50 protein-coding genes and 1 pseudogene (1 of these 51 running past the window's edge) are annotated in these 57,671 nt (G+C 47.6%); 27 read left to right on the forward strand and 24 right to left on the reverse strand.

Going from position 1 to position 57,671, the window contains the following annotated elements; all coding sequences use genetic code 11:
- Window positions 1–333: 333 nt before the first annotated feature.
- From CIK04_RS06865 to gltS (CIK04_RS06875), 3 genes are all read right to left on the reverse strand, one after another.
- Window positions 334–1,200: a hypothetical protein gene (locus CIK04_RS06865; RefSeq protein ID WP_039449331.1), complete on the reverse strand. Its 867-nt coding sequence runs from the start codon at window positions 1,198–1,200 to the stop codon at window positions 334–336.
- A gap of 155 nt (window positions 1,201–1,355) precedes the next feature.
- A complete protein-coding gene (gene gltS / locus CIK04_RS06870) occupies window positions 1,356–2,582 on the reverse strand; it encodes a sodium/glutamate symporter (RefSeq protein ID WP_097353081.1) in 1,227 nt (408 codons plus the stop codon).
- A 461-nt stretch (window positions 2,583–3,043) separates the two neighbouring features.
- Window positions 3,044–4,270, reverse strand: coding sequence for a sodium/glutamate symporter (gltS, locus tag CIK04_RS06875; RefSeq protein WP_011082090.1), 1,227 nt, complete (start codon window positions 4,268–4,270; stop codon window positions 3,044–3,046).
- 622 nt (window positions 4,271–4,892) lie between these two features.
- On the opposite strand from gltS (CIK04_RS06875), the gene CIK04_RS06880 reads away from it, so the two are divergent.
- A complete protein-coding gene (locus CIK04_RS06880) occupies window positions 4,893–5,684 on the forward strand; it encodes a DUF4344 domain-containing metallopeptidase (protein WP_176463297.1) in 792 nt (263 codons plus the stop codon).
- Window positions 5,685–5,897: 213 nt separating this feature from the next.
- Complete coding sequence (locus CIK04_RS06885) at window positions 5,898–7,559, forward strand: methyl-accepting chemotaxis protein (RefSeq protein WP_097353083.1); 1,662 nt, start codon at window positions 5,898–5,900, stop codon at window positions 7,557–7,559.
- Window positions 7,560–7,746: 187 nt separating this feature from the next.
- Here the strand turns inward: CIK04_RS06885 and CIK04_RS06890 are convergent, their stop codons facing one another.
- The 7 genes from CIK04_RS06890 to CIK04_RS06920 are packed head-to-tail and all read right to left on the reverse strand — an operon-like array spanning window position 7,747 to window position 14,311.
- Window positions 7,747–8,517, reverse strand: a complete 771-nt coding sequence (locus tag CIK04_RS06890; RefSeq protein ID WP_097353084.1) for a LytTR family DNA-binding domain-containing protein — start codon at window positions 8,515–8,517, stop codon at window positions 7,747–7,749.
- Window positions 8,514–9,617 (reverse strand): sensor histidine kinase, encoded by a 1,104-nt coding sequence (locus tag CIK04_RS06895; RefSeq protein WP_038968849.1) that lies wholly within the window; start codon window positions 9,615–9,617, stop codon window positions 8,514–8,516. The genes CIK04_RS06890 and CIK04_RS06895 overlap by 4 nt, the downstream gene beginning before the upstream one ends.
- Window positions 9,618–10,952: a hypothetical protein gene (locus CIK04_RS06900; RefSeq protein ID WP_097353085.1), complete on the reverse strand. Its 1,335-nt coding sequence runs from the start codon at window positions 10,950–10,952 to the stop codon at window positions 9,618–9,620.
- A 19-nt stretch (window positions 10,953–10,971) separates the two neighbouring features.
- Entirely contained in the window at window positions 10,972–11,742 is a 771-nt protein-coding gene (locus tag CIK04_RS06905) for an outer membrane lipoprotein-sorting protein (RefSeq protein WP_097353086.1), read from the reverse strand.
- The gene (locus CIK04_RS06910; RefSeq protein WP_097353087.1) at window positions 11,735–13,000 is read right to left on the reverse strand and encodes an FtsX-like permease family protein; all 1,266 of its coding nucleotides are present in this window, start codon (window positions 12,998–13,000) and stop codon (window positions 11,735–11,737) included. Before CIK04_RS06910 ends, CIK04_RS06905 begins: the two co-directional genes overlap by 8 nt.
- On the reverse strand, window positions 12,988–13,683 hold the full coding sequence (locus CIK04_RS06915; protein WP_072609342.1) for an ABC transporter ATP-binding protein: 696 nt from the start codon (window positions 13,681–13,683) through the stop codon (window positions 12,988–12,990). Before CIK04_RS06915 ends, CIK04_RS06910 begins: the two co-directional genes overlap by 13 nt.
- A gap of 10 nt (window positions 13,684–13,693) precedes the next feature.
- A complete protein-coding gene (locus tag CIK04_RS06920) occupies window positions 13,694–14,311 on the reverse strand; it encodes a hypothetical protein (protein WP_223848392.1) in 618 nt (205 codons plus the stop codon).
- A gap of 284 nt (window positions 14,312–14,595) precedes the next feature.
- Here CIK04_RS06920 and CIK04_RS33230 point away from each other — a divergent pair.
- Window positions 14,596–14,735: pseudogene (locus CIK04_RS33230) on the forward strand (DUF2798 domain-containing protein); the annotation flags it as partial.
- 35 nt (window positions 14,736–14,770) lie between these two features.
- Here CIK04_RS33230 and CIK04_RS06930 read toward each other — a convergent pair.
- The 3 genes from CIK04_RS06930 to CIK04_RS06940 form a co-directional block, all read right to left on the reverse strand.
- A complete protein-coding gene (locus CIK04_RS06930) occupies window positions 14,771–15,487 on the reverse strand; it encodes a YebC/PmpR family DNA-binding transcriptional regulator (protein WP_015727328.1) in 717 nt (238 codons plus the stop codon).
- Window positions 15,488–15,617: 130 nt separating this feature from the next.
- The gene (locus CIK04_RS06935; protein ID WP_011082075.1) at window positions 15,618–15,827 is read right to left on the reverse strand and encodes a DUF3283 family protein; all 210 of its coding nucleotides are present in this window, start codon (window positions 15,825–15,827) and stop codon (window positions 15,618–15,620) included.
- Between the two features lie 158 nt (window positions 15,828–15,985).
- A complete protein-coding gene (locus CIK04_RS06940; protein WP_097353088.1) occupies window positions 15,986–17,926 on the reverse strand; it encodes an ATP-binding protein in 1,941 nt (646 codons plus the stop codon).
- A 75-nt stretch (window positions 17,927–18,001) separates the two neighbouring features.
- Here CIK04_RS06940 and CIK04_RS06945 point away from each other — a divergent pair, with 75 nt between their 5' ends.
- Window positions 18,002–18,757 (forward strand): ABC transporter substrate-binding protein, encoded by a 756-nt coding sequence (locus CIK04_RS06945; protein WP_039536636.1) that lies wholly within the window; start codon window positions 18,002–18,004, stop codon window positions 18,755–18,757.
- Between the two features lie 44 nt (window positions 18,758–18,801).
- On the opposite strand, the gene ribA is transcribed toward CIK04_RS06945, so the two are convergent.
- Window positions 18,802–19,857, reverse strand: coding sequence for a GTP cyclohydrolase II (gene ribA / locus CIK04_RS06950; RefSeq protein WP_080938900.1), 1,056 nt, complete (start codon window positions 19,855–19,857; stop codon window positions 18,802–18,804).
- A 193-nt stretch (window positions 19,858–20,050) separates the two neighbouring features.
- A complete protein-coding gene (locus CIK04_RS06955) occupies window positions 20,051–20,248 on the reverse strand; it encodes a PA3496 family putative envelope integrity protein (protein WP_017419900.1) in 198 nt (65 codons plus the stop codon).
- A 349-nt stretch (window positions 20,249–20,597) separates the two neighbouring features.
- On the opposite strand from CIK04_RS06955, the gene CIK04_RS06960 reads away from it, so the two are divergent.
- The 3 genes from CIK04_RS06960 to CIK04_RS06970 are packed head-to-tail and all read left to right on the forward strand — an operon-like array spanning window position 20,598 to window position 22,845.
- Complete coding sequence (locus tag CIK04_RS06960; RefSeq protein WP_097353089.1) at window positions 20,598–21,443, forward strand: ABC transporter ATP-binding protein; 846 nt, start codon at window positions 20,598–20,600, stop codon at window positions 21,441–21,443.
- 2 nt (window positions 21,444–21,445) lie between these two features.
- A complete protein-coding gene (locus tag CIK04_RS06965; protein WP_097353090.1) occupies window positions 21,446–22,378 on the forward strand; it encodes an ATP-binding cassette domain-containing protein in 933 nt (310 codons plus the stop codon).
- Window positions 22,378–22,845, forward strand: coding sequence for a transcriptional regulator (locus CIK04_RS06970; protein ID WP_097353091.1), 468 nt, complete (start codon window positions 22,378–22,380; stop codon window positions 22,843–22,845). Before CIK04_RS06965 ends, CIK04_RS06970 begins: the two co-directional genes overlap by 1 nt.
- Window positions 22,846–23,196: 351 nt before the next feature.
- Here CIK04_RS06970 and CIK04_RS06975 read toward each other — a convergent pair whose 3' ends face one another.
- A complete protein-coding gene (locus CIK04_RS06975; protein WP_011082067.1) occupies window positions 23,197–25,167 on the reverse strand; it encodes a replication initiator protein RctB domain-containing protein in 1,971 nt (656 codons plus the stop codon).
- Between the two features lie 1,408 nt (window positions 25,168–26,575).
- On the opposite strand from CIK04_RS06975, the gene CIK04_RS06980 reads away from it, so the two are divergent.
- The 16 genes from CIK04_RS06980 (at window position 26,576) to CIK04_RS07055 (ending at window position 45,121) form a co-directional block, all read left to right on the forward strand.
- Window positions 26,576–27,793, forward strand: coding sequence for an AAA family ATPase (locus CIK04_RS06980; RefSeq protein WP_011082066.1), 1,218 nt, complete (start codon window positions 26,576–26,578; stop codon window positions 27,791–27,793).
- A gap of 7 nt (window positions 27,794–27,800) precedes the next feature.
- Window positions 27,801–28,775 carry a ParB/RepB/Spo0J family partition protein gene (locus CIK04_RS06985; RefSeq protein ID WP_097353092.1) on the forward strand — a complete coding sequence of 325 codons (975 nt, stop codon included), beginning with the start codon at window positions 27,801–27,803 and terminating at the stop codon, window positions 28,773–28,775.
- Window positions 28,776–28,873: 98 nt separating this feature from the next.
- Entirely contained in the window at window positions 28,874–30,901 is a 2,028-nt protein-coding gene (locus tag CIK04_RS06990; protein ID WP_097353093.1) for a tRNA(Met) cytidine acetyltransferase TmcA, read from the forward strand.
- A 333-nt stretch (window positions 30,902–31,234) separates the two neighbouring features.
- The gene (locus CIK04_RS06995) at window positions 31,235–31,489 is read left to right on the forward strand and encodes an STAS domain-containing protein (protein WP_011082063.1); all 255 of its coding nucleotides are present in this window, start codon (window positions 31,235–31,237) and stop codon (window positions 31,487–31,489) included.
- Window positions 31,490–31,520: 31 nt separating this feature from the next.
- Window positions 31,521–31,880 carry a response regulator gene (locus tag CIK04_RS07000; protein ID WP_011082062.1) on the forward strand — a complete coding sequence of 120 codons (360 nt, stop codon included), beginning with the start codon at window positions 31,521–31,523 and terminating at the stop codon, window positions 31,878–31,880.
- A gap of 34 nt (window positions 31,881–31,914) precedes the next feature.
- Window positions 31,915–34,029 carry a chemotaxis protein CheA gene (locus tag CIK04_RS07005; RefSeq protein ID WP_097353094.1) on the forward strand — a complete coding sequence of 705 codons (2,115 nt, stop codon included), beginning with the start codon at window positions 31,915–31,917 and terminating at the stop codon, window positions 34,027–34,029.
- A gap of 9 nt (window positions 34,030–34,038) precedes the next feature.
- The gene (locus CIK04_RS07010) at window positions 34,039–34,545 is read left to right on the forward strand and encodes a chemotaxis protein CheW (RefSeq protein ID WP_097353095.1); all 507 of its coding nucleotides are present in this window, start codon (window positions 34,039–34,041) and stop codon (window positions 34,543–34,545) included.
- Window positions 34,545–35,006 carry a chemotaxis protein CheW gene (locus CIK04_RS07015; RefSeq protein ID WP_026050241.1) on the forward strand — a complete coding sequence of 154 codons (462 nt, stop codon included), beginning with the start codon at window positions 34,545–34,547 and terminating at the stop codon, window positions 35,004–35,006. Before CIK04_RS07010 ends, CIK04_RS07015 begins: the two co-directional genes overlap by 1 nt.
- An 8-nt stretch (window positions 35,007–35,014) precedes the next feature.
- Window positions 35,015–37,438: an aerotaxis transducer Aer2 gene (aer2, locus tag CIK04_RS07020; RefSeq protein WP_097353096.1), complete on the forward strand. Its 2,424-nt coding sequence runs from the start codon at window positions 35,015–35,017 to the stop codon at window positions 37,436–37,438.
- Window positions 37,423–38,277, forward strand: a complete 855-nt coding sequence (locus tag CIK04_RS07025; protein ID WP_095429652.1) for a protein-glutamate O-methyltransferase CheR — start codon at window positions 37,423–37,425, stop codon at window positions 38,275–38,277. The genes aer2 and CIK04_RS07025 overlap by 16 nt, the downstream gene beginning before the upstream one ends.
- A 15-nt stretch (window positions 38,278–38,292) precedes the next feature.
- The gene (gene cheD / locus CIK04_RS07030) at window positions 38,293–38,937 is read left to right on the forward strand and encodes a chemoreceptor glutamine deamidase CheD (protein ID WP_038939276.1); all 645 of its coding nucleotides are present in this window, start codon (window positions 38,293–38,295) and stop codon (window positions 38,935–38,937) included.
- On the forward strand, window positions 38,937–39,971 hold the full coding sequence (locus tag CIK04_RS07035; protein WP_176463298.1) for a chemotaxis response regulator protein-glutamate methylesterase: 1,035 nt from the start codon (window positions 38,937–38,939) through the stop codon (window positions 39,969–39,971). The genes cheD and CIK04_RS07035 overlap by 1 nt, the downstream gene beginning before the upstream one ends.
- Window positions 39,972–40,022: 51 nt before the next feature.
- Window positions 40,023–41,195 (forward strand): methyl-accepting chemotaxis protein, encoded by a 1,173-nt coding sequence (locus CIK04_RS07040; protein WP_097353098.1) that lies wholly within the window; start codon window positions 40,023–40,025, stop codon window positions 41,193–41,195.
- A 40-nt stretch (window positions 41,196–41,235) separates the two neighbouring features.
- On the forward strand, window positions 41,236–41,535 hold the full coding sequence (locus tag CIK04_RS07045) for an STAS domain-containing protein (protein ID WP_011082053.1): 300 nt from the start codon (window positions 41,236–41,238) through the stop codon (window positions 41,533–41,535).
- Window positions 41,536–41,549: 14 nt separating this feature from the next.
- The gene (locus tag CIK04_RS07050; RefSeq protein ID WP_097353099.1) at window positions 41,550–43,226 is read left to right on the forward strand and encodes a fused response regulator/phosphatase; all 1,677 of its coding nucleotides are present in this window, start codon (window positions 41,550–41,552) and stop codon (window positions 43,224–43,226) included.
- 221 nt (window positions 43,227–43,447) lie between these two features.
- Window positions 43,448–45,121 (forward strand): DUF342 domain-containing protein, encoded by a 1,674-nt coding sequence (locus tag CIK04_RS07055; RefSeq protein WP_039466973.1) that lies wholly within the window; start codon window positions 43,448–43,450, stop codon window positions 45,119–45,121.
- Between the two features lie 370 nt (window positions 45,122–45,491).
- Here the strand turns inward: CIK04_RS07055 and CIK04_RS07060 are convergent, their stop codons facing one another.
- Genes CIK04_RS07060 through CIK04_RS07070 form a run of 3 tightly spaced genes read right to left on the reverse strand, consistent with a single transcriptional unit; the run spans window position 45,492 to window position 47,333 of the window.
- Entirely contained in the window at window positions 45,492–45,923 is a 432-nt protein-coding gene (locus CIK04_RS07060) for a DUF6527 family protein (protein ID WP_097353100.1), read from the reverse strand.
- Window positions 45,914–47,119 carry a ThiF family adenylyltransferase gene (locus CIK04_RS07065; protein ID WP_097353101.1) on the reverse strand — a complete coding sequence of 402 codons (1,206 nt, stop codon included), beginning with the start codon at window positions 47,117–47,119 and terminating at the stop codon, window positions 45,914–45,916. Before CIK04_RS07065 ends, CIK04_RS07060 begins: the two co-directional genes overlap by 10 nt.
- Window positions 47,094–47,333 carry a multiubiquitin domain-containing protein gene (locus tag CIK04_RS07070; protein WP_097353102.1) on the reverse strand — a complete coding sequence of 80 codons (240 nt, stop codon included), beginning with the start codon at window positions 47,331–47,333 and terminating at the stop codon, window positions 47,094–47,096. The genes CIK04_RS07065 and CIK04_RS07070 overlap by 26 nt, the downstream gene beginning before the upstream one ends.
- A 541-nt stretch (window positions 47,334–47,874) precedes the next feature.
- Here CIK04_RS07070 and CIK04_RS07075 point away from each other — a divergent pair.
- On the forward strand, window positions 47,875–48,819 hold the full coding sequence (locus CIK04_RS07075) for a WYL domain-containing protein (protein ID WP_097353103.1): 945 nt from the start codon (window positions 47,875–47,877) through the stop codon (window positions 48,817–48,819).
- Between the two features lie 290 nt (window positions 48,820–49,109).
- Here the strand turns inward: CIK04_RS07075 and CIK04_RS07080 are convergent, their stop codons facing one another.
- Both CIK04_RS07080 and CIK04_RS07085 read right to left on the reverse strand, forming a co-directional pair.
- Window positions 49,110–49,589, reverse strand: a complete 480-nt coding sequence (locus CIK04_RS07080) for a DUF1456 family protein (RefSeq protein WP_097353104.1) — start codon at window positions 49,587–49,589, stop codon at window positions 49,110–49,112.
- A 296-nt stretch (window positions 49,590–49,885) separates the two neighbouring features.
- A complete protein-coding gene (locus CIK04_RS07085) occupies window positions 49,886–50,482 on the reverse strand; it encodes a tyrosine-type recombinase/integrase (protein ID WP_045593690.1) in 597 nt (198 codons plus the stop codon).
- Window positions 50,483–50,832: 350 nt separating this feature from the next.
- Here CIK04_RS07085 and CIK04_RS07090 point away from each other — a divergent pair, with 350 nt between their 5' ends.
- Both CIK04_RS07090 and yidZ read left to right on the forward strand, forming a co-directional pair.
- On the forward strand, window positions 50,833–52,041 hold the full coding sequence (locus CIK04_RS07090; protein WP_097353105.1) for an MFS transporter: 1,209 nt from the start codon (window positions 50,833–50,835) through the stop codon (window positions 52,039–52,041).
- The gene (gene yidZ / locus CIK04_RS07095) at window positions 52,016–52,972 is read left to right on the forward strand and encodes an HTH-type transcriptional regulator YidZ (protein WP_017045330.1); all 957 of its coding nucleotides are present in this window, start codon (window positions 52,016–52,018) and stop codon (window positions 52,970–52,972) included. The genes CIK04_RS07090 and yidZ overlap by 26 nt, the downstream gene beginning before the upstream one ends.
- 261 nt (window positions 52,973–53,233) lie before the next feature.
- On the opposite strand, the gene CIK04_RS07100 is transcribed toward yidZ, so the two are convergent.
- Both CIK04_RS07100 and accD read right to left on the reverse strand, forming a co-directional pair.
- Window positions 53,234–54,265: a DUF1176 domain-containing protein gene (locus CIK04_RS07100; RefSeq protein ID WP_097353106.1), complete on the reverse strand. Its 1,032-nt coding sequence runs from the start codon at window positions 54,263–54,265 to the stop codon at window positions 53,234–53,236.
- Between the two features lie 81 nt (window positions 54,266–54,346).
- Entirely contained in the window at window positions 54,347–55,213 is an 867-nt protein-coding gene (gene accD, locus CIK04_RS07105; protein WP_097353107.1) for an acetyl-CoA carboxylase, carboxyltransferase subunit beta, read from the reverse strand.
- A 110-nt stretch (window positions 55,214–55,323) separates the two neighbouring features.
- Here accD and CIK04_RS07110 point away from each other — a divergent pair, with 110 nt between their 5' ends.
- Window positions 55,324–56,223: a LysR family transcriptional regulator gene (locus CIK04_RS07110; RefSeq protein WP_015728475.1), complete on the forward strand. Its 900-nt coding sequence runs from the start codon at window positions 55,324–55,326 to the stop codon at window positions 56,221–56,223.
- A gap of 107 nt (window positions 56,224–56,330) precedes the next feature.
- Here the strand turns inward: CIK04_RS07110 and CIK04_RS07115 are convergent, their stop codons facing one another.
- Window positions 56,331–57,671 carry the 3' portion of a M9 family metallopeptidase gene (locus tag CIK04_RS07115; RefSeq protein ID WP_097353108.1) on the reverse strand. 1,092 nt of this gene lie beyond the right edge of the window, so 1,341 of the gene's 2,433 nt are visible here — the last part of the coding sequence; its start codon lies off the right edge, out of view; its stop codon occupies window positions 56,331–56,333.

Raw genomic sequence — 57,671 nt, forward strand, 5'->3', positions numbered from 1 at the left:
CTCTTTCCCTTGGTTATGCCTGATTTACCTATACACACTTCCCGTCGAGGCATTGGGCTGTTCTATCTATTGCTAGGTTACCCAAGTTGTACAGGCCTACTATCAGGTTTCTGTTCGTCACAACCAAGTTTTGCCGTTTGCTTCCTTTAGGTTTCACCTCACGGTGAACACCCTTGCATAGGCTAACGGTTCTCGCTCGACTGAGCCCGTAGAGGACTTTCACCTCCTAGATCAACGCCATGCTCGGCGCACAAAACAAAATCCCGCAATTTTTGCGGGATTTTTTCATTGGAAACAGAGTGAAATACTTACGTCGCTGATGGCGCTGAGCCACTAATACGCTTTGATGCCAAATGGCCTTAAACGCTGCGGCAACACCTCATCCAAGCTTTCCAGTTCATCTTGCTCAACTTCAATCAGATGGAAATGATGCGCTTGATACACCGCGCGAATCTTGGCTTTATTCGCCTCTGGTGTTCCACCGTTATCGCTGCCCCAGAACTGCACATAGACTTTGCCTGCAGGCAGATAAAAATCACTGATGATCTCTTCTTCAATCGGTAACTGCCGCCCGTAAGCATGAGCAACCCCCGCTAAATACAGCCAATTGTCGATCAACAACTCTCCTTTAGAGCGCACATAGTGGCCATCTAAGGTGCGGTGCTTCGCCTCAAATTTCTGTCGGAAACTGGAAAATGACTTATCCGTCGCATGCACTTCCGCGTCTTGCCCCAAGAACTCCACCACCGACTGCTTGAGGCGTTTGTTACGTGTAATCGAATCATGCCACAACAAATAGTATGGCTTCTCCTCACCGTCGCCTTTTTGTTTACCACCGGCACGAATGCCCGACTCGGTCACTTCCCAACCATGCTCGGTTTTGGCCATCCAGCCCATTTCACTGAGCAGCTGGTTCATCTTTTTGGCATTAAGCCCGAGCAGCTCACCGATTTGTGTCGCGCTCAATAACTTGCCTTGAGTTGAGGTCAACTCAACATGCAAGTTCACAGGCCAGACAATAAACTGGCCAAATTTCGTATGGTCAACATATTCGCCGCCAAACCGCGCGCCCAGTTCGGTGAGAATCCATTTATCGCCCACTCGGCTGATGTAACCAGCACGGCTTAAATCGGTAAACAATTGAGAGGCTTCAATGTTGCGCATTTTAGCCAATGCCGTCGTTGAGATTTTGTCCGTCATGGCTGCCTCCTTTCGTTCGTGGTTATTTACCGTATACAAGAACCATTATTCTAGCCGAAAACGTCGGCAAAGGCAGTGACTAACCTTTTGTTTCTCTGGAGATAAATCGCAGTGCGACCTCCACCGCAATCCCATGTATTTGAGTGAAAAGTCAATTACCCAAGAAAAGCGATAAAGCCTTGTAATATCAGCATATTGACTAAATCGATAAAAAACGCGCCGACGATAGGCACCACTAAAAACGCCTGCGGAGAAGGGCCAAAGCGATTCACAATCGACCCCATGTTCATCACAGCGGTGGGGGTCGCGCCCAAACCAAAACCACAATGACCGCTGGCGATCACCGCACTGTCGTAGTTGCGCCCCATCACTTTAAACGTCACGAAGTAGCTAAACAGCACCATCACCAATGATTGAATGGACAAAATAAACAGAAATGGCAGCGCCAAATCAAAAATATTCCACAGTTTTAAGCTCATCAATGCCATCGCCAAAAACAGTGAGAGCGAAACGGTGCCGAGCATATCCACCGTTTCTAAATCCAACTTTCTCACTTTGGTGAGCTCAAGGAAGTTGGTCACAAACACGCCCAGCAGCAGCGCGTAAACAAAATCGGGGATCATCAACCAAGCAATGTCTAATTGATTGACCCACTGAGACAAATAGCGCGCGCCAATCACACACAGAAACATCAGTGCCAAGCTTTCAATCACCTTCTTCGCAGTGACTTTGTCTTCTTCATTTTCATTGTAAGTAACCAAATCAGCAAAACGTTGGTGGGCCTGCAATTCTCGACCGTATTCAGACTCCAATTGGTGTTTGTCCACCAGACGCTGTGCCACAGGGCTGCCCAAGATCCCGCCCATCACTAAACCAAACGTGGCAGAGGCCATCGCGATTTCTAAGGCGTTCTCTAACCCGTAGTTTTGCGCAAAGGTATTCGACCATGCTGCTCCGGTCCCGTGACCGCCAGAGAGCGTGATGGAGCCAGCAATCAGACCAAGTAAGAGATCAAGGCCAAGCATGCTCGCCAGTGAGACGCCAATGCCGTTTTGCACCACAATGTATATCGACGCAATCAGTAAAAACAGCAAGACCTTCACGCCACCTTTAAGCAATTGTTTGTAGTTGGCGGCCAAACCTACCGTAGCAAAAAACATCAACATAAACGTTTTTTGCAACGGTAAGTCAAAGTCAAAGGTGATGCCATTAAAGTGGGCAAGGGTGATCACCAAGGCCACCACTAAGCCGCCGACAATCGGTTCTGGGATATTAAAACGTTTGAGGATCGGAATTTGGCCATTAATAAAGTGACCCAAAAATAGCACGCCAACGGCGATGAGAAAGGACTCCTGCGGACCAACAGATACAACACTGTTCATAAAACCTCTATTGTTGTGGCATGAGTAACGTCACTCACCGCAACTCGAGTGCAGAATGGCTGCTGCAAATTGGCATTTTTCTCTCAAAGCCCTGCTTATTAAGGCACAGCGACCTCTGGTACCACGATACACGTGGCAAGAGGGTTGAGAGAGTATTAGGCTATCCCGAGTGGTAGTGAACGAAACTACGTGCGTTTTTCAATGAGGAGCCAGTGTGCCGCGATGAAATCAAATGTCACTGAACCATTCCCTTTGAATTCTCAATTAATAAGAATAAGTAACAGATTAACGACTTATTATCTCACTATGTGAGAAATATAAATTTCTATTGAGTGAATTATGGTGAGCAAGACTCAGCCCTGGCCATTATCATCAAGGCAAGAGAGGTCAAACAGCATCAAAAACTAAGGGAGCCATTTGGCTCCCATGTTGGTGAACAATATCAAACATTGACACACGACTTACCCCATAAAAGAGATAAAGCCCTGTAAGACAATTAAGTTGACGATATCGATAAAAAACGCCCCGACTATCGGCACCACCATAAAGGCCTGAGGCGAAGGGCCAAAACGATTCACGATTGACCCCATGTTCATCACCGCAGTTGGCGTCGCGCCTAGGCCAAAACCACAATGACCACCAGCAATCACTGCCGCATCATAGTTGCTGCCCATCACTTTAAACGTTACATAGTAAGTAAACAGCGCCAACACCACCGACTGCACCGCTAAGATCACCAAGAATGGAATCGCCAGATCGAAGATGTTCCACAGCTTCAAGCTCATAAGCGCCATCGCCAAAAACAGCGACAACGACACCGTGCCGAGCATATCGACGGTTTCAGCGTCTAACTTGCGGATTTTCGTCACTTCAAGGAAGTTGGTGATGATGACACCGATAAACAGCGCATAGACAAAATCTGGAATCATCAACCATTTGATTTCATAGGTGCTGACCCACTGTTCAACGTACTTGGCTCCGGTCACACAAATGATCAGGAAGAACAGCTTCTCAATCACTTTCTTTGCCGTCACCTTATCCTCTTCGTATTCGTTGTATGTCACCAGTTCAGGGAATTTTTCGTGGGTTTTTGAACCTCGGCCATACTCGGACTCGACGTTGTGCTTGTCGACCAAACGCTGTGCCACCGGGCTACCAATCAGGCCGCCGATGATCAAACCGAACGTCGCAGAGGCCATCGCGATTTCAAGCGTGTTGGACATACCATAGTTATCTGCGAACGTTTGCGACCATGCTGCGCCCGTTCCATGACCACCAGAAAGCGTAATGGAGCCCGCGATAAGGCCCATTAACGGATCCAAGCCCAGCATACTCGCCAGCGAAACACCAACGCCATTTTGAATCACGATGTACACCGACGCCACCGCCAAAAACAGAAACACTTTGGCCCCGCCTTTGAGTAACTGGGTGTAGTTTGCCGCCAAACCCACCGTCGAGAAAAACATCAGCATAAAGGTATTTTGCAAGGGCAAGTTGAATTCCAAATCGATGCCACGGAAGTGCAAAATCGTAATGATACAGGCGACAATCAAACCACCAACAATGGGTTCGGGAATATTGAATTTTCTTAGAATGGGGAGTTTGGCATTAATAAAATGCCCTAAAAACAGCACGCTAATCGCAACTAAAAAAGATTCCAGTGCACCGACCGTGATTAAATGATTCATACAACCTCTTCATCTCAGACTCTTTATCTTCCTTAATATCAGAGTGTTAGTATTTTGCTTTTGAACGTCAGTTACTGCATCGTCTAATGCGCTGCCAACTAAGGTGAAACACCAATCTAAACGGGGTATAGGCAGCGAGTACAAGCCATCTGGTTAGGCTCAAGGGATGGAAGGCGATCATTGGGTGATGTCTCAAACACCCTTTGCAAGCTTCCAAAATACAAAAGGAGCTACTTCTAGCTCCCTAATCGATGAGTGGCCAATCTGTACGACAAACATTCCGTTACGGTATACAGATGCCTCGACGCCATAACTGGCATTCAAAATCCTCTTCCATTTCACCTCTGTTTGCCGCACTTTTTTCGTTCCTGACCGTTTCCTCTATCGACAAACTGCCGACAACTTGGAGCGAGCACCTAAACTGGCAAAGGGCGGATTGTTGAGCTTTACTCTACAACAGTGGCCAAAATGGATGCGGACTATAACATAAATCGTCGAAAATGTCCGATCTTGGTCAAAGTTTCCAATAATCAGACTGTATCTCACCACAATTCACTGATTAAACAGAACCATTTAGCATAAACATGAAACACTCATTCAGCCTCAGTTGAAAGGAAAAATCATGAGACATCCACACCCCTCTTGTCAGAAAACACGCTGGCCACTCAGTCTCTTGCTGGCGTCTTGCGTTAGCACTGGAGCGCTTGCAGAATCCATTCAAATCCTCTACCCCAAGCAGATCACTAAACAAGAGCAGACGATTATCGATACACTCGAGTCTTATCAAATCAACACGACCCTGCTCGATCTTTCTCATTCGCTCTTTCCGTTCAAAAAGACCTTAACCGTCAGCTATGGTGGCGATCAAGGTCCACTGTATGATCCCGAAACGCACACCGTGCACATTCCTTTTTCGTTTTACACCGAGTCACTCGATTATTTCCGTAAAAACGAGTATCAAAAAAACGGTGAAAAAAGCGCAGAAAGCGGTGCGATCAACACCATGCTTCATACTCTCCTTCATGAAGCTGGCCACGCCTACATTGCCGATCAAAACATCGCCATTTTGGGGAAAGAAGAAGATGCCGTGGACAATTTTGCCACTTTATTGCTGATCGATTACGTCGAAAATGGCGATGAGATTGCCATCAGCGCAGCTGACATGTTTGCTTTTGAGTCAGAAGACAAACCGGAGTACTACGATTTGGATGAATATATTGATGAACACAGCTTTGATTTGCAGCGCTACTTTGCCACGCTCTGTTTGGTCTATGGCAGCAATCCTGAGCGGCATCCCAACCTACTTGATGAAATAGAAAAAGAGTACCGCCAAGAGCGCACTGAGTTTTGCCAAGCGAACTATCAAACCCTCAGTGACAACTGGCATCGCTATCTCACTAGTGCGCCTGAGTAAACCGAACCCACCATAATCAATCGGATGCACAATTCATAGCCTCGAAAAATGATGAGAAACAAAATAATAACAATCTCATCATTTTTATTTCATAAAACCCTCCAATTTCACATTACCTTGGCGAAGGATTGGCTAAGCTTAAAGCATTATTACAAGAACCATTGACTACGCTATTCAGTTTAACAATGCTGCTGTGACGCAAGGAAAGTTGCTATGAATTTAACCATAAGAAAAAGATTGTATATTTTGTCAATCGTACCCGTTCTAACCATCGCACTTGGGATGATGTGGTTTACCTACTTGAAAACCACTTCATATAACGATCAACAAGTTGAAATCACACGCGACAATATGATGCGTATGAAAAAAGAGGAACTGAAGAATTATCTTCAGATGGCAAAATCTGCTGTTCAGCCTCTTCTTGATAGAAACGCATCCTTGGAAGAAGCTTTGCCAACGCTTCGGCTACTCGAATATGGTGGCTCGGGTTATGTCTTTGGTTACGATTCCAAAGGGACAAGGATCGTGGTTGGTAAAAGCAATCAAGGTATCGGCGAAAACTTCATTAATATGCAGGACCAAAAAGGCAACTATTTAATAAAGGATTTGATCAAAAACGCAAAGACTGGTGAATTCACTACCTACTATTTCCCAAAACCAGGGCAAAGTACGCCATTGCCCAAGCTCAGTTACTCTATTTACATTCCTCAATGGGATCTTACTTTAGGGACTGGTTTCTACACTGACGACATTGACGCTCTCATCATGCAAATGGAAGAGAGCGCACATCAAGCGCTTGAAAACACACTGACATCCATTGGTCTGTTTTGCATCGTCATCGCTATTCTTGTGGCTATTGTTGCTGTATTTATTAACCGCAGCATTATGCGACCGCTGGAAATGTTTGATGAATCGATTCGCTCCTTTGCCAGTGGCGACGCCGATTTGACCGCACGCATGGAAGATTTCAGCGTGCCAGAGTTCAAGCAATTGAGCCGCAACTTCAATCAGTTTGTCGGTAGCCTGCAAAACATCATTCGCAGTGTCACGGAAGTTGGCAATGACGTGGTCAGCGAAACGGACAATATGTCTAGCCGCGCATCGGAAGTTGACCGCCTCGCTTCGGGTCAACGCGAAGAGACCGAACAAGTGGCCACCGCCATGACGGAAATGACCACTACCGCCACCGAAATTTCCAGCAATGCAAACCAAGCAGCGCAAGCAGCGCGCTATGCAGAAGAAAATGCCCATGAAGCACAAACCATCGTAAACTCGGCAGCTTCGTCGGTGCGTGAGCTCGCGGGTGAAGTCTCGAAAGCCAATGATGTCATTTCTCGCCTTGAGGGCGATGTGAAAAACATTTCCTCTTCTTTGGAAGTGATTCAAGACATTGCCGAGCAAACCAATTTGCTGGCGTTGAACGCCGCCATTGAGGCCGCTCGCGCTGGCGAACAAGGCCGCGGTTTTGCGGTGGTGGCAGACGAAGTTCGCAAACTCGCCAGCCGCACACAAGACAGCACGGGTGAAATTCATCAGATGATCAACCAGTTGAAAGCCGCATCGGATGCAGCGGTGAAAGCGATGGATGCCAGCCAAGCCCGTGGTGAAAGCACGGTAGAAGAAGCCAATGCCGCCGCCGCTGCTTTGCTGAAAATCATCGACTCAATTGGCACCATCATGGATATGAACTCTTTGATTGCCACCGCAACCGAGGAGCAAAGTATTGTTGGTCAGGAAATTTCAGAAAGAATCGTTGTGATTTCAGATCAAAGTAGTCAATCAGCAGACTTAGCTAACCAAAACCGCATGGGTAGCCAAAGCTTGAATAAGAAAGCGCACCAACTTTCTGATCTCGTCGGACGCTTCACCGTGTAGCATCGGTACCGTCGCAAACGCGACAAAACAGCAACGACAAGGGCAGCGACGCTGCCCTTCTCTTTTGTTTGCGCAATTTACACTGTAAACATTTCGTCTTGCTGGCGCTCTGCAGATGGCGGTTTTCCCCATCGCTTACTCAGTGATCAACCTTCGATATCTCGCCGTCCCTTGCAAGGCATTGGCGCTACATGCCTTTGAACAGATACTGAGAGCCGCGGCTGACTGGCAGTTTTTGCTCCCCGACCGTGACCGACATTCGCCCCGTAAAATCCTTCTGCACTTTCTCTATCGCCGCCACATTAACGACCGACGCTCGGTGTATTTGCCAAAACCGTTCGGGGTCAAGTTGAGCCAAAAGCTCCTTTAACGACATGCGAATCAGGAACTCTTTTTTGGCAAGAGTTTGCACGGTGACGTACTTCTCTTCCGCTTTAAAATAGAGCACATCATTCACCGAGATGAGATGAATATCGTCCCCTAATGCCGCGCGAATCCACTGTAGATATTGAGGTTGAGCCGGTTTAGACAGCGCCTGAAGTTGACTCAACAACGCTCCCACATCCGGTAGCGATACCGTGGGCTGTTGGCGCGCTTTAATGCGTTGGCAAGTGTCGATAAGACGCGCTTCGCTCAGTGGTTTCATCAAGTAATCGATCGCTTGTTGCTCAAAGGCTTTCACCGCATATTCATCATAAGCGGTCACAAAAACGATGGTTGGACGATACTCACCACGATTGAGCTGTTTTGCCACGGCAATACCATCAAGCTCTGGCATGCGGATATCCAAAAACACAATGTCGGGCTGAAGTTGTTCAATCGAAGTCAGGGCTTGCTGCCCATCCCCCACCAACGCCACCACCTCGAGCTCAGGCCAAACATCCGCCAACATGCGATTGAGGTGGTGTCTCAGTAGGGGTTCATCATCGGCAATCAACGCCGTCATTGAAGTCATCACGCTTTCGCTTCCTGATTCTCTTGTTGCGGTGGCATTTGTATCACAGCACACACCCCACCGTGGCGACCTTCCAATAGAGTTAGCGTGCCTAGTTCACCAAACAAGGCCGCCAAACGTTGTTTAATGTTGTTAAGCCCGACCCCCGTCCCCGAGCGAGAGTCTTGCCCAAAGCCCACTCCAGTATCCACGACGCGCAGCTCAAGGCCGAGTTCATTTTTCATTACCCGGACCTCAACTTTGCCCCCTTGTACCTTAGGTTCAATCCCATGCGTGATGGCATTTTCCACCAAAGGTTGGATCAACATCGGCGGAATCACACACCCTTTCAGCGCCTCTGGGCAATGAATGTGATACTCCAACCGCTCACCCAAACGAATTTTTTGAATCGCGAGATAGGCATCGAGAATCTCCAGCTCACTGGCGAGTAACGTTCTCTCTTCACGCGAGCTCTTCAGCGTTGAGCGTAATAAATCGGTTAAACGCGTCAGCATCTGTTGGGCTTTTTCCACATCACAACTCATGAGCGCACTGATGTTCGCCAGAGTATTAAACAGAAAATGCGGCTCAATTTGGCTTTGCAGTTGTTTGAGTTGACTCATTAACAGGGCGCGTTCTTGCTCGGCTTTCTCACGTTTCATCACTTCTAACTCGTGAGCAGCCAGCATTTGCTGCTCTTTGGAATGAAAGTAGAAATAACACATCCCGCTAAACAACAGTCCCATCAGCCCCACCGGAACCATATCGGTGATGCCAAAGTAATCCCCCACCCAAAAACGCGCGTTGAGAATACCAAACAGCAAACATGCCGTTAGGGAGAGAAGGATTTCCGCGTTTCTTGGCATCATCGGAAAGAGCTTTTCGATCAGCCAAGAGAAGAACAACGCCGAATAACCGAAACCAAAGCTAATGATCAAATGGATATAGTAAGCGCCGCCCCAAACCGATAAGGTCAGCACCGACACAAATAAGCAGAAAATCGACGTCACGGCAAACGAACGTAACCATCCGCCCTCAAGGGCTTGCGCGTCGTCGTTCACTAAGTGATTGGATGACAACGCTTCCTGCGCGGCGCGATTTTTTGCTACACGAGAAAAAAACATCTAAAACCTCCCTTTTAGATTCAAGACCATCATATGCTTATCCTCAATTTGAGCATACGCTGATTGGCTATCACCCGTTAAAAAGCGTGCGGCAAATTCCAATTCCACACTCTGCTGGCCAGTATCAATCCATTGGTAGCGAATCCACTGAGTTAGGATGACACCGCCATCTTCCGGCGAAAATAAGATATCGAGGGTTGGCGTAACATCCGCTAACCATTGCGGAGCGAAAATACCATGCCACATAATCCACGCGTTGCTGTCCCAACTCCAATGTAGCATCAGGTTGTGTTGGACTAAGTTCGCGTGCTCAAAACCTTGTGCATAACTGGCGGCCAGAGGTTCGGTATTGGGCAGCTGCGTCAACATACGCGCACGATCCATCGCTTGTTGCCACTGGCGCTTTGACCACGCTCGACTGTCGTACCAATATTCTGCCAATAAGGAGTGACCACTTTCGCTAGCCCAGTTCACGCCGACCAACGCTTGCCATGCCTCTCCCTGCTCCTCTACCGCCACAGGGGCAAACAGAGAATCAGGAAGTTGATAGCCGACGCTTTGATGTTGCCACAATGCTGAGCTATGCAGCGATAACGCCTCGTTGAAGACCGTCCTTACACTGCCGCCGATTAGCCCTTGGCGTACATCGTCGTAATAGGCGATCCACTGCCATTCATGATCGTCATCCAGCCAGTAACGCCGAATTCCAGCGCCTCGCTGTTGCGCAGCTTCATCCAGCGCGCTTTGCTCCATCTGACTCCAACTGGAATCTGTGAACAGTAGCGTCCACTCTCCCGCTAAGTCATAGTGAGAAAACGAGACGACGCCAGTGCCTTCTTCGGCCACCAAGGTCACTGGATTTTGTCGATAAGGTCGAAACAGATCCAGCGGGCGATAACCATAACCAACGCCCCAATCCAAACGTAATTTGCCAATGCTCACATCCAGCAGCCAATCCCCGACTTGCCACTCACCTAACCAAGCCAACTCACGCACCACCCACTGGCTATCGCGGCTCTCCCACCAAACCGAACGCTCGCCATTATTGAGGTAAAGCCCATCGCTGTAGAGGGCGAACGAAGAGGTCCATTGCCCCTGCTGAGTGTGATACGCCAGTTGTAAATCCAACATCGCGTTGAGTTCACTGCGATGCGCATATTGTGTGGTAGTGAATACAGATTGGCGAGATTGCGCCGCTTCGTAACTGAGCGCCCAATCCCACTCACTGCTCAGCTCCCCAGCCATTGCCCACCAAGGTAAAGTGCTAAGCAGTAGGCTATGTGCCCACTTCGCAGGCGACAGATAAGCAGGTCGACGCTGCACACAAACCTCCATTGATTTGCTCCTTATTTAACTAGAACTGCACCGAATCGGCCTTAGAGAGGTAGCTGGGATTGTAAAACTTATCCTCAAGCTGCCATGGCTGAACATCTTGATACTCAATGACGGTTTTCTTTGCTGGCTGAATATGATCGAGCAACGTCATTTCCGTCACGCTCAGCTCCCCGTTGCGCTCGCCACGGGTAAACCAAGCTTGCTTTGCCAACTTGCCAGAGCGTAGATAGAGATCCGCCTTGAGCGGAAAGTGCTCAGGTACGGTCAACCACAAATCGATGGTTTGATAACTGGCCCCTGCGGTTTTGGCCGTCAGCTGTAAGTGCTGTGTTGGCGTTGCTTGCCCTGACAGCGAGGACACGCTTTCCTCCGCTCTCCACATCGCTTGGTAGTCCTCACTCCAAGTGAGGGTTGAAATGTCCCCTACCGACGCTTCCCCCAGCAGTTTCTGCATTGGCGTGATGCGAATCGGTCGACGGCTTTTGGGCATTTGCAACCAGTAGTTATCTTGCAGCATCAACATCTTTTGCCCCGCCTCTACGGCCGATTTAAAAATCACCAGAGATTCGCGATTTGGCCGTGTGTAAACGTGGTACTCACGGGTTTTGTCCAACTGTTCGTTCTCATACAGGCTCACCAATGAGACCACGCGCGCAGACGTTTCTTTGACTCGGTAATCGTCCGCTTGCTTGATCATGCTCACCACTTGTTCATCGCTCGGTTGAGCCGACGCCCAGTTTGAGGCGCAAAGCAGCGCCATCCATAAGCCAGCTTTTATTGCGTTATACATAGGTTAGCGCCTCCGTAATCGGTTTGTTTACCCCTTTGCGGGCTGAAAGATAGGCAGCCAGAAGGCAGATACACACCACGCCAACCGCCGCGATGGCCACCAGTTCAAATGAGAAATAAACCATCAGTGGGTAACCATCGGTTCTGCCTGGAGGCGATGGCATTTGTACATCCACCACCATTAAAAGCAGTGAGATAGCACCACTGGCCAGCGCACCAACAAGGCTACCCAGCAAAGCCAATAGCCCCGCTTCACGTAGAAAACCTGCGATAATTTCACGCGGATAACTGCCCAGTGCCGATAAGGTACCGATTTCGCGGGTTCGCTCAGTGACCGACATGGTCATGGTATTAAACAGTGCCACAAACACCACCAACCCCATCACCGCCCCCATGATGCCGAAAATACGGTCATAAAGATCTTTCACTTTCTGATAGAAGAAGGCCCGCTCTTGCCAAGGCGTCAATTCCAGCTCTTGAGAGAACTGACTCAGCAAAGCCGACAAGCGCTGCTGCACGGCGGCGGTTTTTTCGGTCTCAAACAGGAACACCGAAATCACACTCACTTTGTCTGTTGCCAGCAGCGATTGCGCACTGTCAATGTGGATATAGAGTTGTCGCTTGTCGAGTTCAGGTACTCCAGTCGCGTAGACCCCACGCACCTTGAAGTCGTATGCATTGAGGGCTCCGTCCGTGGTGGTGGCCAACAGGGTAATCCAATCCCCCACCGTCACGTTGAGATTTCGCGCCAGATCCATCGCCAACATCACTTCCGGTTCCGCCGGATCATAACGTTGCCCCCTAGGATTGGATAACGTCTTACCTTCTCGAACATCGAGAAATGGCCCTTTCATATCAAATTCGCGATCATTCACACCAATGCCGACAAAGATCGCCGACTTGCTGCCGTTGGAAATGAGACCATTGAACTCAATTCTCGGCTGCACACCACGCACCTCATTGAGGCCCATAACGCTGGCAATCAGGTCATCAGGCTGGCTTAAGCCATTGCTCATAGGCATCTCTTCTTCTTTAGTAAAAAAGCCCGGCGTACTGATGGTAATGTGGCCAGTGTCTCTCGCCGTTGACTCTTTGAGGCTGTCGTAGGTGTACAACCCAAACCCACCCGCACTGGTCAACGCGAATACCGCAATGGCAATGATCAGAACCGACAACAAGCTGCGGCGACCATTACGCTTTAGGTTCAGCCACGCCAAGCGCAGCGAGTCAGGAAACAGACGCGCAACTAACTGGCCCATGAGATCACCTCCTGCTCATGATGCTGACGCAAGCGGCCATCCAATAGCTCAATAGTGCGATCGCAGCGTGATGCCATTCGCCCATCATGGGTGGCCACAACAAACGTGGTGGCTCGTTCATGGCCGAGTTGTTTCATGATGTCGATAACCAAATTGGCCGTAACGCTATCTAGGCTGGCCGTCGGCTCATCGGCGATCACTAAGGTAGGCCGATGCACCAACGCCCGTGCAATGGCCACCCGTTGCTGCTGACCGCCAGAAAGCTGATCAGGCAAGGCGTGTAAACTCTCCCCTAAGCCAACACGTTCGAGCATTTCAGCCGCTAACTGACGCTGCTTGGTCTTATCTACACCATTGAGGTATAGCGGGTACGCCACGTTCTCTAGCGCCGTCATCACTGGCACAAGATTGAACTTTTGGAAGATAAAACCGAGCTTTTCGCGTCGAAGTGTTGCCGCTTGATTGGCCGAGCGAGGGTAATCATCACCATGCAGCGTCACTTGCCCGGTATACTGCATATCCAATAACCCTAAGATGTTGAGCAGCGTGCTTTTTCCTGAGCCTGAAGGGCCACAAAGCGCCACCATTTCACCTTGTTCGATCGCCCCACTAACCGATTGCAGCGCAGGGACTTCCAATAGCCCTAACTGGTAATGGCGTTGCAGATTAGAAAACTGAATCATAGTGCCTCCGTTAACCTTGCGCGTCGATTTGTGCCGATGCGGAGCGGGTATCAAGGTTGTCTCGATCTTGGTTTACCATCATGTCTAACCAAGTTTTGGCTTGCGGCACATCTTGTGCGCGCAAGGCCGCTTGAATGGCATAGCGATAGACCCACGAGGTAGCAGCGAAGGGCTGCGCTTGAAAATCCGGTTCTGCTAACAACTCTAAATAGAGCTCATAGCCACGCTCGAAATGATTGAACATATCGGGCAGAGAGGTAAACGTGGCGGCTGCCATCGCACGGGCAAGATAGCCCTCAGGCAGCCCTTGAATGCGCTGCTGCTCATTCTGTGAGGGCGGTAAGGTGTCGAGCATGCCTAGCCCTTTACTGATGGTCGCAAGCCCCTGCTCAGTCAACTTCATTTTGTTCCATGGCAAGAAGGCATCTCGTCCTTGCAAGGTTTGCGTGCTACCGAGGTAGACCAGAGAAAGTGGCTTGGCACCTTCTCGCTCGATCAAGGCGTTCAACTGACCATACACGTGATCCACCAGCGCTGTTTCCCCTTCCACCGCTAGGTTGTATTGATTGATCAAGGCTTGGTCTGGATTGGCCATAACCATAGGCGCGAATAAAAGGCTGGTCATCATTAGGCAGGTGGTGATGGTTTTCTTTTTCACTAACATCGTCGCGATATCCTTGTGCTTTGATTGACGATGACAGAATAAAAGCACCAAGCCCGTTTCACAGGGGTTTGCGACCAACGGAAAAATAGCGAGATAAAAGGTCGCCATTTGAGATAAACGGATTGAGCGCGCGATGAAGTGCGCGTTAAGGTGAAAGAAGGGGCAGATGCGCTAGGGGCGCGCTAAGAACTCGGCTTGTTGTTCTTTCTCTAACAGTGCTTCAATCAGCAAGGTTAACGCTTTGGGTTGATAGGCCGCCAATTTGGCTACAAAGCTTCTCCATCGCTTGGCCTTGCGACTTGCTACTGAATCTCACCGTATTACCACAGGTCAGAAAATGGCCACATGGCTGGCAAGTAAAGTGACGAGCCCACAAATCAACGCATAAAAAAAACCGAGCGACTTGAGCTCGGTTTTTACATCTTACATTTCAGCGTTGTGGTAAACCTGCTGAACATCATCACAGTCATCCAGCATGTCTAGGAACTTCTGGAATTTTTCTGCGTCTTCTTCCGGCACAGGGCTGTAGTTCTGTGGAACGAAAGTGATCTCTTCAACATCGATAACCAAATCTGGGAACTCGGTGTTTAGCGCCGTTTTCACTTTGAAGAACTCAGTGTTTGGCGCGTAGATAGTGATCACACCATCTTCAAGCTCGATGTCAGTCACATCGCAATCCGCCATCATCAGCGCTTCTAGGAATGACTCTTCGTCGTCACCTTTGAACTGGAATACCGCTTGGTGATCGAACATGTGTGCAACCACACCAGGAGTACCGATTTTTGCACCAGTCTTCACAAAGCACTGACGAACGTCTTGGAAAGTACGGTTGCCATTGTCTGTTAGACAGTCAACGATCACGCTAATGCCACCTGGGCCAAAACCTTCGTAGCGAGCTGGTTGGTAATCTTCACCGCCACCGCCACTTGCTTTGTCGAGTGCTTTATCAATAACGTGTGATGGAACCTGATCTTTTTTCGCTTTCGTGATCAGGTGACGCAGTGACAAGTTCATGTCTGGGTCAATACCACCGTTTTTCGCACACACGTAAATTTCTTTACCGTATTTGGAATAAACTTTAATTTTTGCGCCTGCAGTTTTCGCCATAGAGGCTTTGCGCACTTCAAAACTTCTTCCCATCGGGATGTCTCTCTACATTTACATTTTTAACGCGAAGGATTTTAGCAAAAAGCGAAACCAATTCAATTTTCGCTCCGCTGAGGAATGGGGCACCGGTCACTTAAATTAAGGAAACTGGGCACAAATCGAGTTATGCCACCCCCATCACTCGTTTGTATTTCTCGATCGATTGCTCAAAAAACGCTTTTTCGCTCGGATCGGACAACTTCTCGGCCTGCGTCATGATTGCATCAGGGCCGCATTTCGCTTCTTTCAATTGCCAAACTAAAAAGGAAGCTTGCTTATCCAGCTCAATTCGATTTTTTTCATCTGGCGGTAACAGTGAAAGGTTGAACGACATGCATATCCTCGAACAGTGAACATTAAAACATGACCACCTCGCCTCATTGCACAGCAATGGTCTCGTGCTCTATCAAGCACTCACGAGGTTATTTGAGTATAGCGGCGCAATATAGCATAAAAAGCCGAGTGGGCAGAATAGAAATTTAGCTAAAGGAATCACGGCTGATGATGACGATGTGAGACAGTGGATGAACCATCAAAAGGCAGATAACGTTTGACCATGTCACTCATTCGTTGCTGGGTCACTGGCTTGGCAAGAAAATCGGTCATACCGACGTCAAAACAACGCTGTTTATCCTCCACCACCACATTGGCGGTTAAGGCGATGATCGGCACATCACGAGTCCAGCCATCGCTGGCACGCAAAATCTCCGTGGTTTCAAAGCCATCCAATACCGGCATTTGGCAATCCATGAAAATGATGCCGTATTGCTGCTGCTGACAAAGCACAAGGGCTTGCTCGCCATCTTCTGCGATGTCCACCGCCAAGCCGATTTTCTCTAGCATCAACTTAGCGACTTTTTGATTGATGAAAGTATCTTCCACCAGCAAGGCTCTTGGCAGCGCTGCAACTTGGCTGGATTGATGAGCTGAGGAAGGTTCTGAGTCCACCTCGGTCACCCCCAACTCTTGCAAATGGCGCACATTGTCTTTGCGATCTTTGGCAAACACGCCTTCCCCATCAACACAAGGAACACTGAATTCAAAACAACTGCCTAACCCGACTTCGCTTTTGAGCTCTAATTCTCCCCCCATTAAACTCACTAGGCGACGACAAATGGCCAGCCCCAAGCCAGTACCGCCATATTTTCTGGTGGTGCTGCCATCGGCTTGTTGAAAGCGTTCAAACACCAACTCTTGCTTCTCTTTCGCAATGCCAATGCCAGAGTCAAACACCTGAAAGCGAATATGGGGTATGTGCTGCGCGTCCAACTCTTTCGCGACCACCAGCTTGACATAGCCGCGCTCGGTGAACTTCACCGCATTACCCAATAGGTTATTTAGTACTTGTTTGAGGTGTTTGCTGTCGCCACTCATGGTATGTGGCACATCCTCGGCCAGCTCAACAACAAATTGCAGATTTTTCGCATGCGCCTTGAGGGTATAAATGGCGCACATTTGCTCGACGAGATCACTTAGGCAAAATGGTTCTAGGGAGATAGCGATTTTCCCTGCTTCAATTTTTGAGAAATCAAGAATGTCGTTGATGATGTCGAGTAAAGATTCTGAAGAGTGATTGATCATCTCCACATACTGTTTCTGCTCACTGGAAAGATCCATCTCTTTCAAAAGTGAAGCCACGCCAATGATGCCGTTCATCGGGGTGCGGATTTCATGGCTCATGGTGGCCAAAAATTCGCTTTTTTTCACATTGGCCACTTCCGCTTGTTCTTTGGCGCTTTTTAACTCCGCATAATTGCTACGCAATCGCTCAACACTGCTGTTGTATTTCTCCGCCAGTAGCGAGATTTCATCGTCAAACGCTCTCGCTGGCAAACGAAGCCGGCTCGGTGTCTCACCATCTTTAAAATCGCTCACCGCTCGAGACAACAGGCTAATGGGTTTCACGATAAGCGACAAAGCAATGTAAATCACCCCGACCATCAACAGGAAGGTTTTGATCGATTCCCCGACAAGCAGCAACGCAAACTTACGCCAAAGCCCTTGGTAGACTTCATCGAGATTGGAGCGCACCGTCAAATTCGCCAACAAATAATGATTGTCTGCCAACTGATATTCCATGGGCCAACGTCGCTCAAGCACGCGTTTCGAGTGACCAACATCACCCGTGTTGACAATGACTTCGTTCTCGTTAGCAATGTCTATCGCGTCAATAAAGGGCAAGGTCATCATGCCTTGTACTTGCGATTCTAGGTGCTGGCGATCTTCCACCCAAAGGCTCTCCGTTAGGCTTTGCAAATAACTTTGCTCGACCCAATTGAGCTCGGCTTGTCGTTTTTTTAGCTCTTGCTTGTAATCCCAGTACACATTGAAGCCCGTACTGGCCAAGGTGAAGGCTAAGCTCAACAAAATGACCGCAATCATCAGTTGCTTGTCGATGCCTATCTGACGCTTGCCGTTCATACTTTTTCTCATATGAAACTAGCACCTTAAATGACTTGTTCTAGTATAAATATAGTCGCGACTTTTCATTAGTAAAACGGAGGGCGTATGAAACAGCTCAATAGATGGATTTGCACAGCCATGCTGATCTTTTCTTCTTTTGCCTTAGCGCAAGAGGTCAACTACTACGTGATTGCGAATCAGGCAAGGCCATTTCAAATTGAGCAAAACGGGCACGATCAGCAAGGCATCGTCACCGACATTGTCCGTGCAATCTTTTCCAACAGTGAACATACGCTTCGTTTTCATACCTATCCGTTCAATCGTATGATCTCCATTTTAGAAAGCGGTGGAGAGCCAAATTGGATCACTTATGGTAGCCCTGGCTGGGGGAAAGTGCAGGCGGAGAATCTCTCTGAGGAAGCTATTTACACTGTAAAACACACGCTGGTTAGTAGCCGAAAGAAACCAATCGCTTTCAATGACATTTCCGATCTGAAAAACAAAGGGGTGGTGCTGCTGATGGGGTTTGATTACCCCCAACTCTCTCCATACATTCAAGATGGGGTGTTGAAAGAAATTCGAGTAAAAGATTACCAAGCGGCGTTTCGCGTGGTTAGCCGCACGCCAGGTGACACCGCTTTTGTCGAAATGGCGTCAAGGGTGAACTACAACATTCAGCAGTTGAAGTTAGATCCCGAACAATTTGCTTTGCAACCTTTCGAGAAAATCATCCCTGACTATCAAATTTACCTCGCATTCTCACCAAACATGGATGCAACGCTACAACGCTTTATCAACCAACGACTGAAAGAAATTAAACAAAGTGGTGAGTTACAACGCATTGTCAACAAATACATTTAAGGGCCTCACGGCCCTTTTGCTTTGCTTATTCGTTTTTATGCACACTAAGGTTTAACAAAGTTGCGATCAAACATGTGCCCCAGCTTATCGGCTTTGGTTTTTAAATACTGATGATTGTGCGGATTATTGCCTTCTTGCAGCGGCACGCGCTCCGTCACCTCAATGTTGGCCAGTTGCAGAGCCTTCACTTTGCGTGGGTTGTTGGTCATCAGCCTCACACGCTCAATACCGAGAAAACTCAGAATGCCGCGACAAAACGCGTAATCGCGCATGTCGGCGCCAAAGCCAAGTTGCTCGTTAGCTTCCACCGTGTCGGCCCCGTCATCTTGTAAGTGATAAGCGCGAATTTTATTGATAAGGCCTATCCCCCGCCCTTCCTGCCGTAAATAGAGCAACACACCCGCCCCTTCTGCCACGATGTTTTGCAGGGCTTTAGCGAGCTGAAAACCGCAATCACAGCGGGCACTAAACAGCGCATCGCCTGTTAGACACTCGGAGTGCAGACGAATCAAAGGCGCTGGCTGTTGTTCAATATCCCCATACACGAGCGCCAAATGCTCTTTCCCGGTGGCTTTCTCTATGAAACCATACATTTGAAATGTCCCCCATTGGGTAGGCAACTTAGCACTGTCAATAAACTGCACCAGATTGTATGGCGCGTGCTCTTGCAACTCCTCTCGAACCATCATCAAGATCCGCCCAAGCTCATTGCGTCCATGACCATCACCCCCATCCCCCCAAAAGGCATCTTTGTGCGAATGTTCTTTCAGTTCAGTGTCTCCGGTCGCGAGCAGTTGATGCGCTAGCGGTGTGTTTTGCAAAAACTTCTCTCGCACAATGAATTTCATCACTTCCACTCGAATGTCATACCAGTCATGCCTTTGCCACTGCTGGTATTCGCGTGAAAGCCGAAAAGCTTGTGCAGCATCTTCTGCCCTCAGCACTTTTTCCTGCAGCCGAACATCGTCGAATTTTTGCGCTTGGTAGTAATGCTCACTGCTCGGCCAGCACGTCCCAGAAACGGTGATTGAGCATGGATAGAAGTTGGCGAGAAAACCATGATTTTCATCTGGCTCATAGAAATAAATCGGTTGTTCCATGATGTTGCTCCTGACGTCACAATACAAAGAATAAGAAACAAAATGCACATCTTATTGATATAGTATTTAGTAACGAGCGGGAGGATTGTCAAACAGCAGCGGGGGTAGACAGCGCGTTGATGGCAGGGTTAAAAACACAAAGGGTAGCATGATGCTACCCTCAAAGTTTATAAAATCATATCGTTAGCAAGACTTAGTGAAGCAATCCTAGTTCCTTGGCTTCTTCAATGCTCAGACCACTTTCGCGGATCTCTCTTAGCGCTTCAATTCGGCGTCTCGCCTCTGCTGATTTCACTTGCTTTTCTGGCCTTAGGACGACTTCTTCTTCAGAAACTTCCCATTTGTGAGCCATATCTGCAATCTCGTCATGGTTGATTGAATTAATGGACATATCTCCTCCGAACGCACCATGTTTTCGACACCCGATCTATAGCAAACCCGATTTCGTGAATTAAGCAAAACAGTGAGGAAATGTGACCATTTCCACTCTTCTACCAACTAAATTATAAATCCGTCATTAACTTTTTGCTTAATCGAAATCGACAAAGTACATTCAAGAAATTACCCCTGCAAAAATAAGCTGATCAAGCTCTCATTTTCTTGGCTGAGCGCATGGCTTTTCCTCATCAATCACCACAGTCTTTCGAGCCAGTTCAACAAATTCTTTCCTTGTTCTTTTGCAAACGCATAACACCTGATAAATGATAATAATTATCATTATATTATTATAAGGTGTCTCTATGAGTGTGTTTCACGCTGACAAAGCGTTAAATCCTGATCCCGTGTTGCAGGTTAGGAATTTGTGTGTCGATTACATCACCGACAACGGCGATTTCAATGCGGTTAAGTCCGTGAGCTTCGATATTGGTCGAGGGGAGATTTTTGGCCTCGCAGGCGAATCGGGGTGTGGAAAAAGTACCATTGCCTTTGCAATCAATCGCCTTCACAAACCACCCGCGTTTATCTCTGGGGGAGAAATTCTGTTTGAAGGTCGCAATTTGCTGGCGTTGTCCGATCAAGCTCTGAGCGTGTTGCGTTGGAGCGAAATTGCCATGGTGTTTCAAAGTGCGATGAATTCGCTCAATCCCGTGCTGACCATTGAGGAGCAATTTGCCGATGTCCTTCGCCACCACAGCGGTTTTTCCGACACTCAGGCCAAAGATCGAGCAGAAAAGCTGCTCGATCTGGTCAATATTCCCCGTCACCGCTTAAGTGAATACCCACACCAGTTTAGTGGCGGGATGCGCCAGCGTTTGGTGATCGCGATTGCACTGTCTCTCAATCCGAAGTTGATCATCATGGATGAGCCCACCACGGCGCTCGATGTGGTGGTGCAACGCGAGATCCTTCAACAAATTTATCAGTTGCGTGAAGAGTTTGGTTTTTCAGTGCTCTTTATCACTCATGATCTTGCCCTGATGAGTCAACTGTGTGATCGCATTGCCATCATGCGTCATGGCGAGATCGTTGAAGTGGATCTTTCCTATCAGATCCGCAACCACCCGAAGCACCCATACACTCAGAAACTTTGGTCCTCTTTTCCCAATATTCATGATGTGCATAGCACCGTCGAGCAAGGAGCGTAATCATGACAACCCCCGTCATTGAACTTAAAAATGTTGTTAAAGAATTTACTGTCGGCGGAGGCTTCGCACGCCAAGAGTCGTTTCGCGCATTGCATGGTGTTAGTTTTAACCTATATGCAGGCAAAACCTTGGCCTTGGTTGGAGAATCAGGATGTGGGAAAAGCACCTGTGCCCGTTTGATCACCAAGGTCTACCCGCCCACTGAAGGAGAGATCCTATTTCAGGGCAAAGACATCTCAGAACTTAAATCTCGCAAAGAGATACTGGATTACCGCGGCAAGGTACAAATGGTCTTTCAAGACCCGTTTGGCTCACTCAATCCAACGCACACCATTGAGCATCATTTGGCTCGCCCTCTGAAAATTCATAGCCAAGTGTCCTCTGACGCAGAAGTACCGGCTAAGTTGACCGAGTTATTGGCGCTGGTGGAGCTCAGCGAAGAGACGTTAACCAAGTTTCCCCACCAGTTGAGCGGCGGCCAACGACAACGTGTCAATTTAGCCCGAGCGCTAGCGGTGGGTTCGCAAATCATTTTAGCGGATGAACCGACATCCATGTTGGACGTGTCCATTCGCTTAGGCGTATTAAACCTTATGCAGCGGATGAAAAAAGAGCTTGGTATTGGCTTTCTATACATCACGCACGATCTCGCTACCGCGCACTACATCGCAGAAGAGACCGCGGTCATGTACAAAGGGCAGATTGTCGAATGGGGTGACACCCGCGCCATTTTGAGCAATCCGCAGCACCCTTACACCAAGTTGCTGATCTCCGCAGTGCCCGATCCAGACTTACCATTTGGTGATCTGGTGAAAAGTGAACCAGACTATTCATTAGATGCCGACGTGATTCGTCAGCAAAGCAGCATAGTGGTGGATGAATGTGAGCAAGTTGGGCCAAATCATTTTGTAAAACAATGGACTAAGGCGGCGTAATGGATCTTTATATCTGGCTAAACAACATTTCGACTTGGTACCAAGATCGAAAGCATGATCAAGGTGATGCGCTGAAAACGATCATCTTCTCTGCACCGGACTCGGTGTTTGGGCCCGAGCTTAGCGACGATCAAAGCAAGGCGATAGCGTGTTGGCTAGATGGATGCCTAAGATTGTTTCAGCAGCACCGCTATCTCAATCCTGAGTGCGCGTTCGAGTTTCTCAACTACACGTCAAGTCAACTCGAGCGCGTAGCGTGCGATCATAATACCGATCTGGCCATTCGAGATTGGTGTATGAAGCGCTTGCAGCACATGACGGTACTGAGCTTAGAGTTTTGTAATCAGCAAGAAGATCAACAAAACTGGCTCACTAGGGCACATTGTCTGATTGAAGGGCATGTCAAACTGATGGAAGCGTTAGCGTGGAATGAACCTCGAAAGCATGATCAAGTGATTTGGCACTAGAAGCCCGCAGAGACAGAAAGATGATCAAGGTATAGCACGAGATCGAGACGCGCGTTAAGCAGGCAAAAAAAAGCGAGTTCAAAAGAACTCGCGAAATCTATTCAGAATGAATGTAACAATATGAGCCAATCTATTAATCATCAGAAAGGACAAAAGGTTGTCTATTCGTGGTTGATATTAGCGGTGCTGGCATAGGGCAATGTCAGCAAATTGTTAACGTTCGGTCTGTTTTCCATCAATATACAATTTGTTGCAATTAGCAATAATTCGTTACGTGAATCAATCCGTTCAGCAAACACCAATCAGGCCTGAGTCTTCTCAAGCCTGAAAGCATGATCAAGGTGTTTATGGTTAGACTGCGACTTCGTCGAGCGCGCGGAAAACCGTCTCATCCAAATGACCCTCAAAGACTTGGCGACACACTTTACGACGTACCGCTAGGCCAGCGATCAAACGTTCAATGGACAAATGTTTGTTTTCGGTTTGACCGTTGTAAAGCTCAACCACTTTACTCAAAGTTTCGTAGGGCAAGATGCTTTCATCGACCCGAATGAAATCCAGCTTCTCTAGAAGCTCCTGACACTCTTCTTTAATCGAAGCATACGGATGCCCTGTCATTGCCGATAACGCCGTTATACTGCGTTCTAGCGCCTCTGGGGAGGTGTATTTGGTTAGGGTAATAGTGATTTCATCAGCATTGATCTCAACTAAGTGCTTACGTAACTTCACTCGGCGGCCCAAATTGCCTTTTGGAGAACGTTCTTTGCGCTGAATCGGTTCAAACTCACCATCAATAATACCTGAAAGCTCATCGAGCTTCTGTTTGCTGACCATTTCATTACGCAGAGGGTTTGGCAAGGTTGGCGCCATGTTGCGCTTACCCGCATTAGTGGTGCGCGCGCGCGAGTAACGCAGTACCTCTTCGACATCACATTTGATATCGACTTGGTAATCGATCACTTTGTCTTGTTCTTGGATCGTTTCCACCGTTAGGTGGTAACCCCACAAATTGACCACGAAAAGATCCTCAGTCCCCTTCCCTTCTGACAGTCGACGCAATTCGCGGATCAGATCCATTGAAAAACGACGCCATTCAATGTTTCGCGCCAATTTTTGGTTAAGTTCACTAAGCAGCATGCTGTCGGTATGACGGCGTGCCATACGCGTCCGGAAATAGGAATAGAGTTGAAACACCAAGGTATGCTGTTTCAAGATCTCAGGCGGGAACAGGAAGAAATAGTCGCGAGTAAGCAGTTCTTCGTAAAACGATGGTTCCCACACCAAGATGTAGAGGTTAGGTTTGATACGGATCTCGCCATCACTGCCCTCAGTCGGTGCCTCTTCCGAAGCGGTAATGGTGCGTGCGAGGAAGCGGAAACGATCACTCTTGAAGCCTTCAGGCATGTTTTCACTTAACCAACGACCAGTAAGCTCGTGCAGTTGGAAATCGGTAAATTCGATGCGATCGATGCTGTCGCGAATAGAATCACGTGCCGGACCACTGTCTTTTTTACCACGTAGAGACAGAATATCGGTGATGTACAACGGCGTTTTGTTTGGAATGTGCGCCGCATCCATTTGATATTCTTCTTTGTGGTGATCATGGTACTGAACCGTCAAGGTAAACAGCGCAAACAACGTCATGAGATCGTCCACTGTCATGATGTTTTTCGATGATCGTGTCTCGATCACCGCGCGTGTACCGGAAATCGACACCATCGATTTTTGGTAATTTTTGCGTGTTCTTGGTGGTGCTAAAGCTTGATCAATAATGCCGGCCCAATTGGTCGGAGAAACCACGAATTGATCCGCTTCATCCTTCATGCCAGGCGGTGTATTCAAACCATGTTCATTCAATAGCCGCTTATTCACTTGGGTTTGAGCCAGTGCCTTAGAACGCTTCTCTTTTTCGGTCTGTTTGACTTTCTCAGTGACAAGGCTGGTGGCACCCAAAACGGAAATCAATTTATTTGGATTGACGAAGTGATGCAGCATGGTTTTTCCAGCGAGCCCTTCTTCAAAACGTACCGGAGTTTGAGTGAACAAACCAATACTGACCGCCGCTCTCAGTCGTTGCTGAATCGCTGCTCGGGTTAAGTGTCCATCGGTTGCTTCAACCAGTTCTGTGGTGGAAACCAAGCCATCTTTGCTGCTAAAGCCTCTTAATGAAATGAGGTTTAACAATTCAAGAATACTTTTCGTTACCCCTTTGAAGTGCTGATATTGCTCCACCCAATCTGCTGAAGATTCATTGACTTCAAATAGGTGACCATCTTTGTGGCTTCTTGGAGCCTTGATCAGTATTTTTTCTTCCGTTGTCATTCTAGATCCAGATCACATTGACCGTAAAAGCGCTATAGTTCCAAGAGGATAAAGAAAAATAGATCATAAATAAAGAAAAAAGCTTGTTTTTAAATAACTGATCTTTTTGATTAATCTGATCTTAATTGATTATATGATCTATTGATCTAGCGGCGAGTTTGCGAGTAACCTACTGTAAAACAAAAGGTTTATTTTGGCTCTGTTGGAAGCATGATCATAATAATCCAGAAAGCATGATCATATAGACTGCGAAAACATGATCAAATCGAAACGTAAAGATGATCATCATGGATACGCAAGCGTGATCAACGTAAGAAGGAAAGCATGATCATGATGAGTAAACAACTTATCCACAGCGGTGAGAATAACTTTGCTGTTTTCACGTTGTCATTCGCAATAATGAACAGACGGAAGCATGATCATCATAAAGCTTGTTTGTCAGGATGCGAATGTTTTTTCCGCAATCCTCGCTGAGTTTGGCTAAACAATCAGCAAATCTATCTTCTTGTCTTTCATCGCTATTTCATCACTAAAATACGAAAGCATGATCACGGTATAACGAGGTCAATATTCTAATGTGAAAGCCAATCTCATCAGATAGTGAACTGAGCCAAACGAGCTTGATCTCCCGTTCTATCTGCATTTGGCCGTAACTTAGTGATATTTTTTCATGCTTCCGCCTCCATCGCTACTTGATCATCTTTCCGTATTATAAGGATCATTGACGGCATCATCGGAGGGCCTATTTTACAGTATGAATTGCCATGATCATCGTTTCGATAGGCGCTCATTATCCGGAAGAATGATCAAAGCATCACTTGATCATTCTTCCAAAGACACAAAATGAACATTTTCCATGTTTTTACGCCATCGTCGAAAGCATGATCAAGCAATGTCGACATCTATCGGGTTGATGGACATTGGCCTCTTTTGCGCTCAAACGAGTTGATTCGTTCTTTTTATAGAATAGGACTGAGGCTTTTTTGAACGTATTTTGTACAAAAATATCGACGCTCGGAATGACTCACTAACTCACCATGTTGCTTGATTGAACAAATGGACCTCGTATTTACCTAGTGGCATAACGTTTTGATACGCACTGTTAAAATTCATCTTACATTGACCGTAGTTTAGTGACCAATGTCAATCGTTCCGAGTTATTTTGACTTTACATTGTAAATATGTGACGTCGTAACATTTTAAATCTTTGCTCCTTTGTTGCTACAGCTTGCTAGATTTTAAATAAGAATTTTCTCAATTAGTCAGTCTTTGCTGTTTTTTACATCATTATGACGTGAAGAATTCATTTTTATGTGATTATTCTTCAAAATGACCGTTCACCTTTTTGTTGTCATAAGTTGAAAGTGCTGTACAATCGGGTGAAAGATATTTCTTAAAGGAATAGACAATGAAAAGAGAAAAAACGATCGAAAATCTCATGCAGTTGGCTGAATCAACCCAACAGGTGCAAGCCGACCGTATTGAGATAGTGCTAGAAGAGCGCAGTGATGATTATTTTCCGCCGATGTCAAAAGCATTGATGGAAACGCGTTCTGGATTAACCCGACGTAAGTTGGACGATGCCATCGGTAAAATGGAAGCGGAAGGTCACCAGTTTACCAAGAATAACGCGAATCACTATTCGATCACTCTTGAAGAAGCGCACATGCTGATGGACGCAGCGGGAGTACCCAAGTTCCACCAGCGTAAAAATGGTGGCAATGGCAAGCCTTGGATCATCAACGTACAGAACCAAAAGGGTGGTACGGGCAAATCTATGACGGCGGTGCATTTAGCCGCTTGCTTGGCACTGAATTTAGACAAGCGCTACCGTATCTGTTTGATTGACTTGGATCCTCAAGGGTCGCTACGTCTGTTCCTTAATCCACAAATTAGCATTGCTGAGCACGACAATATTTACTCGGCGGTGGATATCATGTTGGACAATGTGCCGGAAAACGTCGACGTGGATCGCTCGTTTCTTCATAAGAATGTGTTGCTACCAACGCAATATCCAAACTTGAAGACCATTTCTGCATTCCCTGAAGATGCGATGTTCAATGCTGAAGCGTGGCAATATTTGTCGCAAAATCAATCGCTAGACATTGTACGTCTGCTGAAAGAAAAGCTGATTGACAAGATTGCCGATGACTTCGACATCATCATGATTGATACCGGTCCTCACGTCGATCCACTGGTGTGGAATGCGATGTACGCCTCCAATGCGCTGCTGATTCCATGTGCGGCGAAGCGTTTAGACTGGGCGTCAACGGTTAACTTCTTCCAACATCTCCCTACTGTGTACGAAATGTTCCCAGAGGATTGGAAAGGGTTAGAGTTTGTGCGTCTGATGCCAACCATGTTTGAAGACGACAACAAGAAGCAAGTCTCTGTGCTGACAGAAATGAACTATCTGCTTGGTGATCAGGTGATGATGGCCACCATTCCACGTAGCCGTGCTTTCGAAACTTGTGCCGACACATACAGCACGGTATTTGACCTCACGACAAGTGATTTTGAAGGGGGCAAGAAGACCTTAGCAACGGCGCAAGACGCAGTACAAAAGAGCGCATTGGAACTAGAGCGTGTGCTGCATTCTTACTGGTCTTCATTGAATCAAGGGTAATTAAGTTATGGCGATTAAAACTTCCGATCTCAATGCAAAACTGTTTGGCAAAGCGAACAAACGCCGTGTGGCAACACCGCAAGAAGCGCAAACAGCAGTAAAAGAACAAGCACAAGTGATTGAACTGGCGGTCGCGGGTGAAGAAACGGTGACCTTCGAGCTGATCCGTATTGCTGCCGATCAAGTGGCAACACAAACCTCCGTTTTTGCAGAAAATGCGCGTGAACAATCTTTCTTAACTGAGCACGCACTGTCAGATGTTTTGGCCACGCTACGTGATCGCGGTCAGCAATATCCCGCCGTGGGTCGTCGTACGGCGGATGGCAAAATCGAAGTGCTGGACGGTAGTCGCCGTCGTATGTCTTGTATTTTGGCGGGCCAAGATTTCTTAGTTTATGTGGCGGATAACATCAGCACGGAACATGCGAAGTTCCTCTCTGATGTGGCGAACGCTCACAAGCCTTTGTCTTTGTATGAGAAGGGCAAAGAGATGTTGGCAAAACTGGAAAAAGGCGACGCGGAAGACCAAAAAGCGCTGGCGAAAATGTTCCAGTGCAGCGAAGCGCTCGTCAGTGGCGCATTAAAAGCGGCTTCATTGCCACTTGAGTTACTGCAAGCGTATCCAAATGTTAGCGACCTTGGCCGTCCAACCATCGTCAAGCTGCATAAGCAATATAATTCGTTGGCAGAACCGCAGCAAAAAGCGCTGCTCAATAAATGCCGCACAAACGAAGGCTTCGTTTGGCAACGCAGCCAAGCGCAAGGCGTGGCTCGTTTAACCAAAGAAGTGACGGAAAACATCGAAGCGTGGATTGCGGAACTGAGCCCAGTAAAAGCGAAGGCTAAAGCTGAGAAAGTTGAACTAGTGAAAGATCGCGCAAGCTACAGCCGCAAAGGCAGCAACTTGTCACTAAACTTGAAAAAAGTGGATGACAAAACCATGCAAGAGATTCTGCAGTTCCTTGAGAGCAAGCTAGTTTAACGCCTTTACTGCGTTAGAAAGTAAGTTGAAAAAGCCGCGAATGCGGCTTTTTTTGATCTTGTGCTACCATAACGCGACTTTGGTTTTTGGTAGTGAAGATGAACGCGCAAATTGAATCTTTGATCCACATTCAGCAACACGCTGAGCAAACTGGCTGGCGAGTTGGGGTCGTGCTTAAAGGGCCTGATGACTGGCAAACCGCGTTGTTGCAACGTTTACTATCTGAGCAATCACCTCGCTCGGTGTTTGTCATGGGGGAGGGCATCGCCAGCGCCGACGACGCAACCAAATGTGTGTCAGTGAAGCAAGGTCAACGTCTGCTGGGGCAAGAGTGTCAGTTGTTGGTGGTCGATTGTCGTAAGCAGTTTGATGCAAACAGCTTTAGTGCAGCCTGCGGAGCACTATGTGGTGGTGGCATGTTGCTGTTGCTGGTCTCTGAGCATGCGGCCAATACGCCGTGGGAGCAGTGGCTCACTGGCCAGTTTGAACAGTTGATTCAAATGGGCGGTGATGGCATCACTCATCAGCCCGTTTGGCCGCCATTACCCACAAGCGCAACAGCGCGTTTTGCGCAGCAGCAACAAGCCGTTGAGCATGTTCATCATGTCGTAACGGGTCATCGTAAGCGCCCGTTGTTGTTAACCGCTGACCGAGGCCGAGGCAAGAGCAGTGCGCTTGGTATTGCCAGCGGCCAACTGATGAAAACACGAAAAATGCGTATTTTGCTCAACGCACCCACGCCCGCTGCAGTCGAACCGGTTTTCCACCATGCACAGAGCCAATTGGATGGCGTAGTGTGGCAACAGAGCAAAAGCAAGCTAGAGAGTGAGAATGCGGTTCTGGAATTTGTCGCCCCCGATGATTTGCTACAGCGCCTACCGAAATGCGATCTCTTGTTGATTGATGAAGCGGCGGCCATTCCATTGCCGATGCTAAAACGAATGATGGAGCACTATCACCGCGTGGTGTTGTCATCGACCATTCATGGCTACGAAGGATGTGGCCGAGGTTTTACGGCCAAGTTTTTACCTTGGTTGCAGAGTCAGCGACCAGGCATGAAACATCTTCATCTCAATACGCCCATTCGTTGGTTGCCAGACGACCCTCTTGAGTCGTGGCTCAACGACACCTTTTTACTCAATGCCGAACTGCCGATGCCAGAGAAAGTGCTGCTGGAAAACCTTGCTTTACGTTTGGTGGATAAAAGCGAACTGTTGGCGCAGCCAGCACGCTTGCGAGCCTGTTTTGCGTTGTTGGTTAACGCCCATTATCAAACTTCACCTAACGACTTGATGCAGTTACTGTCCGATCCCAACAGTCAACTTTGGCTGGCAGAATGCAATAGTGAAGTGTTGGGCTGCTTGCTCACCGTTGAAGAGGGGGGGCTAGAAAGCGCTTTGATTACGCAAGTGCAGTTGGGGCAGCGTCGTCCTTCAGGTCATTTAATCGCGATCTCACTGGCTAACCATTTGGGATTAAAAGCCGCCGCAGAACAACGCTCGCTTCGAGTCATGCGTATTGCCGTTCATCCTCAATATCAATCGCTCGGGATAGGGCAGGCTATGTTGTCGCAACTTGAACAGCAGTCAGGTCAGCAAGTTGATTTTCTTTCCACCAGTTTTGGCGCAACAGAGTCTCTAGTGCGGTTCTGGCTACATAGCCAATATCGCCCTGTGCGTGTCGGTTTTAGTCGAGATGCGGCTAGCGGTTGTCACGCGGTGATGATGGTTAAACCGCTGACATCCCGTGCTGAACATTGGGTCGAAAAAGCCGAACGCATGTTTGAGCAGACTTTGCCGGAATGGCTGAGTTCGGCATTGAATGATCTCGAACCCGAGGTGGTTCGCGCACTGCTGCCAGCGTTAGGAGCGAATGCATTGCCCTCTGAGGCTCTTTCGTTGATTCGGCACTATGCGTTGGGCGGTAACAGTTTTGAAAGCGTACTACCTTGGTTAAAGCGCTGGGTGTTGATGCTTGAAGCCAGCCAAGTGGAGCAACTGTTGATTCGCAAAGTACTGCAAAATCACACTTGGTCTGAGTGCGCGCAAATGGCGGGATTGCCAGGGCGTAAACAAGTCGAGCTGCTTTTACGGCAGCATATTGCAGCCTTGTGTCACGAGCATTAACTGTCTCGCTCAACAAATTTACACTGTAAACTGGCTTTTCATCGTTCTCTGGTCAACACGTTGAAAAGCCACTTCCTAGTTATTTCTACGTTGCGAGCCACAGCGACTCAAGTGCATTTACACTGTAAATCCGCGCGCGAAACGCCAGCGATTTCATCTATCATCATTTCTGTCTATCTAGCATTTTGTTTTTTCTAAAGAAAAGCGAATATCTTGCCCCTTTGCTTAAAGCAAGTTGAAAAAAGAATCCTTACTGAATTTGCGTATTAATAAATCCTTTCTAGACTGAAAATATGCACCTGTGTTTATAAGAAAGACAATAAGGATAAATCCATGGAATGTTGGCTGGCTGAGTGTTTGGATATTTCTTCGGTACAAGAATGCCGCTCTCAATATTTGCAATGGCTTGAATCAGACCAACCTCTTCAGTTGATAGGAAGCGAAGTGAGAAAAGTGGATGCCTCCGGTATCCAAGCGCTGGTTTCCTTTATCCGTAGCGTCAAACAAACAGGTTCAACACTCGAGCTCACAGCGTTCTCCGATGTTCTTGCCGAAGGCATCGAACTGCTGGGTTATGAGCTCAATTAATTGGTGTCAGTTTGAAATCTAGGGGGCTGAGATGGTTAAGATTCTCGCAGTGGACGATTCTGTCTCTATTCGTCAAATGGTCAGTCACACATTAAAAGATGCTGGATACGATGTTGAAACCGCCAATGATGGCAGTGACGCATTACAAAAATCCAAAACCACCAAGTTCGATGTGGTGATTTCCGACGTTAACATGCCTAACATGGGCGGCTTTGAATTAGTGCGCGCCATGCGGGCGATACCGCAATACAAGTTTATTCCCATTCTGATGTTGACCACCGAAACCAGCCCAGAAAAAAAGATGGAAGGAAAATCCGCAGGGGCGACTGGTTGGCTAGTGAAGCCTTTTAATCCCGATACTTTGCTCAAAACACTAAAACGCGTGCTTTAACCGCGCGCGGCAATGTCGGACTAAGGAGCGTCAGATGGCTTTGGATATGGAACAACTGCGTAGAATGTTCTACGAAGAGTGCCGAGAAAATTTGGAGGTTTTGGAAGATATCCTCCTCAATCTCGACCCCACTCAGGTTGAAAAAGATCTCATTGATACGATTTTTCGCGCAGCGCATTCTATTAAAGGCGGTGCGGCAACCTTTAACCTGCTAGATATCAGCGAATTTACTCATACGGTCGAGGCTTACCTCGACAAAGTGCGCATCGGCGAGTTAGTGATGAGCAGAGACAGCGTCGATGTATTGCTAAGAAGCTGCGATGGCATTCGTTTATTGCTGGAAGGCCATGAAGCGGGTGAACCCGTGGAAACGGGCCGCTTACAACACGTCAGTGATGAACTTGCTCAGTTGCTAGATTGTGATGATGGTGAAAGCGTCGCGTCTTCATTCAACGAACCCAGTGATTCGGTATCCACTACCGAACCGACAGAGCCTGAGCTTAGCGAAGAAGGAAGCGCACCGGCCGATGATGCCAGCTTGTGGCAAGTAGTCTTTCGTCCTCATCCGACGATTTTTTACAGCGGTAATGATCCCCTACGTATTTTGCGAGAATTGAAAGAGCTCGATGATCAGGCGCAGCTACGCTGTGATGCGAGTCAGTTACCCGACATCCAAGCGCTCGATCCTGAACTTTGCTACACCCACTGGACGATTACGTTGTCAAGTTCGGTCGATAAAACGCTGATCGAAGAAATTTTCGAATGGGTAGAAGACGAATGCGATCTGGACATCACCTTACTCGCACCGCCTGTACAAAACGCAGAGGCGGCGGGAACCGCGGAAAATCCGGCAGTCATCGCCCCTGTGGAAGTGGTCAGTGAGAGCGCTCAAGCGACACCGGCGACCAAACCTGCCACGCGCAGCAACAAAAATGACTCGGCAGTGACCTCCATTCGAGTCGACATCGACAAAGTCGATAACTTAATTAACTTGGTGGGTGAGTTGGTGATCACCCAATCGATGCTGGCTGAGATCGGCAATGACTTCTCCATCGACAAACTCGAGAAACTCAAAGCGGGTCTGGATCAGCTGCTGCAAAACAGCAAAGACTTGCAAGAACATGTTTTGAACATTCGCATGTTACCGATGAGTTTTGCCTTTAGCCGTTTCCCACGCTTGGTGCGTGATTTGTGTGGCCGCTTAGGCAAAGAAGTGGATCTGCAAATCCATGGGGAACACACCGAACTCGACAAAACCGTGCTGGAGCGCATTGTGGATCCTCTCGTGCATCTGGTGAGAAATGGCATCGACCACGGGATTGAAATGCCGGATGTGCGCCAACAACAAGGGAAGGCATCATTTGGCACCCTCACGTTAAATGCGTTCCATCAGGGCGGCTCAATCATCATTGAAGTGAAGGACGATGGCGCTGGTATTCATTGCGACCGCATTTGGCAAAAAGCCATTGAGAAAAAAGTCCTGCCTGCGGATTCTCGTCGCGAGGAGATGTCAGACAAACAGATCGTCAATCTGATATTTGCCCCTGGCTTTTCCACTGCCGATCAGGTTTCTGACATCTCTGGCCGCGGCGTCGGCATGGACGTGGTGAAGCGCAATATTGAAGAACTCGGCGGCCACATTGAGGTCGACTCCCAACAAGGGCAAGGCAGCGCCTTTACCATTAGCTTACCGCTTACGCTGGCGATACTGGATGGTCAGCTCGTCAAGGTCGCCGGAGAGGTGTATGTGATCCCGCTGCTCACCATCATCGAATCCATTCAAATTGACCCTCGCCACATCAAACACGCCGCCGGTGGGGTAGAGCTTTACCGTCTGCGAGAAGAAAACATCCCCATTTTGCGTTTGCAGCAAGAGTTTGCCATGGGTCACAGCCGTGAGTTTCGCAGCAAAATTCTCTGCGTGGTTGAAGCCGCTGGCACGCGTGTCGGTTTATTGATTGACGAGCTGCTCGACCAACAGCAAGTGGTGATCAAGAGCTTAGAGTCCAACTACCAAAAAGTGTCCGGCATTTCCGGGGCGACCATTTTGGGGGACGGTTCAGTGTCACTGATTTTGGATGTGCAGGGGCTCATCACCAACTTCCTCAAACGCCGTACTGAAAGCGGCAATTCCGGCATCGCCGCGTAGGGGGCCAACATGGAATCAGAGCAAACCGTAGTGATTGAGTCACAAACGATGGATGAACAAAGCTCGGCAGACAAAGTCGAGTACCTCAGTTTTACGCTGGCCAATGAGCTCTATGGCATTGCCATTGGTGATGTGGAGGAGATCCGCGTTTGGGAAAGGCCTACTCCCATACCTCGTTCTTCCTCATTTGTGAAAGGGGTGATTAACCTGCGCGGGATGATCGTTCCTGTGATGGATTTGCGTCAGCGTTTTTGCGTGGGGGAGTGTCACTACTTACCCACCACGGTTGTGATTGTGCTGCGCCATCAAGCGACAGATCACGAGCGGTTAATGGGGATTGTGGTGGATGCGGTCTCGGATGTCGTCAGTCTCAAATCTCATGATTTTTATACCTCGATCGGTGATACCCCCGTCTCCGCATTCATGCTTGGGTTGGTCAATGTCGGTGATGAGGTGATGACTTTACTCGATACCGCTGAGCTGATGGATATCGAATCATTTCAGGAGGCGTGCTAATGGAGCTGCAAGAGTATCTGAGTTTTGTGGTTGATGACGATGAATACGGCGTGCCCATTCTTGATGTTCGAGAAGTGCGAGGCTGGAGCGACGTGCGAAAAGTGCCCAATGCACCTGCCTATTTAGTCGGCGTATTGGAAATTCGAGGGGAATATGTGCCGGTTGCGGATCTGCGTGTGCGCTTTCATCTTCCTCCGTCGCACATCAGCAATACCACCGTGGTGGTGGTGCTCAATGATGTGCAACACAACCCGTTGGGGATCATTGTTGACGCGGTTGCGGAGGTGTATGCCCTAGAGGAAGGGGAAATCAAACCACCACCGCAAACCATGAAAATGGAACAACGTTATATCAAAGGGCTCGCTGCAACCAGCAATGGCCATTTGATCATTATTAATCTGGAAGCTCTATTTGATGTGGCTGAGCTGACCAGAACGACAGTAGAAGAAGCGCTAATGTGAGGTCAGGTATGGCATTTTGGAATCGTAACAAGGAAACGCACAACAGCTTTCGTCCGCAAACATCTCACCCTAGAGATACGTTGTTAAACGAAGTTGAAGAGCAAGAAGAGTTGAGTAAAGAGCAGTTACTCTCGGCGCTGAACACAGCGAAAACCGCATTGATGATGGTGGATCGAGATTTCAAAATCACCTACATCAACGAACAATCGATGACCTTATTTAAGCAGCATGAAGGGTTATTTCGTAAGTTCTGGCCAAGTTTTAGCGCCAACAAAGAGTTTTTGATGGGCGCATGCATCGACATGTTTCACCGCAACCCCGCGCATCAAAGGCAACTGCTTTCCACCCCAGCGAACTTACCTTACAGCACTGTGATTGCCATTGACGACGTACGCTTAGAGCTGAATGTGGGCGCGATGTTGGACTCGGCGGGAAACTACGTTGGCAACACCTTAGAATGGCAAGACGTCACCGAAGAGCGCCGCAAAGAAGACAGCATCGCCCGCTTGCAGGCGGCGATAGATCAAGCACAAACGGCGATGGTCATGATCGATCGTGATTTCCTCATTACCTACGTCAACGAAGAAACCGTCACCTTATTTCGTCGCCACGAAGCGGCCTTTCGTGGCGTTTGGTCTGGCTTTACTGCCAGCAAAGAGTGGTTAATGGGGCGCTGCATTGATGAGTTTCACCGTAATCCAGCGCATCAACGAAAGTTGCTCGCCGACCCAAATAACTTGCCATATCGTACCGACATTGTGGTGGGCGACATTCGCATTGAGCTTAACGTTGCGGCGGTGAAAAACGCCAAAGGCGAATACATAGGCAACAGTTTGGAGTGGCGCGATGTAACGGAGCAGCGCATCAACGAAGAACAAGTTGGGCGACTTGCTTCCGCCGTTGCGGGGATGACCACCAACCTAATGATGGCCGATAAAAACGGCATCATTCGCTACCTCAATCCTGCGTTGGAAAACTTACTGCGCAGTCGAGAGTCGGAACTGCAAAAATCCTTACCAGGGTTTGATTCTCGCAATTTGGTCGGCAAAAGCATTGATGTGTTCCATAAAAATCCCGCTCACCAACAGGCGATCATCTCAAATCCTGATCGCTTGCCATTTAGCTCCGATATCAAGGTCGGCTCGCTCGAGTTCAACCTCACTTGTATTGCGATGCGAGATGGCAGCGGCAACTACATGGGGCCTGCGTTGCAATGGATTGATATCACGGAGCAACGAGATGGTCAGCGTCAGGTGGAAAGCTTGATTCAAAAAGCGATTGCGGGGCAGCTCAAAGAGCGTATTGATACCTCGGTTTACAGCGGCTTTATGAAAGAGTTGGGAGACGGCATTAATAGCCTGCTCGATACCTTGGTCGAACCGCTTGATCAGTGTATTCAAGTGATGAGTAAAGTGGCTAACGGCGATTTGAAAACGAAGATGAGCGATACCCACCAAGGCGAGTTTGGTCGTTTGGCCGAAGCGGTCAACACCTCGATTCTCAATATTCGTAACATGGTCGACAAAATTACCGTCTCTTCGGCGCGCGTTGCCACCGCCTCAACGGAAATTGCCGATGGCAATAATGACCTTAGCCAACGTGTAGAAGCGCAGGCGTCAAACTTAGAAGAAACCGCGGCCAGTATGGAGCAGATGACCGCAACGGTGCGACAAAACGCCGACAACGCCAAAGGCGCCAATGAGCTCTCTGAAGATGCCGCGAAAAAAGCACGCAAAGGCGGCGATGTGGTGGGCCAAGCGGTGGCGGCCATGGCTGAAATCAACACGGCCAGTAAGAAGATTTCCGACATCATTGGCGTGATTGATGAAATCGCCTTCCAAACCAATCTATTGGCGCTCAATGCCGCCGTGGAAGCGGCGCGTGCGGGCGAACAAGGGCGCGGTTTTGCCGTGGTTGCGGGTGAAGTGCGTAATCTGGCTCAGCGCAGTGCTGCGGCAGCAAAAGAGATCAAAGGGCTGATCAAAGACAGCGTCGAGAAAGTGGATGAAGGGTCGCGCTTGGTGGATGAATCGGGGGCGACGCTCAACGATATCGTCGCTGCGGTGGAAAAAGTCACGGGCCTCATCAGTCAAATTGCCCAGTCGAGCATCGAACAGTCGACAGGTATTGATGAAATTAACCGTGCGGTCGCGACCATGGACGAGATGACGCAGCAAAACGCTTCACTGGTGGAAGAGACCTCCGCGGCCAGCCAATCGCTCAAAGCGGAAGGTAAAGAGCTGCTCAATCTCATGAGCTTCTTTAGCACCGACAGCAGCGTTACCACGTTAGAGACATCGCCAAGTGCCGCGCCATCGGCAGCAAAAGTGACCGCGATGCCCACACGCGGCAACATCAGTGAAATGAAAAAGCCAAAAGTAGCCAATTCCGGTTTTAGAGCGGAGGAAAGCGACGAATGGGAAGAGTTCTAAGCAGTGAAGTTACGCTTGAACCTGCGCAAGAGTTTGAGCTGACCGATAAAGATTTCAAATACGTGCAGTGGTTTATTCACAAACACGTTGGGATCTTTTTGTCTGACCACAAGCGGGCCATGGTCTATGGCCGCTTGAGTCGCAAGCTGCGGGAAAAAGGGTTAAAGCGTTTTGCCGACTATCGTGAGTGCATTGAGAATAATCCAGACGATCGCATGGCGTTTATCAATGCGCTCACCACCAACAAAACGCATTTTTTCCGCGAGATCCACCACATAGAGTTTCTCGAAAGCCAGTTGTTTCCTTATTGGCGCGATCAACGCAAAAAGAAAGTCAGAATCTGGTCTGCTGGGTGCTCGACTGGTGAGGAGCCTTACAGCTACCTGGCCAGCATTCAGCAAAGTGGCTTATGGCAGGCTGGGATTGATTGCCAACTGCTAGCAACGGATTTGGATACCAACGTCTTGCAACGCGCGCAGCAAGGTATTTATGAAGAGAGCGCTCTGGAGTGCATTCCAACGCGTTACCTCAAAGGCAATTTTTTGCGCGGTAAAGGGGCACAAGCCGGCAATATCAAAGTGAAAGAATGCCTCAAGCAACACGTCGCTTTTCGTCAGCTTAATTTGCTTGATGCTTGGCCAATGCAGCAGAAGTTTGATCTGATTTCTTGCCGTAACGTGATGATTTATTTCGATAAACCGACACAGCAACGTTTGATTGAACGTTTCTATCATCAACTTCAAGATGACGGCGTGCTGTTTCTGGGCCATTCGGAAAGCGTCGGCAGCGATTGTCAGTTGTTTAAACATCTCGGAAAAACAATTTATATCAAAGCGTAACAGCGCTAAGGCAACATGATGCTCGACTCAATTAATCACCATTTTCAAGCCCATGAAGAAGCGTATTACAGCCGCTTTTTTAACGAGCAGCGCGGGCTGCACATGATCAAAGTGTTGCCCGGCGGCGTGTATGTCAGTGGTCAGGAAGAACTGATTTGTACCGGATTAGGCTCATGCGTTTCAGCCTGCATTTGGGACCCGGTTAAACGCGTTGGTGGCATGAATCACTTTCTGTTGCCGTTTCACAACCATTTTGAAGAGAAGCACTGGCATGCCGATGAGCTACTCTCTGGCGCGTCACGTTATGGCAGTTATGCGATGGAGATGCTGCTTAACCAATTGCTCTCGCTGGGGGCTCGCCGTGAGCGCTTACGAATGAAGCTGTTTGGCGGAGCACAGATGATGGGCTTTCATTCGATGATCGGTGAGAAAAATGTCGAGTTTGTGCTGCATTACGCCGAGCAAGAAGGGTTGGAGGTGGTGGCGTACGATCTCGGTGGCTTAGAGCCAAGAAAGATCATGTTTGACCCCCTCACAGGCAAAGCATGGCTGAAACGCATTCCCTTTGCGGAGATCAATCATCTTCGCCGTGAAGAAGAGCGTTATGCCCATACCTTGGAGAAGCAAACCGATAAAGGATCAGAGGTGGAGTTATTTTGATGAGTAAGAAGATTAAAGTCTTGGTGGTGGATGATTCACCCGTTTTCAGAGCCTTGCTCTCGGAGATCATTAATTCGGATCCTCAATTGGAAGTGATCGGCGCGGCTGAAGATCCTTATCAAGCGCGTGAGATGATCAAAGCCTTAAAGCCAGATGTACTGACCCTCGACATCGAAATGCCCAAGATGAATGGTGTTCAGTTTCTCAAAAATCTTATGCGCCTGCATCCTTTGCCCGTAGTGATGATTTCAACGCTCACTCAGCATGGCGCAGACGCGACACTCATGGCTTTAGAGCTTGGCGCAGTGGATTATTTTCCCAAACCATCGGTGGCCAATACCGCCGATATGCTGGGTTATCGCAGCTTAGTGAACGAAAAAATCCGCATGGCCGCTCAGGCGCAAGTGGGGGCGAATCAAAGCATGTCGCCAGCGGTGGCCAGCAGCAGTGCGGTTTCCACTAGCCAATATCAGCTCATTGCCATCGGCGCTTCCACCGGAGGTACCGAGGCGGTGAAACATCTGCTCTCAGTCTTGCCTGCAAGCATGCCACCGATTGTGATTACCCAGCACATCAGTGCGATGTTTTCTGGCCCATTTGCCTGCCGATTGGACGCCAGTTGTGCGTTGAGTGTCAGCGAACTGACTCAGGGGGAAGTCGCCTTAAAAGCCAATCATGCCTATGTTGCCCCGGGTGACAAACACTTAATGGTGTTTCGCCGCGGAGGGCAGTTGTACGCCCATTTGGATGACAGCCCGGCGGTGAATCGACACAAGCCGTCGGTGGATGTGATGTTTGGCTCAGTCGCGGAAAGTTTAAAAGGCAAAGCGATAGGCGTGATCCTCACTGGAATGGGGAAAGATGGCGCGCAAGGCATGCTGCAAATGAAGCAGCAAGGAGCCATCACCGTGGCGCAAGATGAGCAGAGTTGCGTGGTGTATGGCATGCCACGAGCTGCGGTGGAATGTGGCGCCGCCATGCACATCAAACCCCTCAATAAACTTCCTCAGTTTTTGTGCGATCTACTAAGCTAGAAGAAAACATAAGCAAAAAGTTACATAATGGATTTTGTCAGGTAGGCGAATATGGAAAAATCGGCACAAATAAATTATCGAACTCGTTACCTCATCGCGGTGTTTTGTCAAATCGTGGCGCTCACCTTTGGCGCAATGATCGCCAACTCCATGGGCAATATTGCACTGATGATTATTGCGGCCGCCATTCCTTGGTTTGTTTTACCCTCGATTTTTTCTCTGGGCCGCGATGAAAATAGCGAAAGTGCCCGTGTTGAGAGAGAGAAAAAAGCCGATCCTGCGTGGGGGACTGTGGGTCATTTTCTGCAAACGGCGATACCGCGCGTAGAGCAACCTCTGGCGAAACAGAAAAGCGTTATTGAAGCCTCGGTAGAAACCCTAAACGACAGCTTTTTTGGTTTACAGCGCACCTGTGAAGAGCAAAGCCAAGTTTCTGAACGCTTGGTGGACGATCTCCTTGCCAATCAAAACAGCGAGAACAGCATCGCTAACGTCATGCCCAGAACGGAAAAAATCATCAATCGCTACATCGATATCCTGATCAACGTGTCAGAGAAAAGCATCTCGGCAGTCCACAGTATTCATGATATGTCGGACAAACTGGACGCGGTATTTAAACTGCTCAATCAAGTTCGCGGGCTTTCTGAACAAACCAACTTATTGGCCTTGAACGCGGCAATTGAAGCGGCGAGAGCGGGTGAGCAAGGGCGTGGTTTTGCCGTTGTTGCCCAAGAAGTGCGTGATTTATCGGTCAAAGCGGAATCGCTCAATAACCAAATCGAACGGGAAATAAACATCGCTTTGAATACAGTTAAGCAAGCCAATCACACCGTGGGTGAAATGGCATCGATCGATATGACGGTGGCCATCGAATCCAAAGAAGAAGTGGATGAAATGCTGCGCGGCGTACAAAAAGTGAATGAGATGGTGGAAGCGCAAGTACAGCAAATCCATGAATTGGGTGCTCAGTTAGCGCAGAAAGTCTCCTCGGGCATCCGAGCGTTACAGTTTGCCGATATTGTGGTTCAGCAAGGGGACTTTGCCTCTCACACTATGCAGAACGTTGAAGCGCTTCAGCAATTGATCAAACAACATGCCGCCAGCCAAATCAGCAGCGATGATCTGATCCAACAGGTTGAGTCATTGGAACGACAAGAACAAGGGCGTGGCGAAGGGGCAGCGAATCAAGTCAGTATTGATGAAGGCGAGGTAGAGCTCTTTTGAGGGCTTACCGTCAACAACGGCTCAGCTAGGGGAAGGCAAGATGTCAGTGATGAAAGAAGTTGATAAAACAAGCAATACGGTGACCTTAGCAATAGAAGGGGCCTTTGGATTTAACTTGGTGCAAGAGTTTAGAAACGCTTACACCGAGCACCTCAATAGCCAGTTTATTATCGATTTACGCAAAGTAGACTACATTGATAGTGCGGGGCTTGGCATGTTGCTCAACATGCAAAAACATCTCAACAGTGCCGATGGGCGAATTAAGATCATCAACACCTTACCGCAAGTGCGCAAAATTTTGTTGATCAGTCGTTTCGATAAAAAATTCCACATCGAGTAACAGGCGGAGCGGGTATGAAGATTTACATCGTCGATGATCATCCGAGCAATATCGAAGTGTGTAAGATGATGCTGAGCGATCTCGATGCCCGGATCAGCACTTTCAACAGTGGCTTGAATGTGATTTCAGCGCTGCAAGAGGTCAACGAGCTGCCTGATGTGATCGTGCTCGACGTGATGATGCCGGAACTGGATGGGTTTCAGACCGCGCAAATCATCCGTGAAGCTTTTCCCAATCGGCATATCGCCATCATCTTCCTCACCGCGCTCGACGATCAAGAATCCTTCGGTAAGTGCCTAACCTTTGGCGATGACTTCATTCCCAAACCCGTGCAGCGCAATGTGTTACTGGCCAAAGTTCAGGCGCATGTGCGCATCGCCAAAATGTATAACGAAGTGGCGAAACAGCGCTCAGAACTGAGCCATTTTCATGAACAAGTCCGTTACGATTACACCATCGCAGAAAGCATTTTTGCCAACCTCAAACAAGAGATGGATGGCTGCCTCGATGTCGTCTCGGGCGTCGACTATTTCTCCTCGCCCTCAACCGTGTTTAATGGCGATTTGATCATCTTGGCGCGCAGACCGCACGGCGGCATATACGCCATGATTGCCGACGCAACCGGGCACGGCTTGCCTGCGGCGATTTCGGCCATTCCTGCGACGCGAGCGTTTAACTCCATGGCGGCAAAAGGGATGGCGCTGGGCGAGATTGTCAGTGAAATCAACAGTGCGCTGGTGCGTTTTCTCCCGATGGGGATGATGCTCGCGGCCAGCTTGTTTGAAATCAGTGGTAACGGACGTCACATTCGCTGGTGGGGTGGTGGCTTGCCAGATGCCTTTTTGCTTAATCACGACGGCTCAGTGGCAGAGCGCCTAACCTCCACGCATATGCCATTAGGCGTGTTAGAAGAACGAGAGTTTGATGCCAGCGTGATCAGCTTTGAGTTACTGGAAGGACAATCGATCATCACTTACACCGATGGCGTCACCGAATCGCCAAACGAAGAGGGCGAGCAGTTTGGTGAAACGCGCTTGCTGCGTGTGATCGAGCAGCATCCTTACGACATCATTAAAGCGTTGCAAAAGGCGGTGGCGGCGTTTTCGTGTCGTCAGCGTCACGATGATTTATCAATACTGACGCTGAAATGCCCCATTGTTTCGGCGTCGCCAGAAAGTGAGCAGACACGTTGCGATCCACAACTCTTATCGCAACTGCCACTAAAGAGCGGCTTAACGCTGAACAAACCGCAAATCGCTTCTCATCATCTGCTGCCCGATTTACGCGCCATCCTTAAAGGCGTAGTGAGTGGCGGACCTCATCTGGATCTCATCTGTTCGGTGCTTTCTGAGCTATTGGCGAATGCCATCGATCACGGTTTACTTGAGCTCGATTCGAAGCTCAAAGAAGATGCCGACGGATTCTTTGTTTACTACCAAGCGCGAGAAGAAAAACTCGAACAACTCAGTCAAGACGCTTACCTCTCCATCCAATTTGACTACCAGCCGGAACGCACTTTGCTAGCTATAATAATAGAGCATAACGGAGTAGGGTTTGATTACAGTAACCCGGTGCAACAAGTGCAAGAAAGTCAACTGCATGGGCGTGGACGAATTCTGCTTAATGAGCTTTGTGAATCAGTCGTTTACAGTAATGGCGGGAAGTGTGTGACCGCAACCTACCAGTTGTAGACCGAGATCACGGTGATGCGTTGACGGCAAGGCATCCGATTTACAGTGTAAAAAGAGATGTCGGAAATGCGTCAGCTCGTCACAAAATTGGCGTGAATAAGGGGGGTTTTTGCTTTAGTGATGTGAGCCCGATTATTCTCTTTTGCCGATTTTCACCGGATCGTTAATTAGTTAGACTGGTTCAAGAATTTTTATTTTAGTTGTAGTAAGCGACCGTCTATATGTGGAAACTCTGCCTTTCATGGAACGAAAAGAAGACTGAAATTACCGCCAAATTGCCTGAGGCCGATTTGGGAAGTGAGCTCGTCAGAAAAGAATTGGATGCCGTCATCGCTGAGATGGAAGGCGCAGAGCTTTATCTTGATGACGCAGAAGTCGTTCGTTTTCTCAACTGCGCGCGTGAGCGTAAGGCCGAAGCGTATGATGGCATCGTCATCGCCAAGCGACTCAATGCTCAACTAAACATTGAGCTGACTGACAACGACATGCTTGCCAGCATGAAAGTCACCGGCGCCTATGGTGGCCGTGGATTGCGCGGTAGTGAAATTGTTCATGCCTTGGCTCAAGCTCGCGTTACCAAAGGCATCAACAAGTTGGCGCTGAAAAAAGTGCTGGTGGTGAGTAATCAACTCAAAGCCGGCGAAGAGTTTGTCCAACCGGTGGCGCAGGGCAAACAGCCAATCAAAGGTAAAGATGCTCAGTTTGTGCCTCTGGTGGAAGACATTACCAAACGTGTGTTGAAGCCGGAAAAAGGCAAATCCGCGAACGCCAAAATCGATATGCGTAACCTCGGGGCCACCATCACCGTTGATAAAGGTGATGAAGTGATGCGCCGTGAACCTGCAACCAAAGGCACTCCAGGCTTTACCGTTCAAGGCAAAATCATTCCACCTCAAGCTGGCAAAGATGCTCTGCTCAAGCCCGGCAAAGGTACGGAAATCGCTTCCTACGATCCAAATCTTCTCATTGCTAGCCAATCGGGCATGCCGCTCATCAAAGAAAAAACCATCGAAGTGGACAGTGCACTCTGTTTGAACAACGTTGGCGTGGGCACGGGGCATGTGAAGTTCAAAGGCAATGTGGTGATATCTGGTGATATCGAAGCCGGCATGATGGTGCGTGCGACAGGCTCTATTACCGTGGGCGGGTTTATCGAATCGGCCGATGTTCAAGCCCAAGGCGACATTGAAGTGGGCAAAGGCATCATTGGCCATACGGTTAGCGATGGTGAGCCACGCAGTTGCTCGGTCAAAACCAAAGGCAAAATTGTTGCTAACTACGCCCAATACAGCGAGCTACAAGCGGGCGGTAACATTGAACTTGCGGTGCACTCTTTTAACAACGAGATTCGCTGTGGACACGATTTGCTGGTGATCGACGCCAATGATCGTAACGGCACCTTAAGCGGTGGCGTCGCTAAGGTGGGCGGCAAAGTGCGTTGTGTTCAACTGGGAGTGGAGGGGGATACCGCCACCAAAGTGGAAGCCTTCGCCCGTTTCAGTGCCTACAAAGACAAAATTGCCTCCCTGAAAGAGCAATACAAGCTTGCCCAAGAAGAGACGATGGATGTCATCCGTCGTGAGCTCGAATTTAAGAAAACGCCGAAATCGCAGCGCGAAGAAGGCATGGAAGAAGCCATCGCGCAAATGAAAGCGGAAAATAACGCCCAGCTGGAAGCCGTTAAAGGCCAGCTAGAAACCCTCGATGCCGAGTTCAACGCCTTACTGGAGCTCAACACTGTAGAAGCGACGGAAAAAGTCTTCACCCGCGTGACCGTCCAATTTGGCGATGAACAAGTGATCACCAAGCGCACCCACGGCGGCAGCATCTTTAGCTTCAACCAATACGAAATCAAAGTCTCCTCAACCTTAGAAGAAGAGGACGTCGCAGTGTAGCGATGTGCGAGCGAGTTAGAGATAGATGCTCTAACTCGTTTTTGGACAGACGCGCTTTAGTGCTATTGAACTAAAAAAACATTCAGGATTAGAATAAGTACCTTGGAACCTTAAACGCTTGTAGCAATACTCAGAACATCGAACCATTTATAGGACGCTATCTATATAAGAAATACCTTAACTGCTCCCTAGTTAACCTATTTAGGTTTTGATACCTATAAATACGCTTTCTGAAACATTGCTCTTCCCCAATACAGTATGATCTCGGTAGAAAAATGACCACCTATAAACTTGATGGTCATGATGTTGTTACTGATGGAGAATGATGAAGCTCATAACCTATCAATCTAATCTGGGATAAATACATAAATTACGATCTGATTCCCAATAAGCGCTTCACACGGTTCCATAACGTCACGACAAAGCTGACAAAAGCGAAAGGTTCTCGTTGTTCATTACGTTGCTGGATAAACCTTTGCTTATCAGCAATATCCTGTTGTTCCACCTTTTTGATTTGAGCCGATGAAATTCCTTTCGCCCACAAGACGCCATTTTCACGGATGAAATAGTGAGACTGACACTTGTACTTCCAGTTTCCTACAGATGGAAATAGAGAAATGCCATTTGATGTCATGGTATATTGCCAGTCGACTGGTGAAAGAGGTGTTACCACCTCTTCACCACAGCCACAGCAGCATTTGTGAATTGCTATCTCATATTCATCACTAATATAAAGCTTTCCGCTTTCTATCTGTTCAGGAATGAAGGCAACAAAAACTGGCGTAATCTGTCTTACTCGCATTGCTCCTCACTCCGAGAAATGGATTGGAAGGGTTGGGTATAAACCATGTTATGAGGGTAGTCACATTCTCCTTGATAGAAAGACTTGTATTGCTTCCATAACCCAACAGCCAGCATAGCGTTTATTCCATTCATATCAGCAACCTGAATATTGCTCTTATAAATAGCCTCGTCCGGGTCATCATCTGCAAAAACCAGATATTTAGATAAATGATCATGTTTTTCCGGGGTAGCTAACGTTACCCGACAACTGCCTCGTAATATGGCATCCCCGTAATCCAGTTCAATGCGCTCTATTCCCAGCCCAACATCAATGAGAGGTATACCTGTTTCTACAAGGTAATCAGTCAAAAGTTTTCTGGCGCTACCACTATCAATAGAGAGAAAAACAAAATCACAATCCTTCAGTATCGATACGTTTTCAGCAGTAATGAACTCATCAACGATCTGGATGTTCTTGTGCATTTGTGAATACAAATCCTGATAGTACTCAACTTTTTTCGGTTTCTTCTCCAGCACCTCAAACGCTATTGCTCCTGGCGAGCGGAAAGCGTTATGAGGTTCCAGAATATCCCCGTCACATAGCAGAATGGAACTCACTGGCGTTTTGGCCAACTGATCCAATATGTAGCTTCCGGTTCCCCCAAGCCCGACAATCGCAACTTTGTCACCCTGGAACTTTTGACTCAATGCCGTAATCCCAACACGGGACGAAGCCGTATCCGGATACTGAAACACAGATTTACAGTCACGTTCACGGTGGATACACCCGGTTCTGGCATCAGCATTGGGATCAACTGTTCTTGCCTGGCTAACAAACAAAGTATGATAGTGAACTACCTTGTCATAAAAGTTGGTAAAGGGCTGGTTGTTAGGCTTATTGGAAAGATAATGCTGAGCAGTAAAACCCTGAAACAGTTGTTGAGGTCTCGAATGATTGACCACCTGTATCATTTCCTGCCCTGAACTCATAAAAGGCTTATTAGCCTGAAACCACATAGTGTGGTCTGTAGGGACAGTATCTTGTTCCCCTATACCTGCATAGGGACAGGCAAGCACTCCGAGCTCAACGACGCCTTCTGAATTTAAATAAGGGATGGAATGAACCAGCAAATGCTGGTTCACAATTTCCACATCGTAACCTTCATCAATTAAACGAAGAATAGATGGGTTATGATCGGTTCGTTTTGTTGACATTGAACTTCACCCCATTTCTGATTGCCACAGACTGACCTTCAGTCAAAGTGCCATCAGGCATTTGAGGTCCCATATATGTCACTGTAAAAACAATCCCCAAGTTGGATTCTCCGGGGTATGCAAGTTCAACAACTTCTGTGTAAGAAATAGTGTCACCTTCAACTTTCTTCGGGCGACCATTAACAATGATGTTCGTTGGTTTATCATGAACCATAATAAATTACCTTTCTTTAGGGCGGGGAACACCCGCCTGAATTATCAAATTAACGTGGTAGAGAGCGTTTATGTTTGCAGACTTGTTCTAGTCGGCCGAAACGGCGACGCACATACGCGCACACATCAACGATTTTTGGTCTAGACATAGCTAGTCCTCCAGCGAAAATGGGAGGAGAATCTCAATTTCAATTTGAAGAAAAGCAATAGAAAGGTTACAATTTCAGTCACCACAACCGTTTTGTATCGATTCTATCGAGACGAGACTCCTCAACATAATCTCATTAGCTTTGCTAATGCTTTTCTTGTTGGGACAATCAACCTGAGCGAAAGCTCGGGTTTTTTTGTACCTAAGAGAAAGTAAGCTTCCTCCATATGACTATCATGGTAACCAAACAGAACTAATGATGTCAACTAAGTTTTAAATTAAAATCAACTTTGATCACTTAACGAAAGGTCTTAAGTGAACTTATTTCACTACAATGACAAATTAATATTTCGATTTTTCTAATAAGACGTTAGAATTAAGGCACATTCAAGCAATGCCTTTAAATACCATGAATACTATCAATTCACTTTCAAATCACGAGAAAGTAGGCAGCCATGCTAAGGCTGAAAGATTAGCCTTCATTGACTTCAAAGTACGATATGAAGGGGTCATTTATCGTGGAGACATAGCACGAGAGTTTGGTGTCTCAGATACGATCGCATCAAAAGACATCGCCCTATACAAAGAGGTAACAGATGGAAAAAATCTACTACCTACAAGAGCAAACACCATTGATGTAGAAAGATACTCTCCTTTAGTCAAAATAAAAGCGCACAATGCTTTAGATATGATTTTCGAAGGCTTCTGTCGCAACAAACTAAATGAGAATCACCCAAGAAACTACAAGAGAGCTTGTTATACCGCAGATCTATCACAAGAAAATGTAAGCATAATTACAAGAGCTATAAGTAGAAAAAAACGCGTTCAATGTAGTTATGTCTCAGCAAACAGCGACAAACGCAAGCTAAGAAAACTTGAACCCGTAGGTGCATACTATGATGGACTTAACTGGATCTTCAGAGCATTAGACTTATCCGATGAAACAAAAGTTATCTATAAAAGTTTTCATTTTTCTCGAATTATCACGGTAACTGAAACAACTGAGGATGCACTTGCCTCAGTGGAAAACGATGCAAAGTGGAACTCCATAATTCCTATGCAGCTTCAACTCCACCCCTATTTGACTGAGATACAAAAAGAAGGGTATAGAAAAGACTTTGGCATGGAAGAAGGTCAAGACGAAATAGTGCTGACTCCAACACTTGTTGAGTCATGGTCAATAATAGAACGGTGGGGGATTGATACAAATATAACCCCTTTACCAATAAGTCGTTTTCCGTTTCACCTGAAAAATGCGGAGATGCTCCAGTCAATCGATGGCTTCAACTTTATCGTCACTGACTTACACCTAAACTTAGATAGTGGTGAGCGGCCTTAGATGTTGAATATGGTATTTCCAAAGCCCTTCGGATTGCCTGGAACATCTTGACCAGAATAGTGGCTCCTAACTGGCTAAGGTTATAGCTTAGGTTTATCTTGGTAGGGTCATAGGGGGCGGTGTGTGTCTTGATTCTAAAAGCCGACCAGATTTCAGCGTGGTCTGAAGAAAGACAAAGAGTAGACGTGATTGTGAAGCTCTAATATTGGTCTTTAGCATGATAAAAGCGAGTAGCCATAAAAAGGTTCTCGCTTTTTTAATCAATTACCACGTTCGATTCGAGATAAAAATTACCCAGTAAACTCTTCAGAATCGGGACGATTGGTAAACTGCACACCATTTAAGAAGTCGCGCAGCAGTTGGTCTTCACACTGTTTGTAGTTTTTGTTGTTTGGCTTGCGGAAATACGCACCAATTTCGTATTTACTTAAACTAATACCAACCACTTCTAATACGTCCAACACATCTTCTGCTTTCATGTCTAGCGCAATGCGCAGCTTCATGAGAATCATGTTGTTGGTCAACGTGACTTCTGGCTTAGGTTGCTCGCCGTCTTTTTTTCCTCGCTTGAGGTTAATAAAGCCATTTAAGAATACCGCTAACTCTTGATCCTTCATCTTAACGCAAGATTTGTCGCTTTCATCTTTTAACCAGTTTGCCACTTTATCGTGAGCCACAGTGACTTCGGCCTGCTCGAAAGCTTTCATTATCTGTGCGTTTTTAAGGTTTAACGCGTGTTGGATACGACGTAAAATTTCGTTGTTAGTCACTAGGGATTCCTAAAATGAGTTCTAAGGGTGAATAAAAATCCATCAATGACATGCGATCTGTGGGTGTTTTTATTCAATAGCGTAATTGACGGTGACTCTAACAGAGAACACGTTTCTTCGGTAGGTTAAAAAATGGAAATAAGACGGCCTATTCGAACGAGTTAGCTAAGTTGGTAAGCCCCCACTTTCATAGACACTATGCTGATTAGAAGAAGTAGGTCTATTTGTGAGGTAGAGGGTTACTGGCAAGGAATGGGGCACAGGCTTTTCAGGAGAAAAGCCTGTATCAGCAAGCCTCAGCAGTCTGTTTGCTCTGAGAGCCTCAGAGCGTCTTCCAGTTCCACTCCAAGGTAACGAATAGTGTTATCTAGCTTCGAGTGCTCCAGTAAAATCTGTACCGCTCTGATGTTTTTTGTTTTGGCATAGATCAAGGTTGCTTTAGTACGGCGCATGGAATGAGTGCCATAGTAGTCCGCATTCAATCCAAGTTTTACTGCCCAGTTCCTGATAATCGATCGATAGAATGAGTAGCTGATAGGTTGTCCTTTTCGGCGACCACTTGGAAACAAAAAACTGCTTGCCTCTAAGGATGCCGAGTAGATCCATCGGCTAATACTTTGTTGTGTTCTCGGGGTAATCTCGTAGTGGACGTCGGTTCCAGTTTTTTGCTGGATGCATTGAACCCTTTCATAGATTACACCTTGCGAAGAAACATCATATACATGCAGCCTTAGTAAATCACTTGCCCTTAATTTGCTATCAATGGCTAAGTTCAATAGTGCAAGCTGCATTAGGTCGCTTTCAAGCTCTAGCCTAGTTCTAATTCGCCATATTTCTTCCAACTTGAATGGTCGTTTAATGCCGCTGCATTTTCCCGAAGATAACTTTCTCATGTTGACCTCCTCTTCGATATTATTGGTCAACATAAAGTCTGGCTATAAACTGAAACTGTTCCACCCTGATAGCCATCGATCACGCAGTCGTTCAGGGTGCTCAGAATCATCCGTGAACAAAAGTGTTTAGTAACCGCCGTATTAGGTTGAATTTAGCAAAGACGCAGTAGCTCCAGGAAAAATCAAGCATGTATGAAAAACAGGGGCCTTACCGACGTTAACCCCTGACATACCCATACATTTCATTTACTAATGTAGTAAATGGAAATACCTGTTGTCATAAAGGTAGCGCGCCAAGTTCAGTGATGTCTCATATTATCCTCATAAGACCAACCACTTACGAGACCACCATGAAACCAGCGGCTAATGTATCCCGATATCTGCTATGCAGCTTTGCCTTTGTGCTGCTCTATCCCACTGCCATCGATCTCTATTTGGTTGCCTTGCCACAAATTGCCAACGATCTTTCTGCAAGTGAATCCCAACTTCATATCGCCTTCTCTGTTTATCTTGCGGGTATGGCTTCTACTATGGTGTTTGTAGGACGAGCTGCTGACCGTTTTGGCCGTAAACCTGTCGCCATGTGTGGGGCAGTGATCTTCTCGCTTGCTTCGACGTTGGCAGGTTCAGCGGAAACCAGTGATAGCTTCCTAGTTATGCGTTTCTTCCAAGGCGTTGGAGCGGCATGTTGCTACGTTGTAGCCTTCGCTATTTTGCGTGATACCTTAGATGACCAAATGCGGGCTAAAGTGCTTTCAATGCTTAATGGCATAACTTGTTCTATTCCCGTGCTAGCACCTGTTATCGGTAATCTGATCATGATTAAGTTTCCATGGCCTGTGCTGTTCACTGCCATGGCACTGATGGGGGTAGCAATAGGTTTGATAGCTTGCTGTGTATTGAAGGAAACCTTACCTAAAAATGAGCGTCACTTTATCACTGCGAATGACGGTTCAAATGATTCACTGTTTAATCGTTTCTTTATCTCGCGCGTTGTTTACACATCCTTGGGTGTGACTGCGATTCTTTCTTATGTGAATACCTCACCGATGATTGTTATGGATATTCTTGGCCTTACAAGAGTTGAGTATTCTACGGCTATGGCACTGCTTGCCATGGTGGGTATGGTAACGTCATTTTTAGCGCCTGTGGCCCTCTCTTACTTCAAACAAACGACATTAATGTTTGCAGCTCAGGTAACCATTTTGCTGTCGGTTATCGTCATTCTTGCGGCTCACTTGAATGGCGATAACTCGACACTCTATATGGCTGGGTTCGCCTTAATCAGCATGGGCTTTTCAATGGGGTTTGGTGTGGCAATGAGTCAAGCACTCAGTTTGTTCTCTCGCAAGGCTGGGTTAGCAAGCTCCATGCTTGGTATTGCTCAGGTATCGTGTTCGGCAATATTTATCTGGTTGATGGCACTTTTAGGACTCTCGGCAGTGATGATATTAATCATTGCCTTGGTCGCGAGTGGCGTAATTGGCCTCTCTCTAATAGTATTGTTTCCATATCATAATGTTAGTGAAAGCCATGAAGAAATCTCTTGCCCGACTTGATCTCAATTTATTGCTCACTCTGCAGTTGCTCTTGCAAGAGCAGAGTGTCACGAAAACGGCGAAAAAGCTGAATGTAACCCCCTCATCGGTGAGTAAGTCACTGGCTAAATTACGTGATTGGTTTGACGACCCTTTATTTGTGAACACGCCGCTGGGACTTAAACCAACAACACTTGCGACGAGCATGCAAGAAAGCTTGTCAGACTGGATGCAAATCGGTAATCAGATTGCATCACGACGAGGTGATGATGCGCCGAGTGGTGTGAAGTTTCACCTTGGCGTCGAGTCTCCATTGTCACTCATTATGGTGGATGAGCTGACTAAACGAATTCATGACACGTATCCCGATTCTAAAGTGAAGTACCACAATTGGGATTACGATTCATTAGACGCGATTACGCGCGGTGAAGTGGATATCGGTTTTACGGGGCGAGAGAGCCACCCTCGCTCTAAGGAGTCGCTAGAGCTGCTGCCATATTTCATCAATTTTGAAGTTCTATTTTCCGACCTGCCTATGGTGTATATCCGAAAAGACCACCCAGCGATTGATCAGGAATGGAACTTGGAGACCTTCTTAAGCTACGCCCATATCAATGTTACATGGGAGAAGAACGACAGCTGGGCGTTGGATGAGATTTTGGCTGAGCAGGGACATACGCGCAATGTTAGCCTAACGATGGCAAGCTTCGAACAGGCGCTGTTTGTAGCAGAGAAGCCCAGCCATCTAATGTTAACCACGGCACCCAAGTATTGTCAGCGATATTGTGAACAACTGCACCCTAACTTGGTATCGCTACCCATTCCAATTTCGCAAGAATATCAGCATAAGCTACTGATTCCATTTACTATGATCTGGCATAAGCGCAATAATCAGAATCCTAAAATCGTATGGTTAAGGGAGACAATAAAAAGCTTGTATAGCGTAAATTGAATGTTCAGGTAACATATGAACAGCTCTCGCTAAATCATTGAGGTTAGGTAGGGACTTCCATTAGTTTTGGTACAACCCATTTAGAACGCTTTCCTCTATTCTGATACCGCTTTCAACTCATTTTGGGGCATTTCTGAGTGACGAAGTGCCAACTATTAAGGTTCCGGACAGTGATGAGTTGGAGAGCATGTCAAATTATCAACTATCTGAAGATTTGAAGTAATAAAGTTGTCAGTGCCGTAAAGGTTGCCTTCAGCATTATTATTGATTCAAATCTTTTGCGACAACTACTTCGCTCACCCAGATAGGCATTGGGTCAATGCCTCCTGCGGCAATGCCACGGCATAAACCGGTAGTACTGTCGTTAGAACGAACCATTGTTTTGCCATCAAACACCCAGCTTTCAAAGCTCCAGCAATCCCCCAATCCTCGGCCTTTGTGAGCCGAAGAAACGATGCCATCAGAATAGTCATTGCCGGAGATGTTAAGGAGTTTGGGAAGAGCAGATTCGCCTTCATCCAATAACCAGTAGCTTGAACCATAGTTATAAGCTGCCATCCAACAAGACGCTTCAATCAATGATTGACCGTTATTAAACTTTGCAATGGAGATTGAAGGCGACTCGTCAAACAGCCTGTCGCACTCAGTGCTGTCTCCCTCATTCTGATAGGTCGCACGAAGTTGTGGTAACAATTTGGCATATTGGGCAGATTCTGGTTCAAGCGATTTCATTGTTGCATCGCCGCCAACATTCACCAGAGTGGGGAGATCCGCTGCAGGAATCACTTTGGACTCAGCGCTCTGGCCTTTTGCGACAATCGCAAATGGAGTGTTCTGACGACCCTGATATTCATCCATCCTTCGAAACACCGCACTGGCACCATTGCCAGACAGTACCCAATTGGATTTACCATCGCCAATTTCTATCAGTGAATCTTTGGTTACCACAGCTAGAAGAGCCTGAACTTGCATAGATGTTAGGATGTCATGCTTTATCGGCCCCAAATCCCGAGAATCGATATACAGATTTATTTGCTCAGGCCAAGGATCGAAATCAGATTCGTCCCCCAGATACACTTTGGCTGTTACCGGCGTTGCAGGGCCAGCTTCACGGGTAAACATCACAGCAACAGGATTAAGGCTGTCAGTATCTGAATAGCCAGCCGCTCGGCAGGTGCCTGTATTATCACAAGCGAGATACCAATCCTTGTGTTGAAAGCCCTCTCCCTCAAACGCATTGGCAGAAAAAGCCACCAAGCCCAATGTGTATATAGCACTCCGAATATAGAGCATTAGCTTATTCCTTCTATACAATCTGCATGATTCAGTCAGTGAGCATACCATTGCCCGCTTAGGTTAGTGAAAACAGATAAGCTACTCGTTGGTCGAGAGTATTGTGTTTGTCATTTTTGCTAATAGCCCACCAATTCGTTTACGCATCTCGCGTCTATCCACAATCATGTCGAGTGCGCCGTGCTCTAAGAGGAACTCACTTTGCTGAAAGCCTTCAGGCAAGATTTCGCGAACGGTTTGTTCAATAACGCGACGCCCTGCAAAGCCGATCCTTGCTTTGGGCTCACCAATGTTAATGTCACCCAGCATCGCCAAGCTCGCAGAGACACCACCAAAAGTTTGATCGGTTAATACCGATATGTAAGGTAATTTTGCCATTGATAACTGATTTAAAGCGGCACTGGTTTTGGCCATTTGCATCAAAGCCATTAGCGACTCTTGCATTCGAGCGCCGCCGCATGCCGAGAAGCAAACCAATCCACAATTGTCCTCGATAGCCGCTTCAACGGCTGTCACAAAACGGGCGCCGACAACGGATCCCATTGAACCAGCCATAAAGGAGAACTCAAATGCACAGGCAATCACTGGTAAGCCCATGATTCTTCCTCTCATCACAACCAATGCGTCTTTTTCTCCGGTACTTTTCTGAGCCAGAGTCAGACGTTCCTTGTAGCGTTTTAGATCTTTGAAATGCAGCAAATCTATTGGTTCCAGTTCGCTAGCAAGTTCAGCTCGCTCCTCCTTATCCAAGAAACGTTCTAAACGTTGACGTGCCGACAACCTCATATGGTGATTACATTTAGGGCACACCTCTAAGTTCTCTGTGAGTGCCGCACGGTATAAGACCTGTTCGCAAGATGGGCATTGAGTCCATACCCCGTCTGGAACCGACGCTTTACGCGTACTAACGATGTTCTTCTTATCTAACAGTTTTTCTAACCAACTCATGGGGAACTCTTATTCCAAATTACTTTAGCTAAGAACATTGTATGAGCCTATTTCTGGTAATAAAGTAGTGATTATTGGATTGATAATCCCGAAATGTGGGACTAAGTGTGATGCTGGACAAGATTGATCAACAGTGGTTAAAAAGTTTTCTCTGTGTTTATGAGAGCAATAGTTTTAAACGTGCGGCGGAGTTTCTATGCTTGCCCACATCCAATGTCAGCCGACATATTGCTTTGTTGGAAGAACGGTTGAATACAAGGCTATTTGATAGAACGACACGCCGAATCGCTCCAACAGATGCTGGAGAGCTCCTTTATTTACGTGCACAACCTTTGTTGGATAAGTTGAATGATGTTCTTGAGGGTGTGACTCAACATTCTCATGAAGTCATGGGGCAGCTAAAAATTCTAATGCCGGATTCACCGGCTCTAGCCCAAGCAGTGGTCGATTTTTGTCGCTTTCACCCCTCGATTTCATTGTGTTGCGACACAAGCATCAGTCCTAAAGAGGATTTGCTGGACGGCTTTGATATCGTTTTAAGTTTTCATCGAGGTCAACTCGCAGACAGCAGTTGGATCGCGCAGGAGATTAAACGCTGGCCAAGTGTGGTGGTCGCCGCCCCAAAACTCTTGCAGCGCGTTCCCAGACCTTTTCAGATTACCGATTTAAAACACGTTCCATGCATCAGTAGTTTCACCGTGTTAAATGGTACACCGTGGGTATTCAGCAATGGCAAAGGTGAGCGGATTACTCAAAAAGTGCATTCTTCATTCAAAGTGAACAGCGGGCTTCTTGCTAAAACTGGCGCAGTTTCTGGCTTAGGTTTTTCGATACTGCCTGTTGAATTTTGCCAATCCGAATTGGATTTAGGCGTTTTGGAGGTGGTAGAAATGGAGTATGAGCCTGATGATTTAGTACTGTATGCTTTTTATTCTTCCCGAAAGCACTTGGCGAAAAAGATTCCGATGTTCCTTGATCATTTAAAGCGCCAGGCAAATATCGTCAATTGAATACAGTTTGAAATGAGAAAATGAAGGTTTTTCTCGCTTTAATTTTCAAAACCTCAAACGCCACCTTGCGGTGGCGTTTGTATTTCATTTGTCTTTCCAACTCATGATCAGTGGAAGTAAACCACCATCTCGACGTCATCGCCTTGTTGTGGCGCGTTGAGTGAAAAATGCAGATAACCCGCTTGCTCAACAGGAATCGCGAGGTATTGGTTGCTGCCAGCGTAGCGAGATGCAAACTGGTGCTGCTCTGGGGTTGGCCAATGTTCACGGCTGGCGTACAGGTTCACGTTGCCTTGGCTGTCCGAAGGGGTGAGATCGCTTAACCAAATGCGCACTTCGCTCACGCCCTCTGGTACATACACCGCGGCGTAGCGCTGCTGGTGGACGGTAAAATGCTGTGCCTGACCTGATTGCAGCATGACAGGTGCAAGGTCATCTTGCTCTTGGGTTGGTGGCGTGGGTGCCGCGGTGTCTATTGTTGCGGTTAGGTTCACGGCTTGGTAGCTACCACGGCCAGTGACGCTCAGATAGTAGCGGCCCGGTTTCACGTAGCCAGAAGCGTCGGCAGCAAACTGAATTTCCTCATTGCTGCCATCGACAAATTCGCTCACTTCAAAATCGTAATAGTGGGCCACTTGGTTGTAACTCATGTAGAGATCCGCATCGCCATCGCCCTCAATGGCCACGCTAAAGTGGGTGGTATTGGCGGGCACATCCACGTAGAACAGCTTCTCACTGTAGGCTTCGCCGCTGAGGGTAATGCGCTGATTGGCCTGCAACTGCGCCACACCATTGCTCGGTTCTGTTGGCGTATCTGGGTCGGTGTCTGGGTTTTCTGGCGTCACTTCTAAGCCATCTAACCAGCGAGCAAATTCGCCGTCGTATTGTTGGCCAAGAGTTTGTACTTGCTGCGCCCACTGTTCGAACTGGCCAGAACGCGACAAAGCCAATAGCCCCTCAACCTCTTGAGGGTGGTTTTCCAACATGAAGCGCACCGCCAAATAACCCCAGCGATAAATGCGATTGGTATCGTGCGAGTAGCTGGTGGCAAACACTTGCGAGAGGCTCATTTTCCCTTGGGCAATCAGTTCAATAGCCGCTTGGTAGCCCTGTTTGTAATGCATGTACTCAGCAAAACCCTCTAGCCACCAAACCACATGACCGTGAGCGAGGTTGTCGCTAAACGAGCCATATTGGTTAAAGCGCGCATCCAAGTAGTGGGTGTACTCGTGCTCTAGGTTCAGAATCGAGAGTTCTTCGCCATTGGCGTAGCGATAGGCGACAAAACGAGCGGTGTTATTCTCATCGGCCGGGTTGCCTTCAAGGTACTGCCCGCCGTTGTCGGTGGTGTTGCCAAACAGAAACGCGGAGTAATCGACATAGCTGTCATTGTTGGCGAACACCGCCACTTCCACACGTTGGTTGTGATCGTCCGCTACTGGCTGCAT

This window comes from Vibrio sp. 03_296, from assembly GCF_002265885.1.

What these genes read in the sequence shown, in the direction of transcription:
- CIK04_RS06865 (WP_039449331.1), bottom strand. Translation starts at nt 1,200, where the DNA reads ATGACGGACAAAATCTCAACGACGGCATTGGCTAAAATGCGCAACATT.
- gltS (WP_097353081.1), bottom strand. Translation starts at nt 2,582, where the DNA reads ATGAACAGTGTTGTATCTGTTGGTCCGCAGGAGTCCTTTCTCATCGCC.
- gltS (WP_011082090.1), bottom strand. Translation starts at nt 4,270, where the DNA reads ATGAATCATTTAATCACGGTCGGTGCACTGGAATCTTTTTTAGTTGCG.
- CIK04_RS06880 (WP_176463297.1), top strand. Translation starts at nt 4,893, where the DNA reads ATGAGACATCCACACCCCTCTTGTCAGAAAACACGCTGGCCACTCAGT.
- CIK04_RS06885 (WP_097353083.1), top strand. Translation starts at nt 5,898, where the DNA reads ATGAATTTAACCATAAGAAAAAGATTGTATATTTTGTCAATCGTACCC.
- CIK04_RS06895 (WP_038968849.1), bottom strand. Translation starts at nt 9,617, where the DNA reads ATGTTTTTTTCTCGTGTAGCAAAAAATCGCGCCGCGCAGGAAGCGTTG.
- CIK04_RS06900 (WP_097353085.1), bottom strand. Translation starts at nt 10,952, where the DNA reads ATGGAGGTTTGTGTGCAGCGTCGACCTGCTTATCTGTCGCCTGCGAAG.
- CIK04_RS06905 (WP_097353086.1), bottom strand. Translation starts at nt 11,742, where the DNA reads ATGTATAACGCAATAAAAGCTGGCTTATGGATGGCGCTGCTTTGCGCC.
- CIK04_RS06910 (WP_097353087.1), bottom strand. Translation starts at nt 13,000, where the DNA reads ATGGGCCAGTTAGTTGCGCGTCTGTTTCCTGACTCGCTGCGCTTGGCG.
- CIK04_RS06915 (WP_072609342.1), bottom strand. Translation starts at nt 13,683, where the DNA reads ATGATTCAGTTTTCTAATCTGCAACGCCATTACCAGTTAGGGCTATTG.
- CIK04_RS06920 (WP_223848392.1), bottom strand. Translation starts at nt 14,311, where the DNA reads ATGATGACCAGCCTTTTATTCGCGCCTATGGTTATGGCCAATCCAGAC.
- CIK04_RS06930 (WP_015727328.1), bottom strand. Translation starts at nt 15,487, where the DNA reads ATGGGAAGAAGTTTTGAAGTGCGCAAAGCCTCTATGGCGAAAACTGCA.
- CIK04_RS06935 (WP_011082075.1), bottom strand. Translation starts at nt 15,827, where the DNA reads ATGTCGTTCAACCTTTCACTGTTACCGCCAGATGAAAAAAATCGAATT.
- CIK04_RS06940 (WP_097353088.1), bottom strand. Translation starts at nt 17,926, where the DNA reads ATGAGAAAAAGTATGAACGGCAAGCGTCAGATAGGCATCGACAAGCAA.
- CIK04_RS06945 (WP_039536636.1), top strand. Translation starts at nt 18,002, where the DNA reads ATGAAACAGCTCAATAGATGGATTTGCACAGCCATGCTGATCTTTTCT.
- ribA (WP_080938900.1), bottom strand. Translation starts at nt 19,857, where the DNA reads ATGGAACAACCGATTTATTTCTATGAGCCAGATGAAAATCATGGTTTT.
- CIK04_RS06955 (WP_017419900.1), bottom strand. Translation starts at nt 20,248, where the DNA reads ATGTCCATTAATTCAATCAACCATGACGAGATTGCAGATATGGCTCAC.
- CIK04_RS06960 (WP_097353089.1), top strand. Translation starts at nt 20,598, where the DNA reads ATGAGTGTGTTTCACGCTGACAAAGCGTTAAATCCTGATCCCGTGTTG.
- CIK04_RS06965 (WP_097353090.1), top strand. Translation starts at nt 21,446, where the DNA reads ATGACAACCCCCGTCATTGAACTTAAAAATGTTGTTAAAGAATTTACT.
- CIK04_RS06970 (WP_097353091.1), top strand. Translation starts at nt 22,378, where the DNA reads ATGGATCTTTATATCTGGCTAAACAACATTTCGACTTGGTACCAAGAT.
- CIK04_RS06975 (WP_011082067.1), bottom strand. Translation starts at nt 25,167, where the DNA reads ATGACAACGGAAGAAAAAATACTGATCAAGGCTCCAAGAAGCCACAAA.
- CIK04_RS06980 (WP_011082066.1), top strand. Translation starts at nt 26,576, where the DNA reads ATGAAAAGAGAAAAAACGATCGAAAATCTCATGCAGTTGGCTGAATCA.
- CIK04_RS06985 (WP_097353092.1), top strand. Translation starts at nt 27,801, where the DNA reads ATGGCGATTAAAACTTCCGATCTCAATGCAAAACTGTTTGGCAAAGCG.
- CIK04_RS06990 (WP_097353093.1), top strand. Translation starts at nt 28,874, where the DNA reads ATGAACGCGCAAATTGAATCTTTGATCCACATTCAGCAACACGCTGAG.
- CIK04_RS06995 (WP_011082063.1), top strand. Translation starts at nt 31,235, where the DNA reads ATGGAATGTTGGCTGGCTGAGTGTTTGGATATTTCTTCGGTACAAGAA.
- CIK04_RS07000 (WP_011082062.1), top strand. Translation starts at nt 31,521, where the DNA reads ATGGTTAAGATTCTCGCAGTGGACGATTCTGTCTCTATTCGTCAAATG.
- CIK04_RS07005 (WP_097353094.1), top strand. Translation starts at nt 31,915, where the DNA reads ATGGCTTTGGATATGGAACAACTGCGTAGAATGTTCTACGAAGAGTGC.
- CIK04_RS07010 (WP_097353095.1), top strand. Translation starts at nt 34,039, where the DNA reads ATGGAATCAGAGCAAACCGTAGTGATTGAGTCACAAACGATGGATGAA.
- CIK04_RS07015 (WP_026050241.1), top strand. Translation starts at nt 34,545, where the DNA reads ATGGAGCTGCAAGAGTATCTGAGTTTTGTGGTTGATGACGATGAATAC.
- aer2 (WP_097353096.1), top strand. Translation starts at nt 35,015, where the DNA reads ATGGCATTTTGGAATCGTAACAAGGAAACGCACAACAGCTTTCGTCCG.
- CIK04_RS07025 (WP_095429652.1), top strand. Translation starts at nt 37,423, where the DNA reads ATGGGAAGAGTTCTAAGCAGTGAAGTTACGCTTGAACCTGCGCAAGAG.
- cheD (WP_038939276.1), top strand. Translation starts at nt 38,293, where the DNA reads ATGATGCTCGACTCAATTAATCACCATTTTCAAGCCCATGAAGAAGCG.
- CIK04_RS07035 (WP_176463298.1), top strand. Translation starts at nt 38,937, where the DNA reads ATGAGTAAGAAGATTAAAGTCTTGGTGGTGGATGATTCACCCGTTTTC.
- CIK04_RS07040 (WP_097353098.1), top strand. Translation starts at nt 40,023, where the DNA reads ATGGAAAAATCGGCACAAATAAATTATCGAACTCGTTACCTCATCGCG.
- CIK04_RS07045 (WP_011082053.1), top strand. Translation starts at nt 41,236, where the DNA reads ATGTCAGTGATGAAAGAAGTTGATAAAACAAGCAATACGGTGACCTTA.
- CIK04_RS07050 (WP_097353099.1), top strand. Translation starts at nt 41,550, where the DNA reads ATGAAGATTTACATCGTCGATGATCATCCGAGCAATATCGAAGTGTGT.
- CIK04_RS07055 (WP_039466973.1), top strand. Translation starts at nt 43,448, where the DNA reads ATGTGGAAACTCTGCCTTTCATGGAACGAAAAGAAGACTGAAATTACC.
- CIK04_RS07060 (WP_097353100.1), bottom strand. Translation starts at nt 45,923, where the DNA reads ATGCGAGTAAGACAGATTACGCCAGTTTTTGTTGCCTTCATTCCTGAA.
- CIK04_RS07065 (WP_097353101.1), bottom strand. Translation starts at nt 47,119, where the DNA reads ATGTCAACAAAACGAACCGATCATAACCCATCTATTCTTCGTTTAATT.
- CIK04_RS07070 (WP_097353102.1), bottom strand. Translation starts at nt 47,333, where the DNA reads ATGGTTCATGATAAACCAACGAACATCATTGTTAATGGTCGCCCGAAG.
- CIK04_RS07075 (WP_097353103.1), top strand. Translation starts at nt 47,875, where the DNA reads ATGCCTTTAAATACCATGAATACTATCAATTCACTTTCAAATCACGAG.
- CIK04_RS07085 (WP_045593690.1), bottom strand. Translation starts at nt 50,482, where the DNA reads ATGAGAAAGTTATCTTCGGGAAAATGCAGCGGCATTAAACGACCATTC.
- CIK04_RS07090 (WP_097353105.1), top strand. Translation starts at nt 50,833, where the DNA reads ATGAAACCAGCGGCTAATGTATCCCGATATCTGCTATGCAGCTTTGCC.
- yidZ (WP_017045330.1), top strand. Translation starts at nt 52,016, where the DNA reads ATGAAGAAATCTCTTGCCCGACTTGATCTCAATTTATTGCTCACTCTG.
- CIK04_RS07100 (WP_097353106.1), bottom strand. Translation starts at nt 54,265, where the DNA reads ATGCTCTATATTCGGAGTGCTATATACACATTGGGCTTGGTGGCTTTT.
- accD (WP_097353107.1), bottom strand. Translation starts at nt 55,213, where the DNA reads ATGAGTTGGTTAGAAAAACTGTTAGATAAGAAGAACATCGTTAGTACG.
- CIK04_RS07110 (WP_015728475.1), top strand. Translation starts at nt 55,324, where the DNA reads ATGCTGGACAAGATTGATCAACAGTGGTTAAAAAGTTTTCTCTGTGTT.